This is a genomic window from Candidatus Nitrosopumilus sp. (genome assembly GCF_028278985.1).
Classification (GTDB): Archaea; Thermoproteota; Nitrososphaeria; order Nitrososphaerales; family Nitrosopumilaceae; genus Nitrosopumilus.
The window spans coordinates 1-55,411 of the sequence record NZ_JANQTA010000004.1 but is presented as its reverse complement, the minus strand read 5'-3'; the positions used below and the strand labels follow the sequence as shown (position 1 = coordinate 55,411).

Below are 55,411 nucleotides of genomic sequence, written 5' to 3'. Positions count from 1 at the left end.
AACTCTGAGTTTCTCATCAATAGAAGTCTCTTTTACGGTAAGACCTCGTTTGGTCTTGTCTTCCATAATCAGATCGGCATCTCCATCTTTGATAAAATAGAAAGAACCTTTCTCAAGGACAGGAAGGTCTAGTAGCAATTTATTTTTCCACAGGGTTTCCTATCATGTTACCCCATTCAGTCCAAGAACCATCATAGTTTCGAACTTTGGGATATCCAAGTAGATATTTTAGAACAAACCAACTGTGTGAAGAACGTTCTCCAATTCTACAATAACAAATTACATCTTTGTCTGCAGTAACACCTTTTGGTTCATAATTTTGTTTTAATTCCTCAACAGCTTTGAAAGTTCCATCAGCATCGTTAACTGCAGTTGCCCATGGAATATTGTTTGCACCAGGAATGTGACCACCTCTTTGTGCATGCTCCATTGGATATTCAGGAGGAGCTGTTATTTGTCCAGAAAATTCTGCAGGTGAGCGAACATCAACCATAACAGTATCTTCTCTATCAAGAGTTCTACTTACATCAAACAAGTATGCACGTAATCCTTCATCAGGAGGTAGTGCTTTGTAAGATGTTGATGCAATTTGTGGTTCATCTGTTGTATAATCTCTATTTTCTAATTCCCATTTCTTTCTGCCACCATTCATAATTTTGAGATTCTCATGTCCATAGTATTTGAAAACCCAAAAAACAAATGCTGCAAACCAATTGTTAAAATCACCATAAAGAATTACTTCGCTTTCAGGAGTAATTCCATTTTTTGACATTAGTTCTTCAAATTGTTTTTTGTTAATGATGTCTCTTGTAACAGCATCATTGATGTCACGTTTCCACCAGATTAAACTGGCACCATTTATGTGACCTTTTTGATATCCATTAACAGGATCATAATCTACTTCAACTAATTTTCTATTTTCATTTGGAGGATTTTGTGAAACCCACTCTGTATCTACTAACACTTCAGGATGTGCGTAACTCATGTTTTTTACGAATCCGTTTGCATACTTAATTGTTTTTCCAAAATTTTTCAAAAATATCATTTTTATGTAAATAAGAATCAGAAGAACTGCTTGAAACTCCAAAAAGTTGCAGTTGTAAGTAAGGTAGGTTCTAAAGATTCTGAACAAGCAGCCAAGGATGTCGCTAAGAAATTCCTTTCAAAAAAATCAACTGTCTACACCATTTCTCCAATTGAAGTTCAAGGAGCAAAAAAGATGGAGACTCTTGAAGAATTAAAGAAAGTAAAATTGGATCTTGTAGTTACATTGGGAGGAGATGGAACAACATTACGAGTTTTTAGAAATTTAGAAAATGAAACACCGATTTTAACAATCAATGTTGGAGGAAATAGAGGAATATTAGCTGAAATAACAATTGATGAAATTGATGAGGCCATTAATCAAATTCAAAAAGACAAATTTTTCTTAGATAAGAGAACAAGAGTAGTAGCTTCATGTGGAGGAAAAGAATTCCCACCAGCCTTAAATGAAATTTACATTAGCAGAACAAACTTGACAAAAACTGCTGAAATTGAAATTAAATTTCAAAATGATACAGTGAAACAAAAAATGGATGGAGTAATTATTGCAACACCTAGTGGTTCAACAGGACATTCATTTTCATTAGGAGGACCAATATTGCATGAGAGTTTAGACGTATTGATAATTACACCAGTAGCTCCAGTATACAGATTAGAATCAATTGTTGTTCCTGATGAAAAGATTGAAGTGATTTGTTCACATGATTGTAACATTGTAATGGATGCTCAAGTAATCAAAACAGCAGATTTTGAAGAACCAATTATTATTAAGAAATACAAAAAACCTGCAGTCTTCATTCGATTAAAGAAAAGAGGATTGCGACAAATGAGTAAACTTGGATTCTAAAATTTTAGATGCTAGTGCATTTTATGCAGGAGTTCCATTTAGATCATCTAGTGATTGTTATACAACATCATTAGTGTATGACGAGATAAAACATATCAAAAAAAATCACGATGCATTAGGAACATTACTTGAGACAAATAGACTAAAAATTAGAGAACCCGATAATCAGTCTACATCCACTGCAACTAAAGCAGCTAAAGATACAGGTGATTTTCAGCAATTATCAAAACAAGATATCTCCATCATAGCATTGTGTATTGAAATGAATGGGGAAATTATTTCAGATGATTTTGCTATCTCGAATGTTGCAAAAAATCTAGGTCTGAAAATTTCTCCAATAATGACTACAGGAATAAAAGATGTTGGAAAATGGGTCCATTATTGCCCAGGATGTAGAACAAATTATTCTTCAGGAAAAGAGTGTCCCATGTGTGGTACCCCATTAAAAAGAAAATTACTCAAATACTAGGAATCATGAAGAGTTTTTTGATTAACTTCTTTTTGGAATTTACTTTTAGAGTCTAGCATTTTCTTAATTTTTTTAGCACGTGCATCTCCTAATCCTTCTACTTTAGCCAATTCAGAAGTTGTAGCTGTGAAAACTTTCAAAGGAGTTCCAAATTTTTCCAACATTCGAACAGCAAATTTTTCTCCAATGCCAGGAAGACTACATAAGACAGATAGTTGCTGTCTTTCCAAATCAGATGATTTTTTAATTTTTTTCAAGTAAGGGCCTTTTGGAGTATCTTTTTGAGAACACATTGAAACAAGTAATTTTGCAGTATGAGTTGCACTTGGTGTCGGTATAACAGGAATTTTAAAATCAAGAACAACAGTTGAAATTGCACCATAGAATATCAGAGGGTTTTCAGTAATCTCTTCAATTTCATCTACATTTCCTTCCATTAGTACAACTGGATGCTGAAAATGTTCTTTCAATCTAGAACATTGATCAAATAATCGCCCATCAAAAACAGAGGACATTAAATCTCGAATACTCTTTCTTTCTACCACTGTTTCAGGTGCAACAATATAATCACCTATTGGGAGAGTTTTCATTTCTAGATTGAGTCCAACAGATTTTAGAAGTTCAGGAATTCCACTTTTACGTTCTCTTTCATCAACTATGATTCGGAGATTTTCAATTTTCACAAATTACATCTACAGGATTTGTTAATATCTTTTTGAATAAAATTATTTTCTAGGATTTTCTTCTGCTGGAGGAGGTGCACCTGCTGCTCCGCCTTTCATTAATTCAGTAATTTTTGCTTCTTGCTCTTTTAGAGTTTCTTTAACACGATCTTCTTGTTTTTCTAGCACAGTTGCTCTAGTTTTTGCCATCTCTTGTTTTTCTTCAAGTTCGTCAATCATTTCTTGTTTAGTTGATTTAATCAAGACAGTTCCTGCATGCTTAAACACAGCATCATTTTCACCTGCTTTTTTGAGTTCCTCTAACGCCTTTTCGGTTTCAGCTTTTTCAATTTCCAGATGTTGTTTCTGAGTCATAATTGATTGCAGATTCTGTTGTGTTTGCTGCATCTTCATTAATTGCTCTTGAAGCCAAGGTGGCATTTGTCCAGATGACATAATTTATCAAAAAATTTGTTTCATTATATCTTTACCGATTCAATTGTTTCATGACTTGCCTGAATCAGTCTCAAAGTTGAATTTAGATTTGCACGTAAATGGGGTAAATGATTCGATTCAACTGAGATAGTTAGCATCTTATCAAACTCAATTTTTGTTTTTACTGGGTTTTCTGGATAAAATTCATTATCAGTATTTACTGAATCAAAAATTGCTTGTGTTTTGTCTTTTGCATCAACAATAATTTTTGCTTTATAATTTAATGTCATATGCAGTACCAGCTACCTTATAGCTGCATTTCTTACAAGACCAAATTCCAACTGCATCTCTGGTAAGTGTTTTAGAGCCGCATTCAGGACATGCTCGTTTTTCTTTTAGTTGTAAATGAATTTTGGTATATTGTTTTCTTATCTTAATTCCGTATCTTGCACCTAATCCTTTTAGGGATTTTTTACCTTTTGCCAATTTATTGACCTCCAGATTGAACTGCTTTTAATTTTTCTCTAATTTGTGAGCCTACTTTTACTGAGGTTTCACCACATTTGACAATTTCTTCTAAGGTAAAACCATCATATCCACCTTTTTGCAAGGCACAGATATTTCCATCAGAATCAGTAGTAATAGTAATTCTAGCATCCATACAACCCCATTCATCACCATTAGGATCAACAATTATGTGATTTCCAATTTTACCCATAGTAACTGAAACAGGAATTGTTGTTATTGGTATTGGTGATTCTTCACCTTCAACTAAGGTTGGAACGTCATCTACCATATTCCATTTTGGTGTTTGAGAAGAAAGTAATGCTCCTGTTGCTGCATAGGAACATGCATCAAAAAGATTACCATCATAATCTACAACAACATTATCAGCAAATACACCAACAACTGATTTGTCTTGTTCAATAACTAATTGAGATAAATCAACCATGTGACTTTCTCTGATTCCTCTATCAACAACTCTAGCTAATTCAATTACGTCAGGACCTGGAGGACCAGTCTCAACTGTTGGGTGAGATAGTGGTAATAATTCAGCAGTACAAATGAAAATTCCTTTGTCTCCCATATCTGGGAAAGGTCTATCGGGTTGAATTTTTACTCCACAGACAACTTCAGTATCACCAAGTCTTACTCTAGCAGAGCCATTTGCTTTTGGAATTGCATTAATTTCAATTGAAACATCACGTGCTTCATCAAGTCCTCTTCCGTCAACACGTTTACCTTGTTCTAACAATTCAAGAATTTGATTTTTCTTTAACTGATCAACAACTGAATGAGAACCCATTTCTAATTATCTCCATTTCCAAAATATTTGTCATTAAGTGCCTTCTTTTGTAAATCATAAACTAATTTGCAACCTTCGATTCCTACTTCAACACATTTTTTGTATTCTTCAGGAGTTAGAACTCCGTCCAGTTGCATGAGTGTAACTTTTTCTAGACTTGGCATGTAACCTATTGGCATATCAGCTTGACCTGCTTGGTCTTCTTCATTATTAACATCAAGAATTACAGTGTCAGCAACTTTACCTGCGGCAATTGCAGCCACCATATCTCTCATTGGAATTCCTGCATCGGCTAAAGCAACTGAAGCAGCTGTTAAAGCAGCACATCTAGTTCCACCATCTGCTTGTAATACTTCAATAAATACATCAACTGCAGTTCTTGGAAATTTTTCTAACATGACTGCAGGCTCTAATGCCTCTTTGATAACTTTAGAAATTTCAATTTCTCTTCTTGAAGGTGCAGGATTTTTTCTTTCACCAACAGAAAATGGTTCCATATGATATCTAACTCTCAGTATACCAGTGTCAGTATCAGACATATGTTTTGGATGAACATCACGTGGACCAAATACTCCAACTAGAATTTTATTATCACCAAATTCAATGTAAGCTGAGCCATCTGCATTTTTTAATCCACCAGCTCTAATCATGATTCGTCGTGGTTCGTCTACTTTACGTCCATCGCAACGAATTCCATTTTCGTCCAATAGGACCATTGTTGCTTCTCTTCCACCCATTATGATTCACCTTTTGATTCTAACATTTCTTTCACTTGATCAGTCAAATTAGCAACATGTGCTTTCTCATCGACCATTTGGATTGCCTTTTTGGCCTTTAATAATCCCTCGGGAGACTCGCAAGAAACTACAACCCAACCATTTTGACCAATGGTAATTGCGGCATTGGTAGCCATTTCAATTGTCTGTATCATGGTTCCTCGTTTTCCAATTAGGCGTGGAACTTTACTAGGAGATATTTTTACTAAGTCACCAGAATCAATTTTTCCCAGATCTCTATCAGAAATTGTTACAAGAGGATCTCTAGTTCTATCAAAATTTGCAATTCTTGCTGCAACAAGATCTCCAGAAGCCAATTTTGATGTAAGTTCATCAGCATGAGCAGAGAAATCACGACCAAATACATCTTGAGCTGGCAAAAATCCCACATAACATGAATTGATATCTAATTCCCATGAAAGTGAGGTATGAGAAATTACTTTGCCAATAACTAAATCATTAATTTTTGGAATATATTTTCCTGTTAAAGGAATAACACGTACAGAATCATCATAGATTTCTGAGATTCCAATTGTAGTGGAAATAATCTTATTTCCTTCAAGTACAACATTTTGTTCAGGTCTAAATGGACCAGAAGTTACAACATCACCGGGAATAACGTATTTTCTCTTATTTTCCATTATTGCATTACCTCAACTGAAGCAGATCCTTTAGTTATAGAACCTAATCTATCTATCACGTTTGGCCTTGCTGCAGCGGGTATTTCAAGTATTGCTTTTAGTGAACCATTATTTTGCCATTCTTCTTTTTTCAGTGAACCAACTGATTTTAGAACAGCATATGATTGAGAAGCATATTGTGCTGGGATTGTTATTTCTAGTTGCAAATTTTCTGATTTTAAAGCAATGATGGAACGTAGTTTATCTACAATATCCTTTACTTGTTCATCTACACTTTTTTGAGAATCCACAGAAACTCTACCGTCTTTCATTGCTTGTTCAATTCTCAATGGAGGATGAGGCAGGTGTGTTTTTGGATCCACATACGTTTTTGCAATATATTCAACAATCTGCTTTTTCTTTTCTTCAATCATTTTTCGTCTTTGATCAGTTGTAAGATTTAGGTCACCTTTCTGAAGAATAATTGTTGCAATTTCAGTTTCGTCTTCAGTTTTGAATGCCTTGAGCAATTTTTCAGTCGAAGGCTTTGTGCCTTTACCAGAATCAGTGTAAATATCATCTGAAATCAAAATAGATGAAATTTCTTTTTTCTTTCCTAATTTGTAATCCAAAGCAGGATCAGGCTTCACCAATATCTCAAATTTCTCGCCTTCATAGGAATATCTTACCACTGTAACATCGGCCATTTCTGAGATACCTATGATAATTTGGTATTTATCTATACGTAAAACTAGCTAGATTTTTATGTGGACTTTGAAGATTTTGTTCAAGATTTGTCATCCTTAGAAGTAATTAGCAAAGATAATCAAAAAATGGCTGTAAAGCTAAAGGGCGTACCATTACAATATGCAAATGCACTTAGACGAGTTTGTCTAAATGGTGTTCCAGTATTTGCAGTTGATACTGTTGACATTATTGAAAATACATCAGTATTGGCAGACGAAGGACTTGCACACAGATTAGGACTAGTTCCATTAAAGACAGATTTATCCAGATTTAATGAACCTTCTAAATGTGAATGTCAAAGTGAAGCAGGATGTTCAAATTGTAAAGTTATGTTAGTTCTTGATTCTGGAGATTCAGATGTTACTCGAACTGTTCTTTCAAATGAATTGTCTTCTGAAGATGATTCAATCAAGCCAATTTCTGAAAAGATTCCAATTGTACAACTTGCACCTGGACAAAAAATCAAGGTAGAATGCTATGCAAGATTAGGAAGAGGAACAGAGCATGCAAAATGGAACTCTGCAACTATTTCAACACTAACTGAGACTGACAAAGATGATGAAAGAGTTCTTACAGTCGAATCAACAGGAGCACTTAGTCCTGAACAAATAATCCTTGCCGGAGTAGATGAAGTCAGCAACAAGCTTGGCGAATTCAAAGAAATGGTAAGCCAAATTCAGGAATAAAGTAAGCATACACATTATATTTGGGTTTTAAACCGCATTATTCACATGACTAATCAAGTTGTTGTACGCATGGCAAGAGATCTCAAAAAGGCATCTACAAAGAATGATGCTCCAATTTGGGGAAAATTAGCAGAATATGCACTCAAGCCATCAATTGCAAGAAGAGATATCAACTTGAAAAGAATCGGTCAATTAACTAAAGAAAACGATACTGTTGTTTTCCCAGGTAAAGTTCTAGGAACTGGAAACGTACCTCATAAAATTACACTTTGTTCATTTTCAATTTCAAATTCTGCTGCTGCAAAAATCATTGAAAACGGGGGAAAAATCATCAGTTATTCTGATTTGATAGAACAAAATCCAACTGGTAAAGGAGTGGTACTACTTGGCTAATGGTAGATTAAACAAGCCAAAAGGAGCAACCAAACAAGAAACAGTTGTAAGAACTGACAGACCAATTGTTGTGGATGCAACTGATCATATTGCTGGACGATTATCATCAAACGTAGCAAAATTACTTCTTCAAGGTAACAGAGTATCAATTGTTAATTGTGAAAAAATTATGTTAAGTGGAACTCGTTCAAACATCATTAAAGAATACAGAGACTTTTTAGAAATTTCCAGTATTTTGAATCCTAAACATGGACCATTCCATCCAAGAAGACCAGATACAATCATTACAAAAATGATCAGAGGAATGTTACCACATGGAAAGAAACCATCAGGGATTGAAGCACACAAAAGACTAAGAGCATACATTGGTTCTCCTAAAGAGTTAAAATCATTAGAAAAAGTTCAATTTGAAAAGGCAAAAATTAAAAAATCTGCTTCTAACTATACAACAATGGGAGAACTAGGCAGAGTAATAGGGTGGACTGAATGACAACTCCAAAAACTGAAATCTATTTTGCAACAAGAAAAACAGCTAGCGCACATGTTTACATTACAAAAGGACAAGGTAAAGTTAGAATTAACAATATTCCAGTAGAAATGATTCCACAAGAGACAGCTCGTGAAGTAATTTTAGCACCATTAGAAATTACAGGGGATTTGAGAGAGAAAATCAATATTTCTGTAAGAGTTAGAGGTGGCGGATTTATGGGTCAAGCTAGTGCAGTTGCAACTGGAATTTCAAGAGCATTAACAGGCTGGACTAAATCAAAGAAAGATCCTAAAGATCATCCATTCCCAAAATCTACTAGAGAAGATCTTAGAAAAAGAATCACAGATTTTGACAAATATTTGATTAGCGGAGATGCCAGAAGAAAAGAACCAAAGAAATTTGGCGGCCCTGGTGCAAGAAGAAGAAAACAAAAATCATACCGTTAGACTGTGAAAGCTGTAATCTTAGCAGGCGGCAAAGGAACTCGAGGCAAGCCATATACAGATTATTTTCCAAAAGCAATGACACCTATCAATGGAAAACCATTGATAGATTATGTCGTACAATATTTGAAATCATTCAAATTTGTAAATGAAATAATCATAATTTCAGATTTTGAAGGATTAGGCGGTCAAATAAAAAATTATTTTGGAAATCAGAAAAAAATTGTCTTTGTTCAGGATTCTCAAAGTGGGACTGGAGGTGATTTACTGCATATTGAAAAACACTTGAAAAATGAATCAGAGTTCATTTTGTGGTTTGTAGACAATCTATGTGCAGTAGATCTTGTGAATATGAAAAAACATTTCAAATCTAAAAAAAGCGATGCATGTATTGCCACAAGAACAAAACGAAAAGAAGAAACGGGTTTTGCAGTAGTTGAGAATGGAATAATCAAGGAATTCAAAGAAAAACCAATAATGAAATTACAGTTATCAGAATGTTTAGGTATCTACATGTTAGGAAAAGAAGTTCTAAAACGAATCAAATCAAAAAAACAAAAAGAAATCAATCTCTCATATGATATTTTACAACAATTATCCAAGGAAGATAAAATTAGTGCATTTGATATTGGAAATAGTGAATGGGTAGATGCTGAATCCCCTACAATTTTAGAAAGAAATCAAAAAACAGTAAATAAAATCATAAAACAGATGGGACTTTAGAATTTTTTTCAAATTCAGAAATTTTTTTCTCAAACTGTAAAGTTTGTGCAATATCATCTAATCCCTCTAAAAGAATTCTTTTTTTATGAGGATCAATTTCAAAAGGAATTGTTTCTGAAGAGGTAATGATATTTTGGTTTTCAAGATCTATCTTCATAGAATTGACATCTAATTGTAATTTTTCAACAATTTTTTGTTCAAGAGAAATTGGTAAAATTCCATTTTTGAAACAGTTGCTAAAGAAGATATCTGCAAATGAGGGTGCAATAATTACTGCAAAACCATAATCTTGTAAGGCCCATACTGCATGTTCACGTGATGAGCCACATCCAAAATTATCACCAGCAACAAGAATTTGAGAACCATCAAATTTTGAATCATTTAGAACAAAATCATCTTTTTCGTTTTCATTTTCATCATATCTCCAATTATAAAACAAAAATTTTCCAAATCCAGTCTTTTGAACTAATTTTAAAAATTGTTTAGGAACAATTTGATCAGTATCAACATTGACCTTATCTAATGGAGTTACAATACTTTCAACAGGCTTGAATGGTTCCATCTAACTCAAATCCAACTCTCTTACATCAACAAAGTGACCTTCAATAGCAGCAGCAGCGGCCATTACAGGACTAACAAGATGAGTTCTGCCACCAGTACCTTGTCTCCCTTCGAAATTTCTATTTGAAGTGCTAGCACATCTTTCTCCTGGGGCTAGAATGTCAGGATTCATTCCAAGGCACATACTGCATCCAGCTTCTCTCCATTCAAAATTGGCATCAGTGAAAATTTTATCTAATCCCATTTCTTCAGCTTGTTGTTTTACCATTTGTGAACCAGGTACAACCATAGCACGAACATTTGGAGAAATTTTTTGGTCTTTGACTACTTTAGATGCTTCAATAAGATCTTCTAATCTAGCATTAGTACAAGAACCAATGAACACACGATCAATTTTGATATCAGTGATTGGAGTTCCAGATTTTAAATCCATGTAATCCAGAGCTTTTTCTGCTCCTTTCTTTTGATTTACATCACCTTTTGCAAAATCATCGGGGGATGGAACCGAATCAGTTACATCACAAGTCATTCCAGGATTAGTTCCCCAACTTACTTGAGGGGCAATGTCATCAATTTGTAATGTAAATTGTTTTTCAAATTTTGCATCATTATCAGTTTTTAGATTTTCTTTCCAGTATTCTACTAAAGAATCAAAATTTTTTGGAGTGTATTGTCTATCTCTAAGATAATCAAAGGTTTTTTCATCAGGTGCAATTAATCCGGCTCTAGCTCCTGCTTCAATGGACATGTTACAAATTGTCATTCTTTGCTCCATTGAAAGATCAGTGATTCCTTGACCACGATATTCAACAACTGTGCCAGTTCCACCTCCAGTTCCAATATTCTTGATTATAGATAGAACAATATCTTTGGCAGTAACTGCATAAGGATTCTTTCGTTTACCCTCAATTCTTATTTCAAAAGGTTTTGGTTTTTCTAACCAGAGAGTTTGAGATGCTAAAACATGTTCAACTTCACTAGTTCCAATTCCTAATGCCAAAGCCCCAAAAGCCCCATGGGTAGAGGTATGACTATCACCACAAACAATTGTGGTTCCAGGTAAGGTTATGCCTAATTGGGGTCCAATTACATGAACAATTCCTTGATTTGGGCTATTGATGTCAAATAATTTTATTCCAAAATCATTACAATTTTTTTCCAAGGTTTGAATTTGTACAGCAGAAGTTTGATCAAGTATTGGTAAAGATCTATCATTTGTAGGAACATTATGATCCATAGTTGCAATTGTGAGATCTGGACGTCTAACTTTGCGGTTATTCATTCTCAATCCATCAAAAGCTTGAGGAGAAGTTACTTCATGAACAAGATGTCTATCAATGTAGATTAATGAAGGTCCAGTTGATTTTTCAACAACGGTATGTGAGTCCCAAATTTTTTCAAAAAGTGTTTTTCCCATTTTAATCCTGTTCAGGTTTATACTTGAAGAGACCACCTGCTGCAATAATTTTTCCAATTATTTCAGAAAAGGGTTTCATTTTGTAGGTTTGATTTTTTGTATTATTTTTTATTTCATTTGATGAAATATCAATATCAAGTTCATCTCCTTCTGAGATTGATTTGTAAGCATCTTCTTCAATTTCAATTGGAAGTAAGAATGCACCATCTACAGAATTACGATAAAAGATTCTAGCAAAAGACAATGCAAGTACAGCCTTTACTCCAGAGTGAGACAATGCAATAGGAGCATGTTCACGTGATGAGCCACATCCAAAATTCTTTCCAGCAAGAATAAAGTCACCTTCATTTACTTTTGAGTGAAAATCAGGATCTAATCCTTCCATTGCGTGTGTTGCAAGTTCAGCATAATCATGAACTTTTAGATATTGTCCTGGAATGATCACGTCGGTGTCAATATTGTCTCTTTCATATTTTATGACATTGCCTTTCATTACAAATCCCTCGGGTCAGTAATTTTTCCAGTGACAGCTGATGCAGCTGCTACCATTGGAGATGAAAGATATGTTTGTGATTCCACATGCCCCATTCTTCCAGGGAAGTTTCTATTTGTAGTACTGATACAGATTTCATCTTTTGCTAAAACTCCCATATGTGCCCCACAGCAGGCACCACATGTTGGAGGTCCAACAGTTACACCAGAATCAAGGAAAATTGAGAGTAATCCATTCTCCATAGCACGTTTGTAAATTGAGATTGAAGCAGGTAAAATTTCTGTTCTGATTTTTACTTGTCTACCTTTGAGAACTTTTGCTGCAGCTTCTAGATCTTCATATTTTGCACCAGTACAAGAACCAATGTAGGATTTGTCTAATTCTACAGAAGGAGCTTCTCTAACAACTGCTACATTTTCAGGAGAAAATGGCTTTGCAACAATTGGTTCCATTTCAGATGCCTCATATTCATACATGTTTGCATATTCTGCATCATCATCTCCCTTGAAGAGTCTAGCATTTGTTGCTCCGCGACTTGTAAGATAATCAACTACTTTTTGATCAGCTTCAACAATTCCATTTTTTGCACCTGCTTCAGTTGTCATATTACATAATGTTAATCTACTTTCAACGGACATTTCTTCAATTCCAGTTCCGCCAAATTGCATAGTTCTATAATTTCCACCATCAGTTCCAATATCACCAATAATTTTCAAAATCAAATCTTTTGCCATTACATGATCTGGAAGTTTTCCATTTAGTTTGAAGAAATCAGTTTCAGGAACTTTAAACCAAATTTTTCCATGAAGTAAAACATATGCAATGTCAGTATGTCCTAAGCCACAAGCAAAAGCGCCCAATGCACCAGTTGTATTTGTGTGAGAATCACCACCAACATAAACATCACCCGGCATTACCATTGCTTCTTCATGAGATAATGTATGACAAATTCCATATTGACCCATTCCATATTTGAAATGTTTCTCAATTCCATAGTTTTTAGTGAAATTAGATAGTTTTACAATATTTTCAGCAGACATTTTTTCTGCTGATGGAACAAAATGATCTTCTGCTACCCAAACTTTGGTAGGATCCCATAATTTGTCAACAGAAATACCTTGTTTTTTCAATTTATCAAACACTTTGAGAACTCCAGGTCCAGACACATCGTGTACCATAACCTTGTCCACATTTGCAAAAACTACATCATCAGGGGCTAAAGATGACTTGCCTGAGGCTCTAGCAAGGATTTTCTCAACAATATTCATAATCAAAAAAGCTAATTCTACAGATTAAAAGCTTTTCAGAACAATAAAAAAGAAAAAAGATTATCAGTATTCGTGGAACTGACAGTTTTACCACTTTTGACAGAAAGGAAAGAGGAAAAGTTTGACGTATTTGAAGCATTGATGGATGCCTTAACAAAAAATAATGCAAAACTAGAGGAAGGGGATATTGTTGTTATTTCTACAAAATACATTTCTAATGCTCAAGGCAGAATTATCGAATTAAACAAAATTAAGACATCAGATGAAGGAGAGCAAATTTCTAGAAAATTTCAATTAAAACCTGAAATTGCAGAAGTTGTTATTAGAGAATCAGATAAAATTTTTGGGGGCATTTCAGGATTTGTAATTACATCATCAGATGACATTATGGCACCAAATGCAGGAATTGACAAATCAAATGCAAAAAAAGGAAAAATAATTCTATACCCTAAAAACCCATTCAAAACTGCTGAAGAAATTCGTAGAAAAATCTTTCTAAAGTTCTCTATTCATGTTGGAATTATTCTGGTAGATAGTAGGTTAATGCCAGCTAGAATTGGAACTACAGGTGTTGCAATTTCTTGTGCAGGATTAGAACCAGTTTTAGATATGAGAGCCCAAAAAGATTTGGATGGAAATCCATTAAAAGTAACATTTCAAGCTGTTGCAGATAACCTTGCAACAATTGCAAATTACAAAATGGGAGAAGGAGCTGAATCAAAACCTTTTGCAATCATCAAAAATTCAGGGACAAATCTAACTGATAGAAAAATCAATCCTTCAGAAATGGCCATCTCACCGGATCAATGTGTGTATGTAAGAGGTTTGTCAAATCCCCCATAAAACAGGAATAACAAGTGGTTCTGCTTTAAATAGAGGTATTTTGGTGGCAAAATATGGAGTACCTCACAACATATCCAAAGACAGTTTCATTTTTTGATGGAATTAAACACAAAATTGATGTAGATAGTAAAGAAGGTGTTGAGCAACTTCACATTGTAGTAAAGAAGAGTTTTGAGGAATTAATGAAAATTTTCACAGAGGAAGGATTTACCAAAGTGAAATTTGAACACAAACAACCTGATCAAATCGGAAATGGATTAAATCTAAAATTAAAAAAACCATGGGAAATGCATGTAAGAATGGTAGACCTCAAAAAAGGTCTCATTGGAATTCATGCAGAAGTTGAAGTTTCTCGTGATTATTTACAACATTTGTTTTCTCAAAGAACACCTGTAGTATACGAAGTTGAAGAGATTCTCAAAAAATATCAAGTGGAATATAGTATTTGGCATGATAAAATTAAGAAAAATGTTAATGCTATTGTTGATAATTACAAAGTGAAATTAGCAACTCCAAGTTTGCCGGTATTTGCATGGAAGCCAATGTTATTTGTAATTGGAACAATTGGTGCATTCTATGGTTGGAAATATTTCAACACAATTTGGTAAATTATACACCTAGAGATTCAGCCTTAGTTATATCTAGAAAGACTTTATCACCTACTGACAATCCCATTTCTTTGTATTCATGCATCTCCAGTTTTAATTGAGTTACATTTCCTTGCATTCCCATTCCTCCGCCCATTCCAGAGAGCATTTTGTTAAGATCTTTCATCATGTCATTCATGTTGGTAAATCCCATTACTTTAGGACTGCCAAATGGAGATTGTGGATTTTGTGTTCCACCCTCTTTGAGATCTTTAATTGAGGATAGAGATACAACTACGTATGGTGCACCATCAGGAGCAGCATCTATACTTCTAACAACAAATTCTTTCTTCATAGTGATTGTTGATTAGATATCCATATAATTTTAATTTTAAGCATAATTTGACCTAAATTCACTAGTTTTGAAGCTTTAATTACAAATTTTGAGAATTCAAAGTAATGTCACAGGAGTTAACAACCACGCTAACGTATTATGGAATTTCACCATGGGAGATTGAAGTATTGTATGGATATTTGAATTCTCATTTCAAAATTGTTCAAGAGGAAATTGAGCAGAATGATGAAGATTTTGTTAGTTTTTTGGATGTAAATATTCCACTTACATTTAATGAGGCATTTTTCCAATGGTTTGAATTCAAACGTTGGGAAAAAGTGAAAGCTGTTTTTAAAGAAATGAAGCGTAGAAGAGGGAGTGGAAATGCATTAAAGGTTAGGATTAATTTTTCAGGAAAACCAAAAATCATTTTTTCTATAGATATAGAAGATAAACAATGGTTTGACAATGCAATTGAGAAAATGGATTTTGTGTTAGAATTATTACCATATCATTTAGATCCACAAAAACTTCCTAACGAAGTTTCAGAGATTGCATACAAATTTGATTCAGAATCAATTCGTTGGAGACTTTATACAGCAAATTCAGAAAGTAAAAAGTATATTTTCCGAGGAGATATCTGGAAAGAAGTTACTTGAGATCTTTTTGTAATGGTTCAAGTAATTCATGTAATTCTTTGTATTTTGATTCTAAAAACTCTAAAGCATCATCTAATTTTTTAGATTTACCATATTTGTAACGAATTAATTCTCGATGATGCCAAAATGTTTTATCCTCGCCAGCAGACAATGTTGTAAAGTAATCAGTCCCTTTTAGATTATCAGGAAGTTTTACATCATGTGGAAATAACATTTCAACAATAAACCATTCATCACCATCAGGATAATCAGAACCAGTGTCAACATCAAAAAACACATGTAAAAGATCTGATTGCATCAAACCATCATCATTGATAGCAGGGTGCTTTACACTGGATTTTTTGAAATCCAAATTAAGTAACTTAGGCTCAAAAAAACCCTTTATGATAGATTTTCGAAAAATTGTATTAGCCTCGTTGATATTCAACAGGATAATAATCTACAAACTAGTCTATAACTTGTTAGGTAATTTTCTAAACCTCAAGAGAATCAAGGATTTCAGAAACATCAGTTGTCGGTGAACCATTTTCAGAAATTTTTTGTTTTGCTGGAGGATTCTCTAAATAATTAGGAATTTTATCAGTCAGTCTGGCAGTATATGGAGAAACTAATTCATTTTGATAAAATACACCAGTTGGAATTTTTGTATCCCATTCTAGCGATTTTATCAGGGCTTGAGAAAGTTTCTCATTTACTTCTGCTTCTTGAGCATAATGGACAACAGGATCATAGTGAGTATCTTCAAGTTTATAGATTCTTGAATGTCGTACCATAGAATCAGTTGCTAAATCAACACCAGCGTACCAATCTCTAGTATTGATATCATTGTAAGTTGGACATGGTTGTAAAACATCTAAGAATGAAAGTCCCTTATGATTAACTGCTTTTACAATCAAATCTTTCAAGTGCCTTACATCATATGAATAACCACGTGCCACAAATGTGAATCCACTAGCTACAGCCAATCCAATTGGATTAACATTATAATTTGTATTTGGTGATGGTAGAGATTTTGTTTTTTCACCTAATTTCAAAGTAGGAGAAGCTTGCCCTTTGGTTAAACCATAAACTCCATTATCAAAAATAATGTAAGTCATATCGACATTTCGTCGTCCTGCTGCAACAAAATGACCTGCACCGATTCCTAAACCATCTCCATCTCCTCCAACAGCTACAACTGTCATCTCCGGGTTAGCTAATTTGCCACCTTGTGCAAATGTTAAAACACGTCCATGAAGTGTGTGAACACCATAAGTGTTGATATAATGAGATGTTTTTCCAGAACAACCAATTCCTGAAAAAATTGTGGCCTTATCACGCTCAATTCCCATTTCAGCTAATGCCATTTGTAATGCATTTACAATTCCAAAATCACCGCACCCTGGACACCAATCATTATGGACGGTTGTCTTATAGTCTGCAAGTTTAAGCGCCATGGCTTAGAATCTCCCTTTTTTCAGCCTTGTTTTCAACAATTTTCTTTAATGAATCATATATTTCAGTGCTAGTCATTCCTCTTCCAGTATATTTCAAAATATAATAATCAATATCTCTTGAAATATTTTGCTGAAATATTTTCCCTAGTTGACCAGAATGATTTGCTTCAACATCAATTAGGATTTTAGCTTCGGAGAGAAGGGATTTAACATATTCTCCTGGAAATGGATGCAGTAATTTGATTTGCAAAAATCCAATATCAATTCCATCTTTCTTTAGCATAGATAACGCATCAAGGATTGGACCCTTTGTGGAACCCCATGAAACTATAGTAAATTCACGAACACCAAATGATACTACTTGTTCATCATCAGGGATTTCTTCAAGAGCTAGCTCTAATCTTGACATTCGTTTATCCATCATTTTGATTCTAATTTGAGGATCTTCAGTAATGTGACCATATTCATCAGATTCATCACCTGTATTCCAAAATATTCCATTATCCAATCCTAATCTTGAACGAGGGGAAATCCCATCATCAGTAAATGCAAATCTTTTGTATTCACCATCAATTTTTTCTAAAAGTTTTCCACGGTTTATAGTGATTTTTGCAGGATCAAATTTTTTACAAGTTACAACTGAACTTGATAAAAATTTGTCCATCATGTGAATTACTGGAAGTTGATAAATGTCAGCATAGTTAAAGCATCTTCCGGTATCATAGAAGCTTTCTTCAATATCACCAGAAGCATATACTAATTTTGGAAAATCTCCATGACCTGCAAAAACTGTAAAAAGTAAATCATCTTGTCCATGTCGCGTAGGGAGTCCTGTAGAAGGACCACTTCTTTGATACAATGTAATTACTACTGGTACCTCATTAATTCCAGCCCAACCTAGAGCCTCTGTCATCAAAGCAAATCCAGGTCCAGATGTTGAGGTGGAAGATCTTGTTCCAGTCAATGCTGCACCAATCATCATTCCCATTGCAGAAATCTCGTCTTCAGATTGAATAACTGTAGTAGAACCAGGTCTACTGTTTTGAACATTCAATATTTCATTTGATTCCAAATAGACACTTTCATCAGAGGCTGGTGTGATTGGATAGTATGATTGGAATCTACAACCAGAAACCATTTTCCCAATAGACGTGCCATAATGTCCTTGAACAATAATTGTATTGGGTTCTTTAGATGTCCCAGTAAGTGTTTGTTCAAATCCATTGAATTTTGCTGTTGCGTAATTGTATGAATAAGTTGCAGCTTGTTTATTGATTTCAGCAATTTGAGGTTTTTTTGAAAAAATTGAATCAATTGAGTGAAGAAGTGATTCAGAGGGCATTTTGATTAATCCTAATGACAAAGAAACACCAATCACATTATACATTCTAACAAGACCACGAAGTTTTGGGTTATCAACTTCTTCAGAAAGAGACTCTAAAAGAGATTTGAAAGAAACAGGAAATAGTTTTACGCCTTTTTCTTTTGCAATTTCTAAGACTCCAGATATGGTAAAGGGTTTATTTTTTGATTCCAAAAAATTATGCAGTCTTTCTTTAAATGGAGGATCAAGAGTACGAACTTTGTCAGTATCTACATCTTCAAGTTCAGAATCATAAATGATTGCCCCATTTTTTGAAACTTCATCAAAATGTCTGAAGATTGTTTCTGCATCAAATGAAACCATTAATGAAACATCATTAACATTTGAATGAATTTTTTCATCAGAAACTCTTACTATGAAATAACTATGCTCTCCTTTAATGTTGGAGTAAAATTCTCGTTTTCCAAAAATCTGATATCCCATTTCAGCACATACCTTTGAAAAGATATTTGCTCCAGATTCAACCCCACTTCCTTGTGGACCTCCAATTAACCATGAAAAATCGACTGATCCCATTAAAATCACCTAGAAGAGTAGCTCCTATCCACCTGTAGCGGCGTCAAATAAAGCACATTCACATTTATCACGCTCACCACAATAAGGACAAACACATACGCATTTCTCAATTGAATTTCCACACTCTACACAAATAGCAAATTCCTCTTCTTCAACTTCAGAAGACATAATGAAATTACAAAGAAATCGTATAAATGGTTTGAGATGAATTTCATAACTATGAAAAAGAAAATCTTCCTAACAAGAACATTACATGAATTTGCATTAAAAGAATTGAAACGAAAATACAATTTAGAAGTTCATTCGGGAAAAATTCCTATTCCAGAAAAGACATTGCGATCAAAAATTAAAGATATTGATGGATTGATATGTTTTCCATATGACAAAATCAATCAAGAAACAATAGACATTGCAAAAAATCTCAAAGTGATTAGTACGTATAGTGTTGGATTTGATCATATTGATATCGAGTATGCAAAATCAAAAAAAATCAGAGTAGGATATACTCCAGAAGTATTAACAGATGCAACTGCAGATTTGGCATTTAGTTTAATGATAGATGTTATGAGAAGAGTTTCTGAAGGAGATCGAATTATACGAAAAGGGGAATGGAAGATAATTTACGGTGCTCATGATTATGTAGGATATGATTTGCAAGGTAAAACTCTTGGAATTTTGGGTCTGGGAAGAATTGGAAAAACTCTTGCAAAAAGAGCAAAAGCGTTTGATATGAAATTGGTGTATCATAATAGAAATAAAATTTCTAAGAGTTTGGAAAAGAAATTAGGAATAAAATATGTTTCATTTAGCGAATTAATCAAAAGTAGTGATATAATTTCTATCCATGTGCCCCACACAACTGAAACAAATCATTTGTTTGACATGAAAATTTTTGAAAAAATGAAGAAAACATCATTTTTGATTAATACATCAAGAGGAAAAGTTGTAAAAGAAAAAGATCTTGCAAAAGCATTAAAAAAGAAAATAATTGCAGGAGCAGGATTAGATGTATTTGAAATGGAACCAATTTCCAGCAAGCACATATTATCGAAACTAGAAAATGTCGTTCTAGCACCACATATAGGCAGCTCTACAAAGGAAACCAGAGAGAAAATGGCTCAGATAACTGTCAAAAATCTCAATTTAGGGATTAATGGTAAAAAACCATTTTTTTCAGTCGGTTATTGATTTTATGCCTAAGTTTACAACAAGAACAATGTGCAGTTTTTATATCTAAATTGTGAACTATTGGTAGATTGAAAAAATTCAAACATACTAACGAAGAATTAGAATTAGCTAAACTACAATCTGAAAAAGAAAAGAAGAAGAAAGAATCTGAACAATAATATTTTTTCTCCTTGTCTTTTTCAGACAAGGTTTTTTTTAAAATTTAATTTCTGAAGTATATTTCTCTTTGAGTGTATCATAAATTTTTTTTCGATTTAATTTTAGAGATTTTGATTCATCATACATTTTTGTAAAGAATGCAGCTAAAACACGTTCATTGTGCTCATCAAAAAAACGTACACTAAAACTTGTTTTTTCAGGTTTTTCTTCTTCAACAAATTTTGCGGATTTGATTAATTCTGAATTAACATGCATATGGGCTGGACCATCATTTTCACCAATAGTAATCCATTTTTCCTTTTGATGAATGCTAATAGAATTACTCCTTACTTCACTGACTGCACTTGAACTTTTTACAATTAGTAAGACATCATCAACTTTTACAATATCAGACAATAAATCATAAAGCAATACAAATGGTAATCTCTGAAAATATTTTAAATTTTAGGATTTTTCATGTCAATTTGAACAAAATCTTCCTCATCACCATGAATACAATCAGTCCCTACAGCTTTAACAGGAGCAAAACTGATTTTTCCTTCATGGATTTTACCTTCATTTTGAAGAATTCCAATTTTGCCTGAAACAATTTCTTTATGTTTTGTGCATGTAACTCCTACCATGTATTCATCCTTATTGTCAATTATCGATACAATGAATTCAGGAGGATTTACGCATTGTTTGCCTTCTTCCATAACAGAACATTTGTCAGGTAACATAATTTGGGTTTACATTTACACGATATTAACCTTGATTGGCACGTATTCAATTTAATATCAACTAACACGTACAAGATACAAACAAGATGACAAAAAATTTTGATATTTTGATTATTGGTGGCGGAATATTAGGAACATCAATTTCTTATTTTCTTTCCTCACTAAACAAATCAAAATCAATTGGAGTGATAGAACAATCTGAAAATGTAGCCGTACACACTAGTGGGAGAAATACGGGAAAAGTTCATGCTCCCTATCTATACAATCCTGAGAAGAAGAAATTGTTTGCCAAGGCAGCATTTCATGGATATGAAATGTGGGAACAGTATGCTAAGCTAAAAAATTTGCCGTTTAAAAAAGATGGAGTGATTGAAGTTGCGTTAGATCAGAAAGGAATCAAAGTACTTGAAAAATATCTAAAATGGGCAAAACAAAATGGACTTGAAGATTCAGATATAGAACTAATGGATAAAAATGAAATTAAAAAGATTGAACCAGAAATTCAATGTGAGTCTGCCTTGAATGTACATAGAGATGGTTCTGCAGATTACTCAAAATTTACAGAATCTTTAATGGATGATAGTAAGAATAGTGGTACTCAAGTATTATTGAATTCCAAAGTTACAGAAATTAAAAAAGAAGAACAAGGATGGAAAATTGTTCTAAATTATGAAAAAGAAGTGTTTACAAAATTTTTGATAAATGCAGCAGGTGGAGAGGCTATGGATATTGCTCACGATGTAGGATTGGGTGAAAAATTAACGGATGTCCATTTTAGAGGAGAGTATTGGAAAGCTCCAACAGAATACAATTCATTAACCAAAACAAGTATCTATTCTGTTCCAGAATTTCCAGATTATCCATTTTTAGATCCTCACTGGATAATTAGAGTTGACGATAGTTGCGAGATTGGTCCTAATGCAGTTCCTGTTTTTAGTCCATATGGATACGATAAAACAGAAAATTTCAAAGAATTTTTACCTAAAATGTTAGAAATGCTAGGCTCTGGTGCACGCAAGGCAATTTTTGACAAACAATTTCAAGAACTTGCAATGAATGAGATACAATCATCAATGTCTAAATCATCAATGGTAGAAAGAGTACGGAGATTCTTACCAAAAATCGAACCTGAAAAATTTACAGAAAAAGGAACAGCTGGTATTAGATCTTCAGTAATTAATGAAAATGGGAAGTTTGAACCTGATGTAATTTTATTGAATAATGAATCGTCGTATCACATTCTAAATTATAATTCTCCTGGAGCAACAGGAGCACTGGCATTCTCTGCACATGTTGTGGATAATCTACATCAATCAGGATTATTCAAAAGTGAAGATTTGAATGCAGATTGTGGTCCATGGAAATTTTCTGAGATTATTGAAAAATTAAAAGAATAATGGCGCCGGGAGGGAGATTTGAACTCCCGTTCCCTTGCGAGAACGCGCTTTATGGTAAATTATTTCCAGGCGCGCGCCCTACCAGGCTAGGCGACCCCGGCACTGTCTTACGACAAAATTATTCGGAAAGATTTCGATATATATTGTGTTATTTGGAATATTGGATTTATTTCCAAAGTGTTATAGTTGTAGATTTTTCAATAGTGTTGCCCTGTTCATCAAAACCCTTTGCAGAGATTTTGTAAAGGCCTTCTAGTGCAACATCACCATCATTCTTTATTTGATCCCATGAAAATTCAACTTCATCACCAGGAACTAATGTGGATTCTGCTTGAGCTGCAACAGGAGAATACATTAGAATTCCAGATAATCCAGTAATTCTTAGACCATATGACATATCAGAAAATTTTATTGGGATAGTTCCTGAATTTATAATTCTAATATTGATTTCTTCTCCAAGTTTAAAATCAAATTTTTCAGTAACTATCGAAATTGATGATCCTTCAACATAAGTAAGTTGGCTAGTTGTTTTAAAATCAATTAGATATATCCCATATCCTAAACCGGCCATAACTCCAATTGCTGCAAAAATTACAAGACTTTTAGAAAACAATTTTTAAAACCTCAAAAATGAGCTATTCCTTTGTAGGAGTTGGTTTTGTTCTCCATTTTTTAGGATATGTGTTTGGAGCCATAATGATTCTTTTGGTCTCAAAAGCATATCCTTTTGTTGCATCACGAATTTCACTTTCAGACATTGTAGACTCAGCTAGAGCAACAGCTTCTCCTTTTTGAGTATAGACACCTACAAGATCTCCTTTTTTTAGATTGGGAGATATTTTCAATATTCCAGGAATGGCTAATTGGGCACCATGACACATTGCATCTACTGCAGAATCTCGAATGACTACAGATTTTATTTCACTTAGTGCAAATTCAACGGGTTTTATCATTTTCATTAATTTACTGTCGTCTTTCTTTTCTTCCCATAAAGCAAAAGCATCTGCTAATTCATGTAAAGTGACAAGACCGTCAGTTTCTCGAAATTGATCAACTCTGGTTCTTCGTAATTCAATCATGGTTGCACCAGGTCCCAAGATTTCACCAATATCATAATACAATTTTCTAATGTATGTTCCAGCTTCACAAAGCACACGAGTCAACAGTAATCTTTCTTTTTGCTCTAAAACTTCAAATTCATAAATTGTTCTAGTTCTAGTCTGTCTTACAACAGCAGAGCGTTGTGGTGGTTTTTGGAAAATTTCTCCTTTGAACATTTCAATAACTTCAGATAATTTTTCTTTAGATGGAAGAGAATGAACTCTACCTAATGCATGATATTCTTTTGGTCCCAATAGTAAGACGCCTAAAGCTTTGGTAGCTTCTCCCAATCCTAATGGAAGAACTCCAGATACCTGAGGATCCAAGGTTCCACTATGACCAATTTTTGGGAGTTTTAGAATTCGTTTAGTCCATGCAACAGTTTCATGGCTAGTAGGACCTGGAGGTTTATCCAAAATTATTATTCCATAGTTTAGTAATTGCTCTACAGTTCTTTTATCATAATAGGTGCCAAAAGCATCATCAGTTATATCTTGATCAATTTCGATTAGGTTTTCTAATTGTTTTAGAGTCATAGTAATTTTCTCACAGTTTCTTTTGCAACATCAATGACTTGTTGTGCAGTAAGATTGTCAGTGTTTATGATGACATCAAAAACAGATGTATCATCTCCAAAATCATAATTGTATAGTTTTTTGTATAATGCCTTGTTTTTATCAAAACGTTCCTTTGTAATTTCATATGCTTCAGAAGAACTCATGTTATCTCGAGATTGCATCCTTTTTGTACTACTAGCATGAGAACCTTCTAACCAAATCTTGATTCCATCTGAAATTAACCAAGGTAATGTATAACTGGTAATTACCATTCCACCTTTGTTAAAAAGTTCAGTTAATCTAGAATCTAGATTTTTATCAAATTCAGAATTCTCCTCACGTTGACTCAAAAACTTCATTCCATCAGGGGTATCCCACCAATCATCTCCATCAGAATCAAATCCTTGTTCTTTAGCCATTTGTTTTAGAACATCACCACCACTAAGATATTGTAATTGAAATTCTTCGGCTAATCCTTTTGCTACAGTTGTTTTTCCAACTGCAGGAGGTCCAGAAATTACTATTGATTTGGTCAACTGAGATCCATGGAAGTTTTTGTTAGCTTCATAATAATGCCACTAAATGCAATTGATGAAAGAAAATACCATGCCCACAAAAATAAAGCATTTTCAGTTTCACAAACATGTTCAGGATCAGCTGCTTGTTCCGCAGTACATGTTAGTTGGAAGAAATCTCCCGGAATAACATTTAGTGGAATTGGTGAAATTGCTACGGTGTAAGAAAATAGTTGTGGCAATACAAAATAGAAAATCAAAATCAATGGAACAAAAGTTATCATCATTGGACGCATGTTCATTTGCATCATTTCCATAGACATCTTGTTCATGTATGCAGATTTTTTGCCAAGCTCGCTCATTTTTTCCTGGTCTTTAGCTCGCATAGCAGCCATTCTTTCTTTCTGGTAGGCTCTTGTTTCTTTCATAATTCGTTTTAGTTTTACCTGGTCAACCATTTTCTTTCGTACAGCAGCATTAAACACGTTTAAGATAATTCCAAATCCAGCAACTGCAAACAGAGAGAGAATCAATCCTTTAATCATTGGATCATCACTTCCTAATGCACCTCTTTCACCTCCAAAGAAATCAAACTGAAGATGAATTGATTCGATAAATAAGAAGATAAAGTTGAAATCCATTTTTTACAGTCCTATTGCTTTGATTATTTTATCTGCTGCTTCATCAATCTTTCCCTCACCATTCATTACATGCTTTACAGGAGCACCTGTCAAAACAGCACACGCAGAAATCATGCCTGATTGAACATCTAATTCTTTCTTGATATTGGCTAGAGTAATTTTATCTCTGTTTCTAGTATCATCTTTCATTCTACGATTGTAGATTTCTTCAGGTTTTGCAGAAACTGATACAAAATTTGTAGGGCTAATAATTTTCAAAACATGCTCAGGTAATCCAGGATAATATCCCTCTGGAGAACTAATGAATGCATGAGTGTCAATAATCACAACATCTGAATTTTTTGAAGCAATTTTTTCAGCTGCAATTTTTTGTAAATTCTGTTGTTCAGAAACAGGTAGTTTTCTAAGACCATCTCTATCAGACAAACCGTTTTCTTTTGCAACATCAAACATTAGAGTTCCAAAACTAATTACACTTACAGTTTTTTGATGATTTTTGATAACCTCTTCAATATTTGATAGGAGAGTAGTTTTCCCTACGCCAGGGATTCCCACCATTATGATTTTTTTATTTTCTGCCAAGTAACGCACCCAAACGCGGCATAGCAACTTCTACTTGTTCTCTAACTAACTGTGTGTAATAGTTGATGAGAATATCTACCATAAGTAAAATTCCGATTCCTGAACCAAATACACCTAATACATCAGATACGCCTGCAAGTAAACCAAGAATCATAGATCCAATGATTGTTACAGATGGAATGTACTTGTTCAGTAATGACTCAATGGGTTTGTTTGATCTTCTAAATCCAGGTACTTGTACATCTGCATCAAGTAAGTTTTGAGCTGCTTTGTTTGGGGACAAACCACCAAGTTCAACCCATAATCTACCAAATACAACGACAATTCCAATCATAAATAGAACATATCCTACAGCACGACCTGGATCCAGTGCAGCAACATCAAGACCTCTTGGAGGTGTGATATAGTAAATGATACCACCTATCGGAGATGAAGGACTGGTAGGATCAAACTGCGCGATAAAATTCATGAAGAAATTATTGTTTCTCGGGTTCATGTTCGCCCATAACATTTGGAATATGAACACTGCGTTTGCAGTTAAGGCAGATGCTAAGATAACTGGAATGTTTGAAACATACATCAATTTGATTGGATAAACAGCAGAGAATCCTCTGTATTTTGTAGATACAATTGGAATCTCAATTTTCATTCCTTGAGTAAATACAAGAATCAACAATATTCCCGCCGTCAAGCAAAGACCGAAAATGCTCGGCAATTGGTTCGAACGGAAGAATATGTTTGAAACATCACCATTCATTATTGATTGACCGATATACGGCAGAATACCAATTGTTCCTCCATCACCTGCAGGCAACGGACTAAACAGACTCCATAGAATTTGTTGAGCAACACCAGCCATAATGAATAGACTAATTCCACTTCCTAGTCCCCATCCTTTCTGAATTAGTTCGTCTAAGAACATGATAATTACAGAAGCCGCCATCAGCTGCCCTATCATCACATAAAGAACATTTGGATCAGTGAGTCCTGGACCATAAACAGCTGCACCATATACAATAGATTCAGCTACAATGACAATGTAGGTTACCATCTTTGTTGCAGTTTGGAATACACCTCTTTCTTCAGGTTTCTTAAAGTCAAATTTGAGAATATCAGAACCTCTCAATAATTGCATCAAGAGTCCAGATGTAACTATCGGCCCAATACCTAATTCAACAAGTGTACCTTGTTGGGATGCAAAAATAACCCTTGCAAAGGCAAGGAAATCAAATTCTGGTGCAGTTGCTCCAAATAGTGGAGTTTGGCCCATTACCATGTAGATAAGTAATGCAACTCCACACCAGAGTAATCTAGTTGGTAAAGGAATCTTCTTTTTTGGTTTTGGAACTTGAGGTAAGTAGGGTTCAGCTTTGAATACTGCTTTTCTAATGAAGCTAGTGATAGTACCCTCAGCCATTGTCAGATAGCACCTCTCCCCCAACGGCCTTTAATTTCTCTTCAGCAGATGATGTGAACTTCTGTATTTTGACGGAATATGCATTTGTTAATTTTCCGCCACCAAGGAGCTTTTCAAATCCTGCACTTTGCAAGTCAATGATTTTCTTTCCTCCATCTTCTTTACCGAACTTACTGAACAGGTCATCAAGATCACGGACGCTAGCCCATTTCTTTGTAATATTTGGGTGAGGTGGTTTAGTTGAATCATGGCCATAATGATCTGGGTCTTCTTTTAACAAAGTACTGTAGTGATGTTTCATCATACCGGTAATTCCAAGACCACCTTTGTGACCACTTGCACGATGTTGACCTACTTGTCCCCATCCCATATGTCGTCCGCCTCTAAGTCGTCTTGTTTTTCGTAATCTAGTTGCCATGTTAAATCATTCTCCTAACAATAGTATCAAGTTCTTTATTTTGTCCTAGAACTCCTTTTTGTCCATATAGTCTCTTGGTACTTCTCTTAAATCCAAGTCGTGGAGGTGCTAAAGCAAACCATGGTTTTAGAGGTTTTAATTTTGATAAAGTTGCTTTCCCTTCAGACAACGCAGTTGCTAATTCATCAGTACTAGCAAATCCAAGTTCTTTTAGATCTTCAGGAGTAATTTTTTGATATCCAGATTTTCTTGCTTTCTTGTCAATCAATTCTTTTGCCAAGGAAGCATCTAATTCAATCCATGAAACATAATGTTGTACTTTTTTTAACATTCCAAGAGTGTTATCTTTTGCAGGAAGAATTGTTGCACGATATTTTTTATCTAATTTCAATAAAGTCATCGTGTGTGTTGCCCAATATGGAACATCTGCTTGACCTCTAATTCTAACAACAAGATATGCGTTTGCCATTTTCATCAACCCTGACTAAATGTCTGTCTCAGACAGTCCAAAATTGCTTTAGATGTAGAATTCATTGTTGGAGTAGAGCCTTTTGCTGTTGTCCATGCGTCTTTAAGTCCTGCTAATTCTAATAATCTCTTAATTTTACCACCTGCAACCAAACCTAAGCCACGAGGAGCAGGAATTATTTCAATTGTTACACTTCCACCCTTTCCTTTAACTTTGAATGGAACAGAATGTTTTTGATCACATCTACATTCCCAACTGCCACATCCAAGTTTGATAGGATTTACGTTTAGGAATGCAGCATTAGTTGCTTTTTCAATTGCAATTCTCATTTGTTTAGATTTACCTTGACCAATTCCAAGATATCCATTTTCATTACCTGCAGCAACAATTGCTTTGAATCGAGTTGATTGTCCATTTGAAGTCATTTTTTGAATAATTCCAACATCTACAACTTCGCTTTTCAAATCAGGAAGTAATTTTTTGATAATACCAGCTTCTTGAATTCTTAATCCAGCTTCAATAATTTCCTCTAAAGTTGTAATTTCACCAGATGCAACTTTCTTTCCTAAAATTGTTTTTGGTTCCCAAACTTCTTCTTCAGGTTCTCTTCTTGGTCTTCTAGGACGATCTCCAGCACCACGTGATTGTCCTGGTGCACCTCTAGATTGTCCCGGTCCACCTCTAGATTGTGCTGTTTGACTCATTTCATTTAACCTCAGTATCAATTGTTGATTTCATTTTTGGAATATCGTTTTTTACTGTAAGATGTTCTCCATTAATTCTTTCTTCAGCAGGGAAAGTTTCTTCATTAGCAGGTACTTGGACACCAGCATCGATTACTCCTTTCAGAGCAGCTGCCATTCTTTGTGTATATTTTCTTGTACCTGTATACAAGATTGCATCATTTGCTCCTTGACCAAGTGCTTTCTTTCCAGCCAAGTATCCAGTCAGATAGGCAGCTGATACACTTTTTCTAGAACCTTTCCATCCTTTTTCTAACAAATATCTAGAATGTGCTGATGCGATGACCTTATCACCAGTCATTCCAGGCTTAAGAATTTGGACTTGAGTATTTTCATTTGAAATTGTAACTGTAATGAAATCACGTTTACCCATAAGCATGGTACCGCGTTTTTTATAATTGGTCTTCTCTTCTCTAAGTCTTCTCAATATTTTTGAATAGGCCATCTACAGAAACCGAGTTTGGACCTTCTCTTATATACGTTAACCGCGAATGAGTGCAGCTAACAGGGCCTTTTGAGTATGTAATCGATTTTCTGCCTCATCCCATACAACTGATTGAGGGCCATCAATTACTGATGATGTAACTTCTTGTTCACGTTTAGCTGGAAGACAATGCATAAAGATCGCAGTCTTTTTTGCAGATTTCATTAATTTAGGGTTGACTTGAAATTTCGGTAAGAATTTCTTGATTCGTTTTGGATCTTTATTGTGTATGGAAGAATAGGTATCAGTAACTACTACATCAGCATTTTTTACTGCAATGAGGGGATCAGAAGTTAATTCAATTTTTGTGGATTTTTTAGCTTCCTTGATAACATTCTTGTCTGGTTCAAAACCCTTTGGTGTCGCAATTGACATTATTGTGCCAGATAATGCAGCACCATATATCATTGAATTACACACATTATTTCCATCACCAACCCAAGCAATTTTCAATCCTTTGATTTTTCCAAAGTTTTCTTTGATTGTCATAAAGTCTGCTAAAATTTGACATGGATGGAATGTGTCGGATAGACCATTAATTATTGGAATAGTTGCATGTTCAGCTAATTTTTTCAATAACTCATGTTCATAGACTCTTGCCATAATACAATTAGAATATCGTGATAGAGTTTTAGCTGTATCTTCAACAGATTCGCCACGTGATAGCTGCATGTCATTTGATGAGAGATTAATTGCATAACCTCCTAACTGATACATTCCAGTTTCGAAACTTACTCGAGTTCTTGTAGATGGTTTTTGAAAAATCATTGTAAGTGTTTTATTTTTAAGAACAGGTTTATTTCCAGATTTTTTTAGTTGTTTTTTTAATTTAATAGAATCATCAATTAAGCCCGCAAATTCCTTTGGAGTTAATTCCGCTAAAGTGAGTAAATCTTTTGTTTTTAATTTCATTTTCTAAAGAACCCGAACCTACCTTTTTTCTTTTTTGGTTCTTCTTTATCATGTTTGTGAATCTCTTCTTCATCTTCATCATCCTCGTATCCCTCATCATCTTCATCATCATCTGCACCAGGTTCTGGTTTTCCATCTTTAATCCATTGACGAATTTTTTTACCTAGCTTGAAAGCTTCGTCATCACTTTCTGGTGGAGGTACATCAAACAAATCGGAATAAGTTGCAATCTCATCATCTTTGATTCCTTCAAATGGATCGTCAGATGTTGGTTCTGGTTCTGGTGTTGGTTCTGGTTCTGGTGTTGGTTCTGGTTCTGGTGTTGGTTCTGGTTCTTTCTTAATGTCAACATCATCTAGTGTACCAAATACAGTTTCAAGAAAAGTTTTCTTATCAAAAGGTTTTAGATCAGGATATTCTTGTCCAACACCTACAAACATTACTGGTGTTGCAGTAACTTTAACAATTGATAGAGCAGCCCCACCTCTAGCATCAGCATCACTCTTAGTCAATATGGAACCATCAAATTTTGTGTGTGCATGAAATTCACGAGCTTGATTTACAGTATCATTCCCAGCTAAAGAATCGCCAACAAAAATTTTAAAATCAGGATTGACAACTTTGGTAATTTTTTCAATTTGTTGCATTAAGTTTTCACTTGTTTGCATTCTTCCAGCAGTGTCAATTAGAACAACATCAGTTCTATGAGATTTTGCATATAGTACAGCATCACGAGCAACTGCTGCAGGGTCAGAATTGTAATTTTGCGCAACTAATTTTAGGTTTAATCGATTAGTATGTTCTCTTAATTGTTCAATTGCTCCAGCTCTAAAAGTGTCAGCAGCTGCAACAACAACTGAATATTTTTTCTGTTGCAACATATGTGCAACTTTAGCTAAAGATGTGGTTTTACCAGTTCCATTAATTCCAAGGAATAAAATTAGGAAAGGTTGACCTTGTTCTTTTTTTTCATTAATTTTTCCAAAAAGATCAACTTCACCAGCATTATCAAAATGTGCAGATATGCTAGAAATCAAACTATCTTTAACAAATTTTTCAATTTCTTTTTTATCAACTTTAGAACCAATCAATTTTTCTTTAAGATCATCTTTGATAGAATCAATAACTTCAGTAGCAACATCCGATTCTAAAAGAGAAATTTCTAACTCAAAAAGAATATCTTCAATGTCTTTTTCATTAAGTTCTTTTTCGCCTAAACTTTTCGCTGCATTAGAAAATGCGCTTCGAAGTTTATCAAACATCTTATTTTCCTGGATTTGGAGGTTGTACTGACTGCATTAATTGGTTCATTTGTTCTCTACCTTGTTCTAAACGTGCAGCTGCTTCCTGTTTTTTTGCAGCAGTGTCTTGTAAGGCAACTTCAATTTCTTTAATTCGAGCTTCTAGATAATTTATTGCAGATGGAAAATCTTTTTCAAGTGCAACTCCAGCCCCAATGTTTAAAACAATTTTTTTATCTGAAGAGATTTTTGTTGGAAGATAAGTTCCCATACCAATTGGAATCAAAGTATCAGACTCTGGTTTTTGACTAAGTGATCTAATAGAATCAATTGCTGCAGTGGCTTCTTTTAGAACATTAAGAAAAGTACCTTCTCTCTGTGATAAATCAGTAAAGTAAGTTTCAAGCATTTGCATCTGTTGCATCAATTGTTGTGCTTGTTCTTCACTCATTTACTACAAGCCCGCCTCAGAAGGTTATAAATGGATTCATGAAACTGAATATCTTTCAATCAAAATTAGAAAAGATAAGAAAAAATAAAGTTTGGACTTTATTTTGCTTTAGAGAATCTGCTCTCTACCTCATCCCAGTTTACAACATTCCACCATGCTTCAATGTAAGCAGGTCTCTTGTTTTGGTAGTTGAGATAGTATGCATGTTCCCAAACATCACAGCCTAACAATGGAACTAATCCTTCAGTTCTAGGACTTGTTTGGTTTGGCATAGATTTGTACTCAACCTTTCCAGAAGAAGGATTGTATACTAACCATCCCCAACCACTGCCTTGAATTACTGCTGTAGTGGATGAAAATTTCTCTTTGAAGTCAGAAAAGCTTCCAAAGGAATCATTTATTGCATCAGCAATTGATCCTCCTGGTTCTCCGCCTCCATTTGGTTTCATGTTATTCCAAAATAGCCTATGGTTGTCATAACCACCACCGTTGAAATTAATTGCACCTCTTTTGTCCTCTGGAACTGAATTGATGTCAGACAAAATATCTAAGATGTCTTTGTCTTGAATTTCAGCTGGACATGTTTCAAGGGCTGCATTAAGTTTGTCAGTGTATGTTTGATGATGCTTTGTATGGTGAATCTCCATTGTTCTTGCGTCAATGTGAGGTTCTAATGCATCATAAGCATATGGCATTTCAGGAAGTGTGTATTTTCCCATGTGTGCATTTGATAATTTATTCCATTTATTGGTTTACAGGTAATCATTTTTACTTGCTAAAATTGCTAGAAGATTTGTGAAATTCTTTGCAATTTTTTCTTTAATTGTAGTAATTTTGACTGGATTAATTTTATCCCAATCAATTGATTCAGAAAATGAAATTAAGACATATCTTGACAGAAGTGTTCCTTACGTAGGAACTGAAATTCCAAGGATTCAAGGAATAGATGGTTCTGGAATTAAAATTGCAGTTATTGATACAGGAGTGGACTTTAACCATCCAGATCTTTTTGGTTGGGGTCCGGATGGAAAAGTGATTGGAGGGTACAATTTCATTCAGAGAGGAGAACCGCCTTTAGATAAAAATGGACATGGAACTCAGGTGGCAGGAGTAATTGCAGCAGATGGTCAAGCCACAGGAATTGCTCCAAAAGCAAAAATTCTTGCATACAAAGTTTCAGAAGATGGGGAAGGAGTATCTTCAGAATTAATTATTGAAGCAATTGAAATGGCAATAAAAGATGGTGCAGATATTATCAACATTAGTCTTGGTGTAAACAAAACAAATTCAAAAATCGAAAGGGCTGTAAATTATGCACTTGAAAAAGAAATCTTTGTTGTTACTGCTGCAGGAAATGATGGTCCAGGATTTGGAACCATCGGTAGTCCTGGAAGAAACTATGGTTCTGTCACTGTTGGAGCAACTTACAATAATTTGACATCTAGTTTAGTAGCAACATTAGAAGTCGATGAAAAACCATACACAGTAATTCCAATGGTAGGTTCAACTAAAGTTGATGATCCAATTACTGGAAAAATTGTTTTTGGTGGATATGGAAAAATTGATGAGTTAAGTCAAGTTGATACAAAAGATTCCATAGTTCTTGTAGAAAGGGGTAGTGATGTTGAAGGAGAATTACTTTATTTTTCTATCAAAGAAAATAATGCAGCTAATGCTGGTGCAAAAGCTCTGATTGTTTACAACAACATTGAAGGAATTTTTCTAGGAGAATTAATTCATGAATTTATGGAACCAGATTACAAACCACAAATTCCTGTAGTTTCAATTGATAGAGATGAAGGATTAGAAATAAAGAATTTAGTGATTAACGAAATTGAAGGTTCATTACATTTGTTTTACAATCCAGATTTTGTTGCACATTTTAGTTCTAGAGGACCAGTATCACCATTTTACATCAAACCTGAGATAGTAGCACCGGGTGCATACATCAATACTACACAAAACAATGCAGGATACAATTTTACAAGTGGAACAAGTTATGCAGCACCCCACGTTAGCGGGGCAGCAGCACTATTACTTCAAAAAAATCCTAATCTACACCACCACGAAATTAAGTCCATATTATTGACTACAGCCATGCCTGTATCTGATGCATATGGGCAAGAATTTTCAATTTCTGAATCAGGCTCAGGTAGAATAGACATTGCAAATGCATTTGATGCAAAATTAGTGATTATGCCACCAAATTTTGTTTCATCAGTGTCATCAGATCATTTAATCTCAGAACAACAATTTGAATTAAAAGTCTTAGAAGGAAGTTTAGATTATATCCAGATTGATTTTGAAGGACCAGAATTTATCAAATTTGCACATTTCATTGAAGGAGAAAAGTTGATAACAAAAATGAGTATGACAGAAAAAAATTATGGAGATCATGAAGGTAAGATAATCATTTATCATAATGAAATTAGATACGTAGTTCCATTTTTGTTACATTATACACAGGGTTCAGTTTTAGTGAATCAGCAAAATGACAAATTAATTTTTGATATTTATCATCCAGAAAATTGGAGTTTTGCAAAAATTACTGTGACAAATAGTAAAGATGGAAAAACTTCAACAACTACAATGACTCCAAATAAACAAGGCACAATAGATATTTTTGAGAATTCAGAATATTGGATTGATGCAAAAATTAGAACAAACAAAAATTCTTCAAGTGCATACAACACAATAGAAATCAGTACATTGGATGAAAAATCTCAAAATCTTAATTTAATTGAACTTCCAGAAAAACAAATTCTAATCATATCAGGAATTGTGATAGCTGTAGGTATTGTTGGAATTTTAAAAAGAAAATAACTATTGAGAAATTTTTGGTCCTGCATCAATTATTTCTTGGGATGCACCTTCAAATTTCTTAAAGTTTTCAACAAACATTTGTGCAAGTTTTTTTGCAGACAAATCATATTCATCTTTGTCTATCCAAGTGTTTCTAGGATCTAAAATTTCAGATGGAACTCCTTCAACTTCTGCAGGAATATCTAGATTAAACAAATCATTATGGTTGTATTTTACAATATCAAGAGCTCCAGATAATGCAGCAGTGACCATTGCACGACTATACTTTATCTTGACTCTTTTTCCAACTCCATATGGGCCACCAGACCAACCAGTGTTAATGAGGTAAACTACAGTATTGTGCTCATTGATTTTTTCTCCTAATAATTTAGCATAAACTGAGGCTGGTCTAGGCATGAATGGAGCGCCAAAGCATTGAGAGAATACAGACTTTGGTTCCTTGATTCCTCTTTCGGTTCCAGCAAGTTTACTTGTATATCCTGACATAAAGTGATACATTGCAGCTTCCTTGGTAAGTTTTGAAACAGGAGGTAACACTCCTAATGCATCAGCTGTCAAAAAGATGATGACTTTAGGATTTCCACCTACACTTGGAATTACAGCTCCAGGAATGAAATCTAATGGATAACCTACACGGGTATTTTCAGTTAAAGAGTTATCATCATAATCAGGAACATTATCTTTTAGGACGACATTTTCTAAAAGTGCACCAGGTTTGATTGCATTCCAAATTTCTGGCTCTGCTTCTTGACTAAGGTTAATACATTTTGCATAACATCCTCCTTCAAAATTAAAAGTTCCATTGTCTGACCATCCATGCTCATCATCACCGATTAATCTTCTATTTGGATCAGCTGAGAGTGTGGTCTTTCCAGTACCAGACAATCCAAAGAATAAGGCTGTGTCACCTTTTTCACCAATATTTGCAGAACAGTGCATTGGGAAAATTCCTTTGTCAGGTAACAGAAAGTTCATTACTCCAAACATGGATTTTTTCATTTCACCAGCATATTCAGTTCCACCGATTAAGACAATTTTTCTTGTCAAATCAATTAGGATGAATACATCAGTTCTTGTTCCATCAATTTCAGGATCTGCTTTGAAATCATTAATACAAAGAATTGTAAATTCAGGTTCGTGATTTGTCAATTCTTCACTTGTTGGTCGAATAAACAAATTGCTTGAGAACATATTTTGCCAGACATGATCATTGATTACTCTAATTGGTAAACGAGTTGCAGGATCAGCACCTACAAAACCGTCATAGACAAAAAGCTCTTTGTTTTCAACAAAGTTTTTCATCTTTTCTAAGAGTTTTTCAAATTTTCCACTTGGAAATTGGTGATTAATTTTGCCCCAATCAATTGTTTCATGAGTTTTGTCATCATATACGATAAATCTATCATCAGGTGAACGCCCAGTATATTTTCCAGTATTTACCGAAAGAGAACCCGTTGAATTAACCACACCCTCTTTTCGCTCTACTGCAAGGCTTACCATCTCTTCAGTACTAAGATTTCTGTGGACTTTAGAAGGGTTAATTCCAAAATCTTTGAGTTGATTTGAAAATTTATCAGTTATAGCTGTTCCTACTACTTGAGTCAGAGATTTTTCCCTCCAAAAATAATTTGTTCAATCCCAGGCTTGTTCATGAGATATTTCGATCCGCCTTGAATTTCCTTATTATCTCTTTCCTATCAAAAATTTTTTCACGTCTAGGAACGTATTTATTCCAAAATTCAAGAGTCATTCTAATGCCGATCAATAAAGAAAAAATTGCAAAAAGACAGGAAGTGAAAGAAAATAATCCTGATTTTGTGAGACCTGAAAGTTGGAGATATGTTAGACTTCAAACAAACTGGAGAAAACCAAAAGGTATTGATCATCATCAAAGAAAACAAAAAAGCAGAGGCAGACCAGGACTTGTGAAAGTTGGATATGGAGGTCCAAAAGAAGCAAGAGGGTTACATCCATCAGGATTTACAGATAATTTAGTTTACAACTTAAGTGATTTAGAAAAATTAGATCCAAAGAAAGACGGAATTAGATTTGGTCATAGTGTTGGAACTAAGAAAAGAAAAGAAATTGTTGCTAAAGCAATAGAAGGGAAATTCAAAATTTTCAATGCAAGGGTGAGTGCAAGTGGTAGTAAATCTTAAAGCTAAGAAAAGACTTGCATCTAGAGTCACGGGTGTTGGTGTCCACAGAATCAAATTTGATACTGATCACTTAGACGATATTGCTGATGCAATTACTAGAGAAAACATCAGAAGTCTCATCACAGCAAATACAATTAAGATTAAGACATTTACTGGAACTTCTAGAGGAAGAGCTCAAACTAAAAAAGAGCAAAGAAACAAGAGAGGAACTAAACAAGGTTCCAAACAAGGAAGAAAAGGAGCAAGAGTGGGTAAAAAGGAAGTATACGTTGCCAAAGTACGTTCACTCAGACGTTTGCTAAAAATTGCTAAAGATAGAAAGGATTTAACAAATCCAGAATTTTGGGCACTCTACAAAAAAGTAGGTGGTAACACTGTTAGAAACAAGGCCCATCTTAGAACTTTGATGGATGAAATCAAAGCTAAAAGAAGCAACTAAAAACGATAGACTCTATTTTCCCAATCTAGGATTTTTCCATCTTTAATTTCAATGCCTTCATCGTTTAGCATTTTTGTTTTGATATGTTCACCATATGCATATCCACCAATTTTACCAGTAGACATAACAACACGATGACATGGAATAATCACAGGATAAGGATTCTTGTTCATGATTTTTCCAACAGCTCTTTGACCATTTTTCAAACCAACTGCTTTTGCTAATTCACCATATGTTGTAATCTGTCCTTTTGGAACTTCAAGTAATTTTTTGAAAATTTTTTGTTCGAGATTCAAAGTTTAATCACTTCAAGATTTGTAGAATCCAATAGATCAAGAATTTTTTGTTTGTTTGGACCAAGACCATTCCAATCCAATAAGGCAGATTTTGCTATACTATTCTGTTTCATTATATGATTAAATAATTCATCATCAATATTCTCCAATGCATGTTTTGGGACTACAGTTCCTAAGGCATGTTCGCCTGTCAACAATTCATTTGTGAATTTGGTTGGATAATGAGTGCCTCCAAAACAAACGGCAACTGGAAATTCTTTTACAGGTTTTTTCATTACAGAGTCAACAATTTCGGCTACAGAAGAGCACAAGGATGTGTCAGTCCATTGTTTTTCAGTTGTTCCAATTTCAATAAAGATAGAAGGTTTTTTCAGAGCTGTAGGACCATGATGAGTTGCCTCAATTGTAATTTGAAAATCTGAAAATTTTGTTTCATTTTCTTTTAAGGTTTGAAGATATATTTTTTGAAGGCTAGGATGAGGAATAGCTACTTGCCGATCATTGCCACCAAATTTTGCTTCTGAAAAATTTCCAGTACAATGACATGTAAGTGCTAATACTCCAGATTCAGCTGCATGTTTAGAAAGAAAAACAAATCCATCATAATCATATTTTTCGTCTAACCAATCTGCAGAAATTGCAGGAGTTGGAATAGTAACTAAATCATAATCTTCTCCATGAAAAATACCATCTTGAAAATTCATGTTTTTGGACAAAAATTCTGCCATGTTATTTCCAGCAGGGTCATCTTGATACGCAACTAGTAGTTCCATGAGATAAGAGATATAAGGACACCCTATTAATTTTCAGCAATGAATCCGAAACAGATGCTGAAAGATATGGGAAATACCTTGAAAATGGCAAAAAAGCCCGACAAGGATGAATATTCACAACATTTGAGATTAGTATTATTAGGAATTGGTGGTGTAGGAGCCATAGGATTTACTATTCAGTTCGTCTTTTCAGTGATTACATTTGGTAGGTAAAATTGTCTGAAGAAATAAAATCACATTTGTTTGCAATTAGAACCACAGGAGGACAAGAAAAAGTGGTAATGAGGTTATTAGAGGCAAAGGCCAATGCAAATCAAATCAGTATTCAATCAGTTTTGTTAGTAGATAATCTAAAAGGATATGTCGTAATTGAAGCTGTCAATCCAAGTGATGCATATATGGCAGTAGAAGGAGTAAGACACATCAGAGGTCAACTTAGAGGAGAATTGGAATTCAAAGATATTGAAGGATATCTTATCAAGAAATCAACAGTTTCACAATTAGCAGTAGATAATGTAGTTGAAATTACAGGAGGTCCATTCAAAGGAATGAAGGCAACAATTACTAGAATAGATCCTGAAAAAGAAGAAGCAACAGTAGTATTATTGGATGCATCATATCAATTACCAGTCACAGTAGACGCAAATTACCTAAAATTATCAAGTGAGGCTTAGGAAGGATTAAATTTTTCATAATGAGGGAATAGATATGGGAGAACAAAAAATTTCATCACTTGTTACAGGAGGAGGAGCATCTGCAGGTCCACCACTAGGTCCAGCTTTAGGCCCTCTTGGAGTTAACATTATGGAAGTAATCAATGCAATTAATGATAAAACTAAAGACTTTGAAGGAATGAAAGTTCCAGTTACAGTAGTTGTCGATAGTGATACCAAAAAATACGAAATTGAAATTGGTATTCCATCAGCCGCTGCATTAATTATGAAAGAAGCAGGTATTCAGAAAGGTTCAGGTGCATCTGGAACTGAATGGGCAGGTGATGTTACAATGGATTCAATTGTCAAAGTAGCCAATACAAAACTTGAGAAATCATATGCCTCATCATTAAAATCAGTGGCAAAAACCATCATTGGAACATGTGTAGCTTTGGGTGTGAAAGTTGAAGGAAAAACACCTAAAGAAATCACAGCAGAAATCAATGAAGGTAAATGGGATGAAAAATTCCAATAATCACTGAATTAAATACACAGGATCTTTGTCAGTTTTTTGTAATTCAACAAAAGTTTCAGTATTTTGAATTCCTGGAATTTTGCCTATTTTTTCAATGACTACAGAGTGAAGAGATTCTAGGTTCTTAGCATATACTTGAATCATAATATCGAATCTACCAGTAACCTCAGAAATTGAGACAACTTCGGGGGTTTCCATGAATTGTTTATGAATTGCATCTTTGAATTTAGGATCTCTGTTTATTCCTACAGAAGCCTTAACACCAATTCCTAAGAGAGAATCATCTATTTCGACGGTAAATTTTTTGATTAATTTTTTCTTCATCAATCTCTTAATTCTGCTATATAGAACAGATGCATTAATTCCGAGTTTTTTTGACAAAGTTGGGACAGAAATAGATCCATCTTTAGTCAATTCATAAAGTAATTTCATATCTAATTCGTCAAATCGGTGCAAGTTGTTAGAAAAATCTCTTTGTGATTTAATATATGTAGGTTTTGGGAAAAATCTACTCCGTATTTTCAATTATTTGAAAGAAATTTTGTAATTTTTTTAAAATAATAGATTTTCAGGAAGCTTGGCTCTAAACGATTTTAAGTAGGCTTTCTCGAAAATGTTCGTAATGATTACAGAGGCTCAGCTAGCTGAAATGGTAAAAGAAGCCAAATCTGCCACAAAAGAGAGAAAATTTAAGCAATCAGTTGAATTGATAATGAATTTCAAAGATATTGATGTTAAGAAAGGATTTGCTCTAAATGAGGTTGTACAACTCCCAAAAACTAGTTCTCCTGCAACAGTATGTGTTATGGCAACTGGCGATATGGGACAGAAAGCTAAACAAGCAAATGCTGATGCAGTTGTAGGTACAGAAGAATTAGAAAAATTTGCTACTAACAAAAGAGAATCAAGAAAATTTATCAACAAATATGATTTCTTTTTGGCCGACACTCAAGTCATGCCATTAGTTGGTAAAACATTAGGTCAGTTGTTAGGACCAAGAGGAAAAATGCCAACACCAGTACCATTTAATGCACCTATTGATTCATTCTTACAGAGATTTAGATCATCAATCAAAGTTAGAACTAGAGCATCATTATCAATGTCATGCAAAATTGGAGATCAAACGATGGAAGATTCTGATTTAGCAATTAATGCTCATTCAGTATTAAGTGCTGTTGAAAAGAAATTACCAAATGGTGAGAAAAACATCAAAAGGATTATGATAAAAACAACAATGGGTAAACCGATAAAGCAAGTACAAGAGGTTAAGAAGAAATTTGCATGAAAATAGAACTACATATCCTAAAAGAAAAGCTCAGATGTATCAACAACTACAAGAGCTTCCAAAAAAATACAAAGTAGTTTCCCTTATCAAGATGGAAAAAGTTCGTTCCACACAAGTTTTACCATTAAGAAAAATTCTCAAAGACGATGTTGAGTTTGTAAGTATCAAAGACAAAGTTGCAAAGAAAGCTCTTGAATCATTGGATGTTCCAGGAATCAAAGAGATGTTAGGAGATCTCACTGGTCAATGCATGTTTATGTTTACAAACATGTCTCCATTCAAGCTAAACGTCTTACTTGCAAAAAATAAGATTATGATGAATGCAAGAGGCGGAGATATTGCAAGTATTGATGTTGTAGTTCCTGAAAAGAATACAGGAATTGCACCAGGACCAATGCTTACTGAATTCAAAGAGGCAGGCATTCCTACAAAAATTGATCAAGGAACAATATGGATTGCAAAAGATAGCACACCAGTCAAAAAAGGAGAAGCAATTAACGCAAAATTAGCATCAATTTTAGGTAAATTAGATATCAAACCAGTAGAAGCAGGAATTTCATTATTTGTTGCACTCGAAGATGGTTTGAAGTATGCAGCAGATGAAATGGTCATCGATGTTGATAAAATCAGAGATGAATTTGCACAGGCTCACCAAGAAGCAGTTTCATTATCCATCGAAGCAGCATATGTTACACCTGAGAATATTTCACAAATTCTATCAAAAGCATCACAATATGCTCGTTCATTATCTGTAGAATCAGGATTTATGACTGATGAGACAAAAGAGCAAATTTTGCAAAAAGCAGATGCTCAAGCAAGATCTTTGGCAGGTCAAGTAAAAGATTACACACCAGCTTAATCAGCAGTACCTTTAGCTTTAGGAAGATTCCAATTATACTTCATTGCAAGCAATCGAATTCCTGTAGCCGAAACAATTCCAATTACAGATGCTACTTGTATGTCAACTCCTGAAGACAATACCAAATAGAAAATTATAATTCCAACAACGCTAGCAACTGCATAAACTTCCTTTACAAATACAATTGGAATTTCTCTTACGAATACATCTCTTAAGATACCACCACCAATAGCAGTCAAAACGCCTGCAAATAACATTGGAAGAAAGCTAAGACCTACAATTTGGTAAGCAATGGATGCTCCAATTATTGAAAATACACCTAAACCTATAGCATCAAAAACTAACCAAGTGTTCATTTGATTTTTTAATTTTGAATAAAGGAAGAACATTACAATTCCAGCTCCAACTGTCAAACTAATGTAGATAGGATCTGAAAATGCCGTAGGAAATCTTCCAAAAATTACATCACGCATAATTCCACCAGCAACACCAACTACAGTTGCTAAAACAATAATTCCAAAAATATCAGCCTTGTGAGATATTGCTTTTGATGCGCCAGTAATTGCAAATGCAATAGTTCCTAAATAATCCAGTATACTGATAAACCCATCAATTGGAAATGAAAAATCTACCATTCAATCCAAAGACGAGTTATTGATAATTAAGAATTGATGAAAAATAAAGATCAAAAGTAAATTGGAAAAAAGAAAAGTCGTCTAGCCAAATAATGAGGATAATCCTTCCATGGCTGCTTCTTCGTTCTTTGGTTCTTCTTTCTTCTCCTCTTTTGCCGGTGCATCTGCTGCGGCTGCGCCATCTGCTGCTGGTGCTGCGGCTGCTGCAACTGCGACAGGTGCGGCTTTAACTGCCTCATCGATGTTTACATCGGCCAAGGCTGCTACTAGTGCTTTAACTTGGGCTTCGTTAACTTCAGCACCAGATGCTTTGACAACTGAGCTGATATTTCCCTCGTTAACTTCTTTTTCTAGCTTGTGAAGAAGTAAAGCAGCGTAAACATATTCCATTGTATCGAGATTTTCTTAGGGCATAATATAAAACTATGGAGAATTACGCCTGAATTAATTCAGGATTTTTAGACTTCTGCAAACTGAATAAAGTGTACGTTTCAGATTTTTGTCAATTAGAGAATCCATCTTTTGCTTTAAGACTCTCTTTGCCTCATCTCTCTCAGAACCAGGTGGTAATGATAAAACTGAGTTTAGTAATTCAGGTAAGGATTCGCGAACCCATCCATCTAACATTGTGTAAATTTTTGGAGGAAGAATATCACATTTGTCTTTGTCAAGATCTAAAACTTCTGTAAAATTTTCGTGTTCCACACGATAAACTAATGCTAAAACAACATTGTCGGGAGTAGGATTTTGAAGAATTTCAAGTGAGCGTTCACCTGTTTTCCCTTGTTCAATCTTATTTTTCAATCCAACAGGATTTACAATAACACCATTAACGCCTACTTTTCTGCCTTCAACACCAGTTACGATTGCAAATACAAAGTCATTAAAATCACCATTTTTCCTTACAGAAAAAATATGAATGCCTTCTTTGAGAGTAGGTTTTCTTCCAAACATAGATAGAATTTGGAGTATAGTGTATTTAATGTATTATTAATCGACAATTCTTAATATCGGAATAGAGCAGCCTGAACATTGGATAAAAAAGAGATTCTTAAAGAATTTTCATCAGATCCTGACAAATACTATAATGTCAAATTATTCCAAGAGCAAGGATTTGTTAGAAAATCCTGTGCAAAGTGTGGAAGATTCTTCTGGACACTAAATGCAGATAGAAATCTTTGTCCAGATGACGGACTTGACACTTATTCATTTATCGGAGAGCCACCAACATCGAAAAGGTTTGATTATACTCAATCTTGGAAACAAGTTGAAGAATTTTTTGTGAAAAACAATCACACATCAGTAAGTAGATATCCTGTAGTTTGTAGATGGCGTGATGATTTGTATTTCACAATAGCATCAATTGTGGACTTTCAAAGAGTGATGGGCTCTAAGGTTGTTTTTGAATTTCCTGCAAATCCACTAGTTGTTCCACAAACTTGTTTGAGATTCAAAGATTTGGAAAATGTTGGAGTTACAGGAAGACACTTTTCAAGTTTCTGTATGATTGGACAACATAGTGTTCCAGATTTAGGAGGATATTGGAAAGACGAATGTGTAGATTTGGATTATAGATTACTTACCGAACAATTTGGAATAAACAAAGATGAAGTTGTTTTTGTAGAAGATGTTTGGGCTGGAGGAGGTTCATTTGGTCCATCCCTTGAATATTTTGTTCGTGGACTTGAGCTTGGAAATGCAGTGTTTACTGAATTCCAAGGTGAATTAGGACAACATACTACTCTAGACCAACGTGTTATTGACATGGGTGCTGGATTGGAAAGATTTGCATGGATTACTATGGGAACTCCTACAGCATATGACTGTTGTTTTGGTCCAATTAATGGGAAATTGTTTGATACAATTGGAATTGATTCAGATTCAGAGATTTTACGCAAATACTTTACTGAAATTGCAAAAGAGATTGATCATTATGATGACTTGAATCAAGTTAGACGCCTTGCAGTAAAAAATGCTGGAATAACAGATGAACAAATGCAAAAGATGATCACGCCTCTAGAAGGAATGTATCTTATTGCAGACCACTTGAGAACTTTGATCTTTGCTATTACAGATGGAGCTTTACCATCAAACGTTGGCGGAGGATATAACTTGAGAATGATGTTACGAAGAATTAACGCAACTATCTCGAAACTAAATTTGAAACTCAATATTGATGACTTGATTGATTTGCATATTGATTATCTAAAGGACACATATCCAGAACTAGATGAGAAACGTGATGACGTGAAGGCAATTTTGAAGCTTGAATCTGCAAGATACGAAGAATCAAAAGTTCACATGAAGAAAAAGGCAGATAAAATTAAAGAAAAAGGAACACCATCAGTAGATGAACTAATCACATATTACGAATCTGACGGCATTACACCAGAATATCTCAAAGAAGTTGATGCAATTGAAGAAATTCCATCATCATTTTATTCGAAATTATCTGATTTACATCAATCAGATAAGAAAAAGACCATTGCAGAGTTACCATTAGAAGGACTTCCAGAAACTGAGACATTATTTTATCAAGATGACCCAATGGAGTTTGAAGCTAAAGTTCTCAAGGTGATTGACGACATGGTAGTTCTTGACAGAACATCATTTTACGCAAGAGGAGGAGGTCAAGAGCCAGACTTTGGAAGCATTGCAGGGTTCAAAGTATTCAATGTCGATAAACATGCAGACATTATTGTTCATCAGTTAGAAGGCGGAGTTCCAAAAGAAGGAGAGACAGTTAATTGTAAAGTAGATGAGATTCGTCGTGCCAATATAACAAAGAATCACACTAGTACTCACATTATCAATACATCATCACGTAAAGTATTAGGTTCATGGATTTGGCAGCATTCAGCTTTTAAAGACGATGATCATGCTAGATTAGACATTACACATCATTCATCCCTTTCTAATAATGAAGTAAAGAAAATTGAAGATGAAGCAAATGATATGATAAAAAAAAATTATCCAGTAAGTATCAATTATTACGATAGAGGAACAGCAGAACAAAAGTACGGATTTAGAATTTATCAGGGAGGTGTTGTTCCAGTAAAGTCTGTAAGGATTGTATCAATTGAAGATAAAGACATTGAAGCCTGTGGTGGAACACATGTTAAGAAAACTGGCGATATTGAATTAATCAAAATTACAAAGACCAAACGTATCCAAGATGGTGTAGTACGTTTAGAATTTGTTTCAGGACCTAATGCCTTTGAATATGAAAAACAACAAGAACAAGAATCAAAACGCAAAGCCGAAGAAGCAAAACAAAGAGAACAATTAGAAAAACAACGTGATGAAAACAAAGCTAAAGCTCGAGAAAAGATTCCAATTCTATTAGAGAAAGTTTTAGCTGAAGAATCAGTTGAAGAAGAGGGAATCAATTCAAAAGGGAAATTATGTTTTACATCTAGCCCTGATTTTGATGATTATTTCCACCAAAACTTTGGAAAGAAGCTAGTTGGCAAGGACCCAACTGCAGCATTTTGCGGTATTTTTGAAGCTGGTCCAACAATTCGAGTTATGGTGTTTTCAGGGGAACAATCAGGCGTAAATGCAGGTGAGATTGCAAAGGAAATAGCCTCAATTTTGGGCGGTTCAGGTGGAGGAGATGCCAAATTTGCTCAAGGTGGGGGAAAAGACACATCTAAAAAAGACGAAGCAATAGTCAAAGCAAAATCTATGATTTTAGGGTAAAGATGGAATGACGTTAAACTGGACTGAGATTGAAACAAAGTGGAGAACCAAGTGGGAAGAAAACAAAGACTTTGAAACAAATCCAAATGATAAACCAAAAAAATTCATTACAGTAGCTTATCCATATCCAAACTCACCTCAACACATTGGACATGGTAGAACTTACACACTAGCTGATGTTCATGCAAGATTTTACAGAATGAAAGGGTATAACGTACTATTCCCAATGGGATTCCACTATACAGGAACTCCAGTACTTGGAATGGCAAAAAGAATTGAAGCTGGAGAAAAAGAAATCCTAGATGGTTTGCGAAATATCTATCATGTTCCAGAAGATGCTATCAAGACATTTGTTGAACCAATAAAGATTGCAGACTATTTCCATGAAGAGATAAAATCTGGAATGATTGAGATGGGTTATTCAATTGATTGGAGACGAGAATTTACTACAATTGTTCCAGGTTATCAAAAATTTATTGAATGGCAAATTACCACACTTAAAGAAAAGGGCAGAATCATCCAGGGCAGTCATCCAGTGGGTTGGTGTCCAGTTGATCAAAACCCTGTATCACAACATGATACAATGGGCGATGTAGAACCAAAGATCGATGATAAGAATTTCTTGATTAAATTCAAGTTAGGTGATTCAATATTTCCAATAACAACATTACGACCTGAAACTATCTTTGGCATAACGAATCTTTGGGTTAATCCAAACACTGTTTACAAAAAAGTTTCAGTTGATGGAGAAGAGTGGATTGTATCTGAAGAGTGTGCAAAAAAGATTTCATTCTTTGAGAAAAAAGTAGAGATTACAGGTGAGATTCAAGGTTCTGAAATTATTGGCAAGACTGCAACGAATCATGATGGACGAGAGATTCCAGTATTGCCTGCTGAATTTGTAGAGCCTAGCATGGGTACAGGATTGGTAATGTCTGTGCCTGCACATGCTCCTAAAGACTATCAAGCACTAATGGATTTGAAGGCAAAAAATCACGATTTGGCCTCAAAATTAGAACCTATTCCAATTATCCTAACAGAAGGTTACGGAACTATTCCAGCAAAAGACATTTGTGAAAAGATGGGGATTTCTGACCAATCAGATGACAAATTAGAAGAAGCAACCAAGGAGCTATATCTCAAAGAATTCACTGATGGAAAGCTTAACGACAAATGTTTACAATTTAACGGAGAAAAGGTACAGTTTGGTAGAGATAAGATTAGAGCTTGGTTGCAAGAAAATAATCATTTAGAAAAGTTCCCAGTTTTGGAGAATGCTCCAGTAAGATGCCGTTGTGGAGCTGAATGTGTTGTTAAAGTATTGAACAATCAATGGTTTTTGAATTATGGTGATGAGGAATGGAAAGAATTAGCTAGAAATTGTTTAGATGTGATGAACATACTTCCCAACAACATCAAAACAGAGTTTGTCGAAGTAATAGATTGGCTACATGAGAGAGCTTGTGCAAGACAACAAGGATTAGGAACTAAACTTCCTTGGGATAATGATTGGATAGTGGAGAGTTTATCTGACTCTGTAATCTATATGGCATACTATACATTATCACGATTTGTGAATGACGGAACCGTAACTCCAGAAAATCTCACAAAAGAATTCTTTGATTATGTTTTGTTAGATAAGGGAGATGTTTCGCTAGCTGCTTCAACATCAAAACTTTCTGAAGATGCAATCAACGCAATGAAAAAAGAATTCACATATTTTTATCCAGTTGATTCTAGACATTCAGGTCGTGATTTGGTTCAAAATCACTTGTCATTTTTTGTTTTGAATCATGTTGCAATATTTGAGAAAAAATTGTGGCCACAAGAAATTGTTGTTAATGGAAGTGTAATGATGGATGGGGCAAAAATGTCTAAAAGTATGGGAAACATCATTCCATTAAGAGCTGCAATTAAAGATCACGGTGCAGACCCAATTAGATTGGCAATTATATCATCAGCAGAGTTACTCCAAGATGCTGATTTTAACATGGAATCAGTTTCAGGCATTCAAAGCAAGCTTGAATCTCTATTAGAGGAGTGCTCTAGGCTCAAAAAATCCCAAATCACAGAATTACAGGCTGAAGACAAGTGGATTTTATCTAAAACTCAGAGTAAAATTGCTGAAATTACAGAAGCCGTTGAAAAAATGAGATTACGTGAAGCGCTCCATGATATCTTGTTTACATTTGAAACAGACCTTAGTTGGTACAACAAGAGAGCTACAGCAAAGAATCGAGATGATGTTTCAGGAATTTTACATAAAATCAATTCAGCCAGAGTCGCAATGTTGTCACCATTTGCACCTCATATTGCTGAAGAGATGTGGGAGAAATTAGGAAATTCGAAACAAGTATCTAAATCAGATTGGCCAAAATATAATGAAAGTGATGTTGATGCATCATCAATTCAATCTGAGGAATTACTAAAGAGTACAATAGAAGATATTGGAAACATTATCAAGGTGACAAAAATCACACCAAAAAAAATTGTACTTTATGTGAATTCTGATGAGTTCAAATCCAAAGTTTATCGTAAAATTCTCAACATCATGGTTGGTGGAGAAAATAACATGGGAGTTGTGATGAAGGAACTCATTGCAGATCCAGAAACAACTGATGCAAAAAAGAATCCAGACTTTGTTCAGAAAACTATCAAGGATTTACACTCTGAATCAGAAAACATTAAGAAAATGAAACTAGAGTCTGAATCTTTTGATGAAAAAGAGTTTTTCAAGTCTGAATTAACCAGTATAGGTAAGAAAGAGTTCAAGGTAGATGTTGAAGTTTATTCAGAATCAGATGAGAATATCTATGATCCTAAAGGGAAAGCTAGACATGCCAGACCTTTCAAGCCAGCAATTTTAATTGAATAAAATTATTTTTCTTTTTCCAGAATTTCTTTAATTTCGTTATTGGATTTTATCCAAGTTTTCAAATATGCATAGAATAAATTTTCCAAGTCATCAACCAAGCCTTCTAGCCTAGGATCACCACGTAAATCAGATAATTGTTCATCCAAGTTTTCAAGAATTACGTTTAACCCCTGATTGGATGTGTTAATTTTCTCAATTGCCTCATCTATACCCATATTCTATTCACGACATTATTGATATTAAATAATATTAATTTTATTTTGTTACACTGCTAGAATTGGTTCTCAAATACAACTTCGTCCAAAGCAAGTTGTCCTCCTCTTTCAGCTGCTGGTTCAGCTGCTTTTCCAACAACAACCATCATAGATATCAAATGATCCTCAGGAAGATTGATGATTTCAGCAAGTTGATCATATTCAAATCCAACCATAGGACAAGAATCTAGTCCCATCTGTCTTGCTGCAAGCATAATTGTCTGTGCAGCAAAACCACATGAACGAATGGCTTCATCACGACGATTTTGAGGACTATCAGCATATTTTCGTGCAAGTGAATTTTTAACTTGTTCTTGTTTTTCAACAGGATGATTTCTCCAGTATCTAGTAGGTTCATCTTTCCAAGCACTCATGTTTCCACATAGAACTACTACCAAAGAACCATCTTTTGGTTGAGCTTGATCTCTAGCTGCTTTTGAGATTTTTTCTTTAACAGATTGATCAATAACTGTAACAAATCTCCAATTTTGTTGATTGTAACTTGTTGGAGAAAGAATTACTAATTCCATCAAAGATTTTACTTGTTCTGCAGTCATTTTGTAAGAACTATCAAATTTCTTAACTGCACGACGAGTTCTGATTGCTTCAAAAGTATCCATAAATCAACACAAAACTATCCCAAATTTAATTTAACAAAAGGTGATTGAGCTTAAGATTGACTCCAAAAGAGTTCAATGACAGCTCGTCACTTAAGATCAGAAACAGAGGGTTATCTGATGACAGTGATTGCCTTAAGGTCTGAAACTATTGTAATCAGACGACAGACTACCTTTTCAAATTGATTCTAGATTTTTGATATTTAACTAACGCTACTTTTTCCTACTAATGGTAACAACAGAATACGGAACACTAGAGAAAATTTCAGATAGTGTATTTATTAGGCCTAGAGGATTCGCAAAATATCTTGAAAATTGCAGTAATGGGAATGGGTGTTGCAGGCTCCTACCTAATGGCAAGACTCAAAGATTCTGAGCATTATGTCACAGGTTACGAATTAAATCCAAAAGAAAGACATGACTCAATCTGTGCTTGGGGCACGATCAAACCAATCCTTACCGAATATTGTAAAAAGACTGGTAGAGATTTCAATGATTTTCTAATTCACGATGGAAAAAATATGCATGTAAAAATGAATAATGATGTTAAATTCGATATAGGTTTACACGGTCTTTGTACATATGACAAGCTTGGTTTGATCAAAGATTTCATTAAAGATTCTAAAGTCATTTACGGAAAACCACCATCATTAGAAGAGCTTGAAAAAGAATATGACATGATTGTAGATTGTACAGGTTTTCACAGAGTATTCTTACCAAAATTAAAAGAAGATTTCTTCTTGCCAACTTATGAATACAAAGTTGAATATGAAAATGGAGTTCCATACGATGATTTCTATATTGAGCCATTCCCGGGAATGTCAGGATACTTTTGGTATTTCCCATTAGGAGAAAAATGGGCCCATATTGGTGCTGGAGATTATAACAAAAACCACATCAAAGCAACAGATGAGTTTTTGAAAAAACATGGTGGCAAAGTAATGAAAACAAAAGGTCGTCCAATTAGATTAGCAACTCCAGATAGATGCAAACCATACTACTCAGGAAAAGTTGTTGGAGTTGGAGAATCTATTGGAACAGTTTATGCGTTATTAGGTGAAGGAATCATTCCATCAATGCAATGTGTTGAGATTTTCTTGAAGAACATGCATGATTTCAAAGCATATGAAAAAGCAGTAGAAGAACATTACAAAGTATATGCCAAAGTATTCAATTTTGTAAGAGCAAAAATCAAAAAAGACTTTAACTTTTTCAAATCACTTCCAGACTTTTTATCTATCTTCAGGTACATGAAGAAAAATGAAGATAGATTTGGAATGGATATTAAAATTGCAGATTTGATGAAAGTGGCAAAAGCCTAACCAATAGTTATTGAGCCAAAACCTTCTCGATTAGTTCTGCTAGATGCCATATTGTAATCAAAAATTATTTTGGAATACTCTTTGAATTCTTCTTTCATAGGATCTAAATTGTCAGCCAAATAGAATCCAGGGCAATCACCTGTAAACTGATAGGTAGCATGAACTCTAGCCTTTCCCTGCTCATTTTCAAGCCATGTTGAGAATGGATATAGGTAACAAACACCAGGCCTATCAGGATGCATGCTACAACCGCCTTTGTCATCTAAGAATCTACAAGAAATATGAGTACCATCATCTGCCTCAGTTTCATCATTTTTTCTTTTTAGATTAATTGTAGTCATTGTTGTCATCTGTCCAGATGGTCCAGGTTCTTGATATGTTACAGTTAGAGTTTCATTTTTTACAAACTCAGATGGTTTTTGATATTTTAGCCCCTTTCCAATTGTGATTAAATCATCAGAGGTTAAGGGTAGACGTCCTTGTCTATCACAGCAGTTATGACAATCAGGCCAATAGCATTTCCACAAAATGAATTTTTTTTCTGTTGTCAAATATGGAACATGAAAAACAACATCTTTTACTTTAATTGCATGATCACTTACATCAGTTACCTTTCCAAGCATAAAATTTCTTAAAATTGGATCAACATCCCAATCTTTTTCTAGTAAATTTAGTGATTCTTCAATTTCGTTTTGAGACAACTATTAAGTTATAACATATTTTGTTGATGTTATTAATGTTGAGCGAAAAAGGGAAATATGCATCTGCAACTGAGAATAGAAGATTTGTTTGGAGTCAAATAATTTGGCCATTAATTTTAGAGTTAAATGATGTAGCTTTTTCTTTAAAGCAATTTCAAAAAAAACGTGATCAAATCTGTGATGAAAAAAATATTTCAATTAATATTCCATCACGAGGACTTGTTTCATTAATGCAAAAAGGCATTATTAGAAAAGAAGGAGATATCTATTCTATTCATTTTAGATTAATTCCTTACATGAGATTAAAAGCAACTTGTGATTATGCAACTGCAATTCATGAAGTTAGACTAAAGTGATCAGCAAATGATTATATTCTTTCATTTGAAAATTTCTTCAAGTAGCCCGATAGTCTAGCGGTCAAGGATTCTGCCCTCTGGATCTTACAAAGTGGATATAGGCGGAGACGGCAGTTCGAATCTGCCTCGGGCTACTGTAAAAATTCTATCTAGAAGCCTGTGCGATACGTTCTAGCTCATTCTTTTTCTTAACAGAAGGAGCAGCAGGATCATTTGATGCAGCAAGGATTAGTTGTTCAGCCATATGTTCCTCAATTGGTTTTGGATTTGAGAAAGTGGCTTCTTTAATTGCATCAGAAATGAATTTGAGTGCTAAATCAACTCGTCTAATTGGTGCAACGTCAACTGAAACGTGATAAACGGTACCACCATAAACAATTCGTGTAGTATCTTCATTAGGAGCAGAAAATTCAACTGCCCTTACCAAAACTTCAACAGGATTCTTACCAGTTTTTAGAGCAATAATATCAAATGCAGTTTTTACTGTATTGAGAACTTTGGTTTTCTTTCCAGTCATTCTTCCAGTGTTTTTTGCATATTTTTTTCCAAAGTGCATTGTTTTATTCATCAAACGTTCAACAATGTTAACATCAGCTTTGTTGAATCGTTTTAGTGCAGAACGACCATATGTGTATGGAAGAATTTGTTTTCTTAATGAAATTGCAGTTTTTAATCCTGGATCTTGAATTTCAATATCAGATAAATCCCATTTTCTAAATAATAACAAATTTTTTGTTTGTGCCATTTCTCTATCTCCTTGGTTTTTCTTTCTTACCTATGACTAGTTCATGTAATGATGTACCATTTACTTTGAATACTTTGAATCTAACACCAGGAATATCTCCCATTGCACCACCTTGAGTAGCACCCATTCCTTGAATATGAACTTCGTCGTGTTCATCAATAAAGTTCATTGCACCATCTCGAGGTAAGAATGCAGTAACAGTTTTACCATTTTTAATTAATTGAACTCTAACACATTTTCTTACAGCAGAGTTTGGTTGTTTTGCTGCAATACCAACTTTTTCTAAAACAATACCTCTTGCTTGTGGAGCACCACCTAAAGGATCTGCTTTCTTGTCTATACCAAGTTCTCTTCTTTTGTAAGTAGAGATTGCCCAGCGTTGTTTCTTTTTCTTAGTTGTTAAAACTCTTCCAGCAAATAATCCAAGTGGTGATTTTCTCAATTCTTACATCTCCAATGTAGCTTTTTCAGGACTGTTAATCAATACACTAGTAATATCAAAATAGCGTTTTGCAAGCATTCTTGCTTTTTCTGCATTTCTACCTTCTCTTCCAACTACAATTCCTTTTTTACGTGGGTCTACCATAACTATTGCCTGTTTTGAACCATCAGTTCGTTTATTTATTTTTACTTCAGAAACTAGTTTTGAATTAAGTAGATTTGACAAAAATTTTGCAGGATCCTCATCATATTCAACTAATTCAACATTTCTTTTCACAATATTTTGAAGTGATTTGATATGAGTTCCACCCTTTCCAATTGCTAATCCCATTTTTCCAGTATTTACAACAAAAATTACTCTATCTTGTTTTTCATCTTCGACACAATCACGTGCAGTTGCACCTGTAACATTTTGGAAAAGAGACATCATACGCATTTGATCAGTTGTTAATTTGATAGATTGTGTCATAAGAATTCCTTTTTAACTCCGAACAAAAAATGTCTCATTTAAACTTTCATTAAATGTACTACATCTAATCATTTTTTTCCTCAACTTCTGTATCTTTAAGAATTGATTTGATGTTTGCATCAGCGATTGATGTAAATGAAATTGTTGAAATTCTAAATTGTAAGCCACATAGTCTGCCTAATGCGACTGATGTTCCTTGGAAGTTTACTAATGGTATTTTTTCTTTTTTTGCATCGGATTCAATTTTCTCAAACATTTCTTTTTCAACAGATTGAGACAATACAATTAGTTTGGAATTTTTTACAGAGTTCAAAACTTGTTTGGTACCCATTGTTAACTTATCCTCTTTTAGGGCATCCTTTAATGACTTCTCAAGTATTTTACTCATATTCCTTATGACGATCGTCTTATCAGGGCTTTATAGGTTTATTGAAAACTTACGCACAAAAAATAACAAATCAGTTTAGAAAACCGAACAAAGAACCCAAAACAATACTCACTTCATCAAAAAAGTTTGAAGATTTTTCCTTTTGTGAAATCGTTTGTTTTTTAATTTCAGATGATTTTGATTCTGTTATTGTATGAACTATTGAAGTAGGTTCAAAATTCTTTGAGATGGGTTGAAGTTCATTATTTAATTCTGATTTAAGAATTTCAAGATTTTTTTGAGCTGTAATATAATTTGGATTTGCATCTAAGATTTCTTCATAAATCAAAACTGCTTCTTTTTCATTACCCAAATATGCAAGAGCATTTGCTTTGTTATTTTTTGCAGGTAAAAATTCTGGATTTACATTTATGGCTTGGTTATAGTATTCAATAGATTCTGAATAATATCCCAATTTTCCTAAAGTGGAGCCCTTGTTAACTAGGACTTCAACATTTTCAGGATCTTTGATCAACGAATCATTAAAAAAATTCAATGAGTTTTCAAAATTACAAAGACGATAAAGTGCAGGTCCCATTCCATCATAGTAGGTTATAGTATCAGTAAATTTACTATCATCACATTCTAAATTTATTTGATTTAGGATTTTACCTAATTCAATATCTTCAACAGAAAGATTGTTTTGTTTTTTATTTTCCAAGTGGTTATTATTCAAAATTTTCTCATCAGAGTTTGTCTGTGGAACATGTTCTGTTTGAGAATTTGTATTTTCTGAAAAAATTTCTGTTACTTCTGATTTTTCAGAACTAGATGTTGAGGATTTCTTGTCAACTATTGGTTGATCAGTAATTGTTGTGTCTGGAATGCTTTCAGTTGTTGTTTCTGGAATGCTTTCAGTTGTTGTTTCTGGAATGCTTTCAGTTGTTGTTTCTGGAATGCTTTCAGTTGTTG

The 55,411-nt window shown here is 34.3% G+C and carries 74 protein-coding genes and 2 tRNA genes (1 of these 76 cut by a window edge); 25 read left to right on the top strand and 51 right to left on the bottom strand.

Annotated elements, in window-relative coordinates; translation table 11 throughout:
• Nucleotides 1–138, bottom strand: the 5' end (the start) of a protein-coding gene (locus Q0941_RS02720; protein ID WP_299291111.1) for a hypothetical protein. It extends 174 nt beyond the left edge of the window; 138 of the gene's 312 nt are visible here — the first part of the coding sequence; the start codon lies at nucleotides 136–138; its stop codon lies beyond the left edge, outside the window.
• A 1-nt stretch (nucleotide 139) separates the two neighbouring features.
• Complete coding sequence (locus tag Q0941_RS02715) at nucleotides 140–985, bottom strand: sulfurtransferase (RefSeq protein WP_299291110.1); 846 nt, start codon at nucleotides 983–985, stop codon at nucleotides 140–142.
• A gap of 90 nt (nucleotides 986–1,075) precedes the next feature.
• On the opposite strand from Q0941_RS02715, the gene Q0941_RS02710 reads away from it, so the two are divergent.
• Together Q0941_RS02710 and Q0941_RS02705 are read left to right on the top strand one after the other, a co-directional pair.
• Nucleotides 1,076–1,891: an NAD(+)/NADH kinase gene (locus Q0941_RS02710; protein WP_299291108.1), complete on the top strand. Its 816-nt coding sequence runs from the start codon at nucleotides 1,076–1,078 to the stop codon at nucleotides 1,889–1,891.
• Nucleotides 1,881–2,360, top strand: coding sequence for a nucleotide-binding protein (locus Q0941_RS02705; protein WP_299291106.1), 480 nt, complete (start codon nucleotides 1,881–1,883; stop codon nucleotides 2,358–2,360). Before Q0941_RS02710 ends, Q0941_RS02705 begins: the two co-directional genes overlap by 11 nt.
• Here the strand turns inward: Q0941_RS02705 and Q0941_RS02700 are convergent.
• The 8 genes from Q0941_RS02700 to Q0941_RS02665 are packed head-to-tail and all read right to left on the bottom strand — an operon-like array spanning nucleotide 2,357 to nucleotide 6,866.
• Nucleotides 2,357–3,043 (bottom strand): ERCC4 domain-containing protein, encoded by a 687-nt coding sequence (locus Q0941_RS02700; protein WP_299291104.1) that lies wholly within the window; start codon nucleotides 3,041–3,043, stop codon nucleotides 2,357–2,359. The genes Q0941_RS02705 and Q0941_RS02700 overlap by 4 nt on opposite strands.
• 42 nt (nucleotides 3,044–3,085) lie before the next feature.
• Nucleotides 3,086–3,478: a prefoldin subunit beta gene (locus Q0941_RS02695; RefSeq protein ID WP_299291102.1), complete on the bottom strand. Its 393-nt coding sequence runs from the start codon at nucleotides 3,476–3,478 to the stop codon at nucleotides 3,086–3,088.
• 23 nt (nucleotides 3,479–3,501) lie between these two features.
• Nucleotides 3,502–3,747 carry a KEOPS complex subunit Pcc1 gene (locus Q0941_RS02690; protein WP_299291100.1) on the bottom strand — a complete coding sequence of 82 codons (246 nt, stop codon included), beginning with the start codon at nucleotides 3,745–3,747 and terminating at the stop codon, nucleotides 3,502–3,504.
• A complete protein-coding gene (locus Q0941_RS02685; RefSeq protein ID WP_299291098.1) occupies nucleotides 3,731–3,943 on the bottom strand; it encodes a 50S ribosomal protein L37 in 213 nt (70 codons plus the stop codon). Before Q0941_RS02685 ends, Q0941_RS02690 begins: the two co-directional genes overlap by 17 nt.
• 1 nt (nucleotide 3,944) lies before the next feature.
• Nucleotides 3,945–4,763, bottom strand: a complete 819-nt coding sequence (rrp42, locus tag Q0941_RS02680; protein WP_299291096.1) for an exosome complex protein Rrp42 — start codon at nucleotides 4,761–4,763, stop codon at nucleotides 3,945–3,947.
• A gap of 2 nt (nucleotides 4,764–4,765) precedes the next feature.
• Nucleotides 4,766–5,500: an exosome complex exonuclease Rrp41 gene (gene rrp41 / locus Q0941_RS02675; protein WP_299291094.1), complete on the bottom strand. Its 735-nt coding sequence runs from the start codon at nucleotides 5,498–5,500 to the stop codon at nucleotides 4,766–4,768.
• Entirely contained in the window at nucleotides 5,500–6,180 is a 681-nt protein-coding gene (gene rrp4 / locus Q0941_RS02670; RefSeq protein ID WP_299291092.1) for an exosome complex RNA-binding protein Rrp4, read from the bottom strand. The genes rrp41 and rrp4 overlap by 1 nt, the downstream gene beginning before the upstream one ends.
• The gene (locus Q0941_RS02665) at nucleotides 6,180–6,866 is read right to left on the bottom strand and encodes a ribosome assembly factor SBDS (protein ID WP_299291090.1); all 687 of its coding nucleotides are present in this window, start codon (nucleotides 6,864–6,866) and stop codon (nucleotides 6,180–6,182) included. The genes rrp4 and Q0941_RS02665 overlap by 1 nt, the downstream gene beginning before the upstream one ends.
• A gap of 60 nt (nucleotides 6,867–6,926) precedes the next feature.
• On the opposite strand from Q0941_RS02665, the gene Q0941_RS02660 reads away from it, so the two are divergent.
• The 5 genes from Q0941_RS02660 to Q0941_RS02640 are packed head-to-tail and all read left to right on the top strand — an operon-like array spanning nucleotide 6,927 to nucleotide 9,641.
• Complete coding sequence (locus tag Q0941_RS02660; RefSeq protein ID WP_299291088.1) at nucleotides 6,927–7,592, top strand: DNA-directed RNA polymerase subunit D; 666 nt, start codon at nucleotides 6,927–6,929, stop codon at nucleotides 7,590–7,592.
• Nucleotides 7,593–7,637: 45 nt separating this feature from the next.
• Entirely contained in the window at nucleotides 7,638–7,985 is a 348-nt protein-coding gene (locus Q0941_RS02655) for a 50S ribosomal protein L18e (RefSeq protein ID WP_299291086.1), read from the top strand.
• Nucleotides 7,978–8,475 carry a 50S ribosomal protein L13 gene (locus tag Q0941_RS02650; RefSeq protein WP_299291084.1) on the top strand — a complete coding sequence of 166 codons (498 nt, stop codon included), beginning with the start codon at nucleotides 7,978–7,980 and terminating at the stop codon, nucleotides 8,473–8,475. The genes Q0941_RS02655 and Q0941_RS02650 overlap by 8 nt, the downstream gene beginning before the upstream one ends.
• Complete coding sequence (gene rpsI, locus Q0941_RS02645) at nucleotides 8,472–8,921, top strand: 30S ribosomal protein S9 (protein WP_299291082.1); 450 nt, start codon at nucleotides 8,472–8,474, stop codon at nucleotides 8,919–8,921. Before Q0941_RS02650 ends, rpsI begins: the two co-directional genes overlap by 4 nt.
• A gap of 3 nt (nucleotides 8,922–8,924) precedes the next feature.
• A complete protein-coding gene (locus Q0941_RS02640; RefSeq protein ID WP_299291080.1) occupies nucleotides 8,925–9,641 on the top strand; it encodes a nucleotidyltransferase family protein in 717 nt (238 codons plus the stop codon).
• Here the strand turns inward: Q0941_RS02640 and leuD (Q0941_RS02635) are convergent.
• Genes leuD (Q0941_RS02635) through Q0941_RS02620 form a run of 4 tightly spaced genes read right to left on the bottom strand, consistent with a single transcriptional unit; the run spans nucleotide 9,619 to nucleotide 13,380 of the window.
• Entirely contained in the window at nucleotides 9,619–10,203 is a 585-nt protein-coding gene (gene leuD / locus Q0941_RS02635; RefSeq protein ID WP_299291078.1) for a 3-isopropylmalate dehydratase small subunit, read from the bottom strand. The genes Q0941_RS02640 and leuD (Q0941_RS02635) overlap by 23 nt on opposite strands.
• A complete protein-coding gene (gene leuC / locus Q0941_RS02630) occupies nucleotides 10,204–11,619 on the bottom strand; it encodes a 3-isopropylmalate dehydratase large subunit (protein WP_299291076.1) in 1,416 nt (471 codons plus the stop codon).
• Between the two features lies 1 nt (nucleotide 11,620).
• Nucleotides 11,621–12,112 (bottom strand): 3-isopropylmalate dehydratase small subunit, encoded by a 492-nt coding sequence (gene leuD / locus Q0941_RS02625; RefSeq protein ID WP_299291074.1) that lies wholly within the window; start codon nucleotides 12,110–12,112, stop codon nucleotides 11,621–11,623.
• Nucleotides 12,112–13,380: a 3-isopropylmalate dehydratase large subunit gene (locus tag Q0941_RS02620; RefSeq protein WP_299291072.1), complete on the bottom strand. Its 1,269-nt coding sequence runs from the start codon at nucleotides 13,378–13,380 to the stop codon at nucleotides 12,112–12,114. The genes leuD (Q0941_RS02625) and Q0941_RS02620 overlap by 1 nt, the downstream gene beginning before the upstream one ends.
• 72 nt (nucleotides 13,381–13,452) lie before the next feature.
• On the opposite strand from Q0941_RS02620, the gene Q0941_RS02615 reads away from it, so the two are divergent.
• Nucleotides 13,453–14,223: a coenzyme F420-0:L-glutamate ligase gene (locus Q0941_RS02615; RefSeq protein WP_299291070.1), complete on the top strand. Its 771-nt coding sequence runs from the start codon at nucleotides 13,453–13,455 to the stop codon at nucleotides 14,221–14,223.
• Between the two features lie 53 nt (nucleotides 14,224–14,276).
• Nucleotides 14,277–14,831 (top strand): hypothetical protein, encoded by a 555-nt coding sequence (locus tag Q0941_RS02610; protein WP_299291068.1) that lies wholly within the window; start codon nucleotides 14,277–14,279, stop codon nucleotides 14,829–14,831.
• A 1-nt stretch (nucleotide 14,832) separates the two neighbouring features.
• Here Q0941_RS02610 and Q0941_RS02605 read toward each other — a convergent pair whose 3' ends face one another.
• On the bottom strand, nucleotides 14,833–15,165 hold the full coding sequence (locus Q0941_RS02605) for a hypothetical protein (protein ID WP_299291066.1): 333 nt from the start codon (nucleotides 15,163–15,165) through the stop codon (nucleotides 14,833–14,835).
• Nucleotides 15,166–15,269: 104 nt separating this feature from the next.
• Between Q0941_RS02605 and Q0941_RS02600 the strand changes: the two genes are divergently transcribed.
• Complete coding sequence (locus Q0941_RS02600; protein WP_299291064.1) at nucleotides 15,270–15,803, top strand: hypothetical protein; 534 nt, start codon at nucleotides 15,270–15,272, stop codon at nucleotides 15,801–15,803.
• On the opposite strand, the gene Q0941_RS02595 is transcribed toward Q0941_RS02600, so the two are convergent.
• Genes Q0941_RS02595 through Q0941_RS02580 form a run of 4 tightly spaced genes read right to left on the bottom strand, consistent with a single transcriptional unit; the run spans nucleotide 15,796 to nucleotide 19,307 of the window.
• Nucleotides 15,796–16,236, bottom strand: coding sequence for a hypothetical protein (locus tag Q0941_RS02595; RefSeq protein ID WP_299291201.1), 441 nt, complete (start codon nucleotides 16,234–16,236; stop codon nucleotides 15,796–15,798). The genes Q0941_RS02600 and Q0941_RS02595 overlap by 8 nt on opposite strands.
• Before the next feature lie 40 nt (nucleotides 16,237–16,276).
• A complete protein-coding gene (locus Q0941_RS02590; protein ID WP_299291062.1) occupies nucleotides 16,277–17,239 on the bottom strand; it encodes a 2-oxoacid:ferredoxin oxidoreductase subunit beta in 963 nt (320 codons plus the stop codon).
• Nucleotides 17,229–19,139, bottom strand: a complete 1,911-nt coding sequence (locus tag Q0941_RS02585; protein ID WP_299291060.1) for a 2-oxoacid:ferredoxin oxidoreductase subunit alpha — start codon at nucleotides 19,137–19,139, stop codon at nucleotides 17,229–17,231. Before Q0941_RS02585 ends, Q0941_RS02590 begins: the two co-directional genes overlap by 11 nt.
• A 24-nt stretch (nucleotides 19,140–19,163) precedes the next feature.
• A complete protein-coding gene (locus Q0941_RS02580) occupies nucleotides 19,164–19,307 on the bottom strand; it encodes a hypothetical protein (protein ID WP_299291058.1) in 144 nt (47 codons plus the stop codon).
• Nucleotides 19,308–19,358: 51 nt separating this feature from the next.
• Here Q0941_RS02580 and Q0941_RS02575 point away from each other — a divergent pair, with 51 nt between their 5' ends.
• Nucleotides 19,359–20,327, top strand: a complete 969-nt coding sequence (locus Q0941_RS02575) for a D-glycerate dehydrogenase (protein ID WP_299291056.1) — start codon at nucleotides 19,359–19,361, stop codon at nucleotides 20,325–20,327.
• Between the two features lie 195 nt (nucleotides 20,328–20,522).
• Here the strand turns inward: Q0941_RS02575 and Q0941_RS02570 are convergent, their stop codons facing one another.
• A complete protein-coding gene (locus Q0941_RS02570) occupies nucleotides 20,523–20,897 on the bottom strand; it encodes a ChuX/HutX family heme-like substrate-binding protein (protein WP_367277461.1) in 375 nt (124 codons plus the stop codon).
• Between the two features lie 26 nt (nucleotides 20,898–20,923).
• Nucleotides 20,924–21,205, bottom strand: coding sequence for a hypothetical protein (locus Q0941_RS02565; protein ID WP_299291054.1), 282 nt, complete (start codon nucleotides 21,203–21,205; stop codon nucleotides 20,924–20,926).
• Nucleotides 21,206–21,291: 86 nt separating this feature from the next.
• Between Q0941_RS02565 and Q0941_RS02560 the strand changes: the two genes are divergently transcribed.
• Nucleotides 21,292–22,602, top strand: a complete 1,311-nt coding sequence (locus Q0941_RS02560) for an NAD(P)/FAD-dependent oxidoreductase (RefSeq protein WP_299291053.1) — start codon at nucleotides 21,292–21,294, stop codon at nucleotides 22,600–22,602.
• Here the strand turns inward: Q0941_RS02560 and Q0941_RS02555 are convergent.
• From Q0941_RS02555 to Q0941_RS02485, 15 genes are all read right to left on the bottom strand, one after another.
• Nucleotides 22,603–22,703 (bottom strand) — tRNA-Ser (locus Q0941_RS02555).
• A gap of 65 nt (nucleotides 22,704–22,768) precedes the next feature.
• On the bottom strand, nucleotides 22,769–23,215 hold the full coding sequence (locus tag Q0941_RS02550; protein WP_299291051.1) for a hypothetical protein: 447 nt from the start codon (nucleotides 23,213–23,215) through the stop codon (nucleotides 22,769–22,771).
• A gap of 22 nt (nucleotides 23,216–23,237) precedes the next feature.
• Nucleotides 23,238–24,239, bottom strand: coding sequence for an RNA-guided pseudouridylation complex pseudouridine synthase subunit Cbf5 (locus Q0941_RS02545; protein ID WP_299291049.1), 1,002 nt, complete (start codon nucleotides 24,237–24,239; stop codon nucleotides 23,238–23,240).
• Nucleotides 24,236–24,796, bottom strand: coding sequence for a cytidylate kinase family protein (locus Q0941_RS02540; protein ID WP_299291047.1), 561 nt, complete (start codon nucleotides 24,794–24,796; stop codon nucleotides 24,236–24,238). Before Q0941_RS02540 ends, Q0941_RS02545 begins: the two co-directional genes overlap by 4 nt.
• Nucleotides 24,793–25,416, bottom strand: a complete 624-nt coding sequence (locus tag Q0941_RS02535; RefSeq protein WP_299291045.1) for an EMC3/TMCO1 family protein — start codon at nucleotides 25,414–25,416, stop codon at nucleotides 24,793–24,795. Before Q0941_RS02535 ends, Q0941_RS02540 begins: the two co-directional genes overlap by 4 nt.
• Before the next feature lie 3 nt (nucleotides 25,417–25,419).
• A complete protein-coding gene (locus tag Q0941_RS02530; RefSeq protein WP_299291199.1) occupies nucleotides 25,420–26,007 on the bottom strand; it encodes an adenylate kinase in 588 nt (195 codons plus the stop codon).
• Nucleotides 25,985–27,415, bottom strand: coding sequence for a preprotein translocase subunit SecY (gene secY / locus Q0941_RS02525; RefSeq protein WP_299291043.1), 1,431 nt, complete (start codon nucleotides 27,413–27,415; stop codon nucleotides 25,985–25,987). The genes Q0941_RS02530 and secY overlap by 23 nt, the downstream gene beginning before the upstream one ends.
• On the bottom strand, nucleotides 27,408–27,833 hold the full coding sequence (locus Q0941_RS02520; RefSeq protein WP_299291041.1) for an uL15 family ribosomal protein: 426 nt from the start codon (nucleotides 27,831–27,833) through the stop codon (nucleotides 27,408–27,410). Before Q0941_RS02520 ends, secY begins: the two co-directional genes overlap by 8 nt.
• Nucleotide 27,834: 1 nt before the next feature.
• Nucleotides 27,835–28,302: a 50S ribosomal protein L30 gene (locus Q0941_RS02515; RefSeq protein WP_299291039.1), complete on the bottom strand. Its 468-nt coding sequence runs from the start codon at nucleotides 28,300–28,302 to the stop codon at nucleotides 27,835–27,837.
• 5 nt (nucleotides 28,303–28,307) lie between these two features.
• Complete coding sequence (locus Q0941_RS02510) at nucleotides 28,308–29,006, bottom strand: 30S ribosomal protein S5 (protein ID WP_299291037.1); 699 nt, start codon at nucleotides 29,004–29,006, stop codon at nucleotides 28,308–28,310.
• 1 nt (nucleotide 29,007) lies between these two features.
• A complete protein-coding gene (locus Q0941_RS02505) occupies nucleotides 29,008–29,490 on the bottom strand; it encodes a 50S ribosomal protein L18 (protein WP_299291036.1) in 483 nt (160 codons plus the stop codon).
• Nucleotides 29,491–29,526: 36 nt separating this feature from the next.
• Nucleotides 29,527–30,441 carry an ornithine carbamoyltransferase gene (argF, locus tag Q0941_RS02500; protein ID WP_299291034.1) on the bottom strand — a complete coding sequence of 305 codons (915 nt, stop codon included), beginning with the start codon at nucleotides 30,439–30,441 and terminating at the stop codon, nucleotides 29,527–29,529.
• Nucleotides 30,438–31,703 (bottom strand): signal recognition particle-docking protein FtsY, encoded by a 1,266-nt coding sequence (gene ftsY / locus Q0941_RS02495; RefSeq protein ID WP_299291032.1) that lies wholly within the window; start codon nucleotides 31,701–31,703, stop codon nucleotides 30,438–30,440. The genes argF and ftsY overlap by 4 nt, the downstream gene beginning before the upstream one ends.
• 1 nt (nucleotide 31,704) lies before the next feature.
• Nucleotides 31,705–32,133 (bottom strand): prefoldin subunit alpha, encoded by a 429-nt coding sequence (gene pfdA / locus Q0941_RS02490; protein WP_299291030.1) that lies wholly within the window; start codon nucleotides 32,131–32,133, stop codon nucleotides 31,705–31,707.
• 98 nt (nucleotides 32,134–32,231) lie between these two features.
• On the bottom strand, nucleotides 32,232–32,852 hold the full coding sequence (locus Q0941_RS02485; RefSeq protein WP_299291028.1) for a superoxide dismutase: 621 nt from the start codon (nucleotides 32,850–32,852) through the stop codon (nucleotides 32,232–32,234).
• Between the two features lie 76 nt (nucleotides 32,853–32,928).
• Here Q0941_RS02485 and Q0941_RS02480 point away from each other — a divergent pair, with 76 nt between their 5' ends.
• A complete protein-coding gene (locus Q0941_RS02480; RefSeq protein ID WP_299291026.1) occupies nucleotides 32,929–34,956 on the top strand; it encodes a S8 family serine peptidase in 2,028 nt (675 codons plus the stop codon).
• Here the strand turns inward: Q0941_RS02480 and pckA are convergent, their stop codons facing one another.
• A complete protein-coding gene (pckA, locus tag Q0941_RS02475) occupies nucleotides 34,957–36,561 on the bottom strand; it encodes a phosphoenolpyruvate carboxykinase (ATP) (RefSeq protein WP_299291197.1) in 1,605 nt (534 codons plus the stop codon).
• A gap of 149 nt (nucleotides 36,562–36,710) precedes the next feature.
• Between pckA and Q0941_RS02470 the strand changes: the two genes are divergently transcribed.
• A complete protein-coding gene (locus Q0941_RS02470) occupies nucleotides 36,711–37,115 on the top strand; it encodes a 50S ribosomal protein L32e (protein ID WP_299291024.1) in 405 nt (134 codons plus the stop codon).
• Entirely contained in the window at nucleotides 37,099–37,554 is a 456-nt protein-coding gene (locus tag Q0941_RS02465) for a 50S ribosomal protein L19e (RefSeq protein WP_299291022.1), read from the top strand. The genes Q0941_RS02470 and Q0941_RS02465 overlap by 17 nt, the downstream gene beginning before the upstream one ends.
• On the opposite strand, the gene Q0941_RS02460 is transcribed toward Q0941_RS02465, so the two are convergent.
• Nucleotides 37,551–37,850, bottom strand: a complete 300-nt coding sequence (locus Q0941_RS02460; RefSeq protein WP_299291019.1) for a methylated-DNA--[protein]-cysteine S-methyltransferase — start codon at nucleotides 37,848–37,850, stop codon at nucleotides 37,551–37,553. The two genes, Q0941_RS02465 and Q0941_RS02460, sit on opposite strands and share 4 nt — an antisense overlap.
• Entirely contained in the window at nucleotides 37,847–38,623 is a 777-nt protein-coding gene (locus Q0941_RS02455; RefSeq protein WP_299291017.1) for a D-aminoacyl-tRNA deacylase, read from the bottom strand. Before Q0941_RS02455 ends, Q0941_RS02460 begins: the two co-directional genes overlap by 4 nt.
• Before the next feature lie 84 nt (nucleotides 38,624–38,707).
• Here Q0941_RS02455 and Q0941_RS02450 point away from each other — a divergent pair, with 84 nt between their 5' ends.
• The 3 genes from Q0941_RS02450 to Q0941_RS02440 are packed head-to-tail and all read left to right on the top strand — an operon-like array spanning nucleotide 38,708 to nucleotide 39,811.
• On the top strand, nucleotides 38,708–38,836 hold the full coding sequence (locus Q0941_RS02450; RefSeq protein ID WP_299291015.1) for a SecE/sec61-gamma family protein translocase subunit: 129 nt from the start codon (nucleotides 38,708–38,710) through the stop codon (nucleotides 38,834–38,836).
• Nucleotides 38,837–38,838: 2 nt separating this feature from the next.
• Nucleotides 38,839–39,297: a transcription elongation factor Spt5 gene (locus tag Q0941_RS02445; protein ID WP_299291013.1), complete on the top strand. Its 459-nt coding sequence runs from the start codon at nucleotides 38,839–38,841 to the stop codon at nucleotides 39,295–39,297.
• 34 nt (nucleotides 39,298–39,331) lie between these two features.
• Complete coding sequence (locus tag Q0941_RS02440; RefSeq protein WP_299291011.1) at nucleotides 39,332–39,811, top strand: 50S ribosomal protein L11; 480 nt, start codon at nucleotides 39,332–39,334, stop codon at nucleotides 39,809–39,811.
• On the opposite strand, the gene Q0941_RS02435 is transcribed toward Q0941_RS02440, so the two are convergent.
• A complete protein-coding gene (locus Q0941_RS02435; RefSeq protein ID WP_299291195.1) occupies nucleotides 39,812–40,243 on the bottom strand; it encodes an Lrp/AsnC family transcriptional regulator in 432 nt (143 codons plus the stop codon).
• A 190-nt stretch (nucleotides 40,244–40,433) separates the two neighbouring features.
• Here Q0941_RS02435 and Q0941_RS02430 point away from each other — a divergent pair, with 190 nt between their 5' ends.
• Entirely contained in the window at nucleotides 40,434–41,096 is a 663-nt protein-coding gene (locus Q0941_RS02430) for a 50S ribosomal protein L1 (protein ID WP_299291009.1), read from the top strand.
• Complete coding sequence (locus Q0941_RS02425) at nucleotides 41,089–41,955, top strand: 50S ribosomal protein L10 (RefSeq protein ID WP_299291007.1); 867 nt, start codon at nucleotides 41,089–41,091, stop codon at nucleotides 41,953–41,955. The genes Q0941_RS02430 and Q0941_RS02425 overlap by 8 nt, the downstream gene beginning before the upstream one ends.
• Here the strand turns inward: Q0941_RS02425 and Q0941_RS02420 are convergent.
• From Q0941_RS02420 to Q0941_RS02410, 3 genes are all read right to left on the bottom strand, one after another.
• Nucleotides 41,952–42,590, bottom strand: a complete 639-nt coding sequence (locus tag Q0941_RS02420; protein ID WP_299291005.1) for a trimeric intracellular cation channel family protein — start codon at nucleotides 42,588–42,590, stop codon at nucleotides 41,952–41,954. The genes Q0941_RS02425 and Q0941_RS02420 overlap by 4 nt on opposite strands.
• An 81-nt stretch (nucleotides 42,591–42,671) precedes the next feature.
• A complete protein-coding gene (gene rpl12p, locus Q0941_RS02415; RefSeq protein ID WP_299291003.1) occupies nucleotides 42,672–42,980 on the bottom strand; it encodes a 50S ribosomal protein P1 in 309 nt (102 codons plus the stop codon).
• 54 nt (nucleotides 42,981–43,034) lie between these two features.
• Entirely contained in the window at nucleotides 43,035–43,544 is a 510-nt protein-coding gene (locus tag Q0941_RS02410; protein WP_299291001.1) for a hypothetical protein, read from the bottom strand.
• Between the two features lie 78 nt (nucleotides 43,545–43,622).
• Here Q0941_RS02410 and alaS point away from each other — a divergent pair, with 78 nt between their 5' ends.
• On the top strand, nucleotides 43,623–46,292 hold the full coding sequence (alaS, locus tag Q0941_RS02405; protein WP_299291000.1) for an alanine--tRNA ligase: 2,670 nt from the start codon (nucleotides 43,623–43,625) through the stop codon (nucleotides 46,290–46,292).
• 7 nt (nucleotides 46,293–46,299) lie between these two features.
• On the top strand, nucleotides 46,300–49,167 hold the full coding sequence (gene leuS / locus Q0941_RS02400) for a leucine--tRNA ligase (RefSeq protein ID WP_299290998.1): 2,868 nt from the start codon (nucleotides 46,300–46,302) through the stop codon (nucleotides 49,165–49,167).
• A 2-nt stretch (nucleotides 49,168–49,169) separates the two neighbouring features.
• On the opposite strand, the gene Q0941_RS02395 is transcribed toward leuS, so the two are convergent.
• Nucleotides 49,170–49,382: a hypothetical protein gene (locus tag Q0941_RS02395; RefSeq protein WP_299290997.1), complete on the bottom strand. Its 213-nt coding sequence runs from the start codon at nucleotides 49,380–49,382 to the stop codon at nucleotides 49,170–49,172.
• Nucleotides 49,383–49,438: 56 nt separating this feature from the next.
• Nucleotides 49,439–50,041 carry a nitroreductase family protein gene (locus Q0941_RS02390; RefSeq protein WP_299290995.1) on the bottom strand — a complete coding sequence of 201 codons (603 nt, stop codon included), beginning with the start codon at nucleotides 50,039–50,041 and terminating at the stop codon, nucleotides 49,439–49,441.
• 305 nt (nucleotides 50,042–50,346) lie between these two features.
• Between Q0941_RS02390 and Q0941_RS02385 the strand changes: the two genes are divergently transcribed.
• Nucleotides 50,347–51,360 carry an NAD(P)/FAD-dependent oxidoreductase gene (locus Q0941_RS02385; protein WP_299290993.1) on the top strand — a complete coding sequence of 338 codons (1,014 nt, stop codon included), beginning with the start codon at nucleotides 50,347–50,349 and terminating at the stop codon, nucleotides 51,358–51,360.
• Here Q0941_RS02385 and Q0941_RS02380 read toward each other — a convergent pair.
• Nucleotides 51,357–52,061, bottom strand: coding sequence for a YkgJ family cysteine cluster protein (locus Q0941_RS02380; protein ID WP_299290991.1), 705 nt, complete (start codon nucleotides 52,059–52,061; stop codon nucleotides 51,357–51,359). The genes Q0941_RS02385 and Q0941_RS02380 overlap by 4 nt on opposite strands.
• A 35-nt stretch (nucleotides 52,062–52,096) precedes the next feature.
• Here Q0941_RS02380 and Q0941_RS02375 point away from each other — a divergent pair, with 35 nt between their 5' ends.
• Together Q0941_RS02375 and Q0941_RS02370 are read left to right on the top strand one after the other, a co-directional pair.
• Nucleotides 52,097–52,417 (top strand): hypothetical protein, encoded by a 321-nt coding sequence (locus tag Q0941_RS02375; RefSeq protein WP_299290988.1) that lies wholly within the window; start codon nucleotides 52,097–52,099, stop codon nucleotides 52,415–52,417.
• A gap of 43 nt (nucleotides 52,418–52,460) precedes the next feature.
• Nucleotides 52,461–52,551 (top strand) — tRNA-Gln (locus Q0941_RS02370).
• A gap of 11 nt (nucleotides 52,552–52,562) precedes the next feature.
• On the opposite strand, the gene Q0941_RS02365 is transcribed toward Q0941_RS02370, so the two are convergent.
• The 5 genes from Q0941_RS02365 to Q0941_RS02345 form a co-directional block, all read right to left on the bottom strand.
• Complete coding sequence (locus Q0941_RS02365; protein WP_299290986.1) at nucleotides 52,563–53,162, bottom strand: 30S ribosomal protein S7; 600 nt, start codon at nucleotides 53,160–53,162, stop codon at nucleotides 52,563–52,565.
• Between the two features lie 4 nt (nucleotides 53,163–53,166).
• A complete protein-coding gene (locus tag Q0941_RS02360; RefSeq protein WP_299290984.1) occupies nucleotides 53,167–53,604 on the bottom strand; it encodes a 30S ribosomal protein S12 in 438 nt (145 codons plus the stop codon).
• 3 nt (nucleotides 53,605–53,607) lie between these two features.
• Nucleotides 53,608–54,072 (bottom strand): NusA-like transcription termination signal-binding factor, encoded by a 465-nt coding sequence (locus Q0941_RS02355; protein WP_299290982.1) that lies wholly within the window; start codon nucleotides 54,070–54,072, stop codon nucleotides 53,608–53,610.
• Nucleotides 54,073–54,136: 64 nt separating this feature from the next.
• The gene (locus Q0941_RS02350; RefSeq protein ID WP_299290980.1) at nucleotides 54,137–54,460 is read right to left on the bottom strand and encodes a ribosomal L7Ae/L30e/S12e/Gadd45 family protein; all 324 of its coding nucleotides are present in this window, start codon (nucleotides 54,458–54,460) and stop codon (nucleotides 54,137–54,139) included.
• Nucleotides 54,461–54,530: 70 nt separating this feature from the next.
• Nucleotides 54,531–55,411: tetratricopeptide repeat protein (locus Q0941_RS02345; RefSeq protein WP_299290978.1), on the bottom strand; the 881-nt coding region annotated here is incomplete at its 5' end.

Bases quoted from the DNA above. Each gene is read 5' to 3' on its own strand.
- Q0941_RS02655 (WP_299291086.1), top strand. From the start codon at position 7,638: ATGACTAATCAAGTTGTTGTACGCATGGCAAGAGATCTCAAAAAGGCA.
- Q0941_RS02395 (WP_299290997.1), bottom strand. From the start codon at position 49,382: ATGGGTATAGATGAGGCAATTGAGAAAATTAACACATCCAATCAGGGG.
- Q0941_RS02375 (WP_299290988.1), top strand. From the start codon at position 52,097: ATGTTGAGCGAAAAAGGGAAATATGCATCTGCAACTGAGAATAGAAGA.
- Q0941_RS02560 (WP_299291053.1), top strand. From the start codon at position 21,292: ATGACAAAAAATTTTGATATTTTGATTATTGGTGGCGGAATATTAGGA.
- Q0941_RS02430 (WP_299291009.1), top strand. From the start codon at position 40,434: ATGATTACAGAGGCTCAGCTAGCTGAAATGGTAAAAGAAGCCAAATCT.
- Q0941_RS02355 (WP_299290982.1), bottom strand. From the start codon at position 54,072: ATGACACAATCTATCAAATTAACAACTGATCAAATGCGTATGATGTCT.
- Q0941_RS02620 (WP_299291072.1), bottom strand. From the start codon at position 13,380: ATGAATATTGTTGAGAAAATCCTTGCTAGAGCCTCAGGCAAGTCATCT.
- Q0941_RS02605 (WP_299291066.1), bottom strand. From the start codon at position 15,165: ATGAAGAAAGAATTTGTTGTTAGAAGTATAGATGCTGCTCCTGATGGT.
- Q0941_RS02535 (WP_299291045.1), bottom strand. From the start codon at position 25,416: ATGGATTTCAACTTTATCTTCTTATTTATCGAATCAATTCATCTTCAG.
- leuC (WP_299291076.1), bottom strand. From the start codon at position 11,619: ATGGGAAAAACACTTTTTGAAAAAATTTGGGACTCACATACCGTTGTT.
- ftsY (WP_299291032.1), bottom strand. From the start codon at position 31,703: ATGTTTGATAAACTTCGAAGCGCATTTTCTAATGCAGCGAAAAGTTTA.
- Q0941_RS02600 (WP_299291064.1), top strand. From the start codon at position 15,270: ATGTCACAGGAGTTAACAACCACGCTAACGTATTATGGAATTTCACCA.
- Q0941_RS02575 (WP_299291056.1), top strand. From the start codon at position 19,359: ATGAAAAAGAAAATCTTCCTAACAAGAACATTACATGAATTTGCATTA.
- pfdA (WP_299291030.1), bottom strand. From the start codon at position 32,133: ATGAGTGAAGAACAAGCACAACAATTGATGCAACAGATGCAAATGCTT.
- Q0941_RS02450 (WP_299291015.1), top strand. From the start codon at position 38,708: ATGGCAAAAAAGCCCGACAAGGATGAATATTCACAACATTTGAGATTA.
- Q0941_RS02690 (WP_299291100.1), bottom strand. From the start codon at position 3,747: ATGACATTAAATTATAAAGCAAAAATTATTGTTGATGCAAAAGACAAA.
- Q0941_RS02350 (WP_299290980.1), bottom strand. From the start codon at position 54,460: ATGAGTAAAATACTTGAGAAGTCATTAAAGGATGCCCTAAAAGAGGAT.
- rrp4 (WP_299291092.1), bottom strand. From the start codon at position 6,180: ATGGAAAATAAGAGAAAATACGTTATTCCCGGTGATGTTGTAACTTCT.
- Q0941_RS02565 (WP_299291054.1), bottom strand. From the start codon at position 21,205: ATGTTACCTGACAAATGTTCTGTTATGGAAGAAGGCAAACAATGCGTA.
- Q0941_RS02505 (WP_299291036.1), bottom strand. From the start codon at position 29,490: ATGGCCTATTCAAAAATATTGAGAAGACTTAGAGAAGAGAAGACCAAT.
- Q0941_RS02515 (WP_299291039.1), bottom strand. From the start codon at position 28,302: ATGGCAAACGCATATCTTGTTGTTAGAATTAGAGGTCAAGCAGATGTT.
- Q0941_RS02585 (WP_299291060.1), bottom strand. From the start codon at position 19,139: ATGGGATCAGTCGATTTTTCATGGTTAATTGGAGGTCCACAAGGAAGT.
- Q0941_RS02440 (WP_299291011.1), top strand. From the start codon at position 39,332: ATGGGAGAACAAAAAATTTCATCACTTGTTACAGGAGGAGGAGCATCT.
- Q0941_RS02545 (WP_299291049.1), bottom strand. From the start codon at position 24,239: ATGACTCTAAAACAATTAGAAAACCTAATCGAAATTGATCAAGATATA.
- Q0941_RS02665 (WP_299291090.1), bottom strand. From the start codon at position 6,866: ATGGCCGATGTTACAGTGGTAAGATATTCCTATGAAGGCGAGAAATTT.
- rpl12p (WP_299291003.1), bottom strand. From the start codon at position 42,980: ATGGAATATGTTTACGCTGCTTTACTTCTTCACAAGCTAGAAAAAGAA.
- argF (WP_299291034.1), bottom strand. From the start codon at position 30,441: ATGAAATTAAAAACAAAAGATTTACTCACTTTAGCGGAATTAACTCCA.
- Q0941_RS02580 (WP_299291058.1), bottom strand. From the start codon at position 19,307: ATGTCTTCTGAAGTTGAAGAAGAGGAATTTGCTATTTGTGTAGAGTGT.
- rpsI (WP_299291082.1), top strand. From the start codon at position 8,472: ATGACAACTCCAAAAACTGAAATCTATTTTGCAACAAGAAAAACAGCT.
- Q0941_RS02485 (WP_299291028.1), bottom strand. From the start codon at position 32,852: ATGGGAAAATACACACTTCCTGAAATGCCATATGCTTATGATGCATTA.
- leuD (WP_299291074.1), bottom strand. From the start codon at position 12,112: ATGAAAGGCAATGTCATAAAATATGAAAGAGACAATATTGACACCGAC.
- Q0941_RS02410 (WP_299291001.1), bottom strand. From the start codon at position 43,544: ATGTTTGGAAGAAAACCTACTCTCAAAGAAGGCATTCATATTTTTTCT.
- Q0941_RS02390 (WP_299290995.1), bottom strand. From the start codon at position 50,041: ATGGATACTTTTGAAGCAATCAGAACTCGTCGTGCAGTTAAGAAATTT.
- rrp42 (WP_299291096.1), bottom strand. From the start codon at position 4,763: ATGGGTTCTCATTCAGTTGTTGATCAGTTAAAGAAAAATCAAATTCTT.
- leuD (WP_299291078.1), bottom strand. From the start codon at position 10,203: ATGGAACCATTCAAGCCTGTTGAAAGTATTGTAACTCCATTAGATAAG.
- rrp41 (WP_299291094.1), bottom strand. From the start codon at position 5,500: ATGGGTGGAAGAGAAGCAACAATGGTCCTATTGGACGAAAATGGAATT.
- Q0941_RS02715 (WP_299291110.1), bottom strand. From the start codon at position 985: ATGAGTTACGCACATCCTGAAGTGTTAGTAGATACAGAGTGGGTTTCA.
- secY (WP_299291043.1), bottom strand. From the start codon at position 27,415: ATGGCTGAGGGTACTATCACTAGCTTCATTAGAAAAGCAGTATTCAAA.
- Q0941_RS02365 (WP_299290986.1), bottom strand. From the start codon at position 53,162: ATGGCACAAACAAAAAATTTGTTATTATTTAGAAAATGGGATTTATCT.
- Q0941_RS02435 (WP_299291195.1), bottom strand. From the start codon at position 40,243: ATGAAATTACTTTATGAATTGACTAAAGATGGATCTATTTCTGTCCCA.
- Q0941_RS02590 (WP_299291062.1), bottom strand. From the start codon at position 17,239: ATGGCGCTTAAACTTGCAGACTATAAGACAACCGTCCATAATGATTGG.
- Q0941_RS02420 (WP_299291005.1), bottom strand. From the start codon at position 42,590: ATGGTAGATTTTTCATTTCCAATTGATGGGTTTATCAGTATACTGGAT.
- Q0941_RS02610 (WP_299291068.1), top strand. From the start codon at position 14,277: ATGGAGTACCTCACAACATATCCAAAGACAGTTTCATTTTTTGATGGA.
- Q0941_RS02455 (WP_299291017.1), bottom strand. From the start codon at position 38,623: ATGGAACTACTAGTTGCGTATCAAGATGACCCTGCTGGAAATAACATG.
- leuS (WP_299290998.1), top strand. From the start codon at position 46,300: ATGACGTTAAACTGGACTGAGATTGAAACAAAGTGGAGAACCAAGTGG.
- Q0941_RS02695 (WP_299291102.1), bottom strand. From the start codon at position 3,478: ATGTCATCTGGACAAATGCCACCTTGGCTTCAAGAGCAATTAATGAAG.
- Q0941_RS02510 (WP_299291037.1), bottom strand. From the start codon at position 29,006: ATGAGTCAAACAGCACAATCTAGAGGTGGACCGGGACAATCTAGAGGT.
- Q0941_RS02470 (WP_299291024.1), top strand. From the start codon at position 36,711: ATGCCGATCAATAAAGAAAAAATTGCAAAAAGACAGGAAGTGAAAGAA.
- Q0941_RS02520 (WP_299291041.1), bottom strand. From the start codon at position 27,833: ATGGCAACTAGATTACGAAAAACAAGACGACTTAGAGGCGGACGACAT.